The following is a 57,059-nucleotide window of genomic DNA, read 5'->3' as shown; positions in this document are numbered from 1 at the left end:
CAGGGCTTCGGCGCGATCCTGGCGGTCGGAGCGGCCTCGGCCAGCCCGCCCCGCCTCGTGACCGTCACGTACGAGCCGGAGGCCGCCGAGCGGCACGTGGTGCTCGTCGGCAAGGGCATCACGTACGACACCGGCGGTCTCTCGATCAAGCCGCGCGAGGCCATGGTGCCCATGAAGACGGACATGGCCGGCGCCGCCGTCGCGCTGGCCGCGGTGCTCGGCGCCGCGGAGTCGGGCGTGCGCCACAAGGTCACGGCCGTCCTGCCGCTCGCCGAGAACCACTTCGGCGCGGACTCCTACCGGCCGGGCGACGTCCTGCGGACGTACTCCGGCACGACCGTCGAGATCGCGAACACCGACGCCGAGGGGCGCCTGGTGCTCGCCGACGCGCTCGGGTACGCGGTCGCCACGCTCGCACCGGACCTGCTGGTCGACGTCGCGACCCTCACGGGTGCGGCCAGCGTCGGCCTCGGGCGGGGGCACGCTGCGCTGTACGCCACGAGCCCCGAGCTCGTGAGCGGCTTCGAGGCGGCAGCCGCGGTGACGGGGGAGCGGGTCTGGCACATGCCGCTCGTCGAGGACTACACGAGCGCGCTGCGTTCGGACGTCGCAGACCTGCGTCACGTGCCGCTCGAGGCCCGTGGTGGTGGCTCGATCACCGCTGCCCTGTTCCTGCGCGAGTTCACGGGCGGTCTGCCGTGGGTCCACCTCGACATCGCGGGGCCGGCGCGTGCCACGGCGTCGCGGCACGAGGTCACGGAGGGGGCGACCGGCTACGGGGCCCGCCTCCTGCTGCAGTTCCTGCGCGACCTGGACTGACCCTCGACGTGCGAGAGGGCCCCTCACCGTCCTCGGTGAGGGGCCCTCTCGTGGTTCCGGCTACCGACGGACGCCCAGCAGGAGGCCGTCGCCGCTGGGGATCAGGGCGGGCAGGACACGCTCGTCGGCGCGCAGGGAGCGGCCGACCTCACGGACGATCGCCGTGACCTCGTCGCGGCGTGCGGGGTCCGCCACGCGGTCGCCCACCAGAGCGCCGTCCACCGCCACGATCCCGCCCGGACGCAGGAGGCGCAGCGCCTGCTCGACGTACTCGGGGTAGCTGTGCCGGTCGGCGCCGACGAGCACGAGGTCGTAGGCGTTGTCGGTCAGGCGAGGCAGCACGTCGCTCGCCCGGCCGGGGATGGTCCGGGTGCGGGTCGGGCGGATCCCTGCCTCGGAGAAGGCCTCCTTGGCGGCGCGCTGGTGCTCGACGTCGACGTCGATCGTCGTCAGGACGCCGTCCTCGGGCATCCCGCGGAGCAGCCACAGGGAGGCCACGCCGGTGCCCGTGCCGATCTCGACGACGGCTCGGGCGGCCAGGGCGGCGGCGAGGGCCTGGAGGACCGCTCCCACGCCGGGCAGGACGGCGGGACAACCCAGCTCGGCAGCGCGCGCGCGAGCGCGCAGGAGGACGTCGTCCTCCGGCACGAACTCCTCGCAGTAGGTCCAGCTCGACGCCTTGGCGTTGGTCCGGCCGATGTCGGTGGTGATAGAACCCTCCTGGTCTTGGGCACCGCGTGTCGCCGGAGACCCGGACGGACTGCTGCGGTGCGGCGGCACCGCGCGGTGCAGGTGATGCGATCGTACCGGTCGAAGGCCCTCTGAGCGCTGGCTGGAGCGTGTTCGGGGGGAGGTTTCGTGCACGTCGTGTCGACGTCCCCGTGCGCGTGGGAACGGATGCGGGTCCCGCGGCGTTGAGAGGGGACAATGGACCGTGTGAGCAGTGACGTGAGTGCCCAGCCCTGGACGCCCCCCTCGTGGGACCAGATCGTGCGGGAGCACTCCGCGCGCGTGTACCGGCTGGCGTACCGCCTGACGGGGAACCAGCACGACGCCGAGGACCTGACCCAGGAGACCTTCATCCGGGTGTTCCGCTCGTTGTCGAGCTACACGCCCGGGACGTTCGAGGGCTGGCTGCACCGCATCACGACCAACCTCTTCCTGGACCAGGTGCGGCGCAAGCAGCGCATCCGTATGGAGGCCATGGGGGACGACTCGGCGCAGTACCCGGCCACGGGCGAGATGACCCACCCGGAGCGAGGGTATGAGCACACGAACCTCGACCACGACGTGCAGCGGGCGCTCGACGCCCTGTCCCCGGAGTACCGTGCGGCGGTCGTGCTGTGCGACATCGAGGGACTGAGCTACGAGGAGATCGCCGTCACGCTCGGGATCAAGCTGGGCACGGTGCGCTCGCGCATCCATCGCGCCCGCACCCAGCTCCGGGCGGCGCTGCCGCACCGTGATCCTTCGGAGCGCCCCGGGAACGACGTCGGCGACCTGACCTCGGCGGACACCGCCGTCGACGAGCTGGCCGCGCTCGCGACGCACAACGCACCGGGGGGACCATGACGCACCTCGGGACGCTCGTCAGCGCTCTCGCCGACGACCAGCTCTCACCGGCCACGCGTGAGCGTGCACTGACTCACGTCGCGGGCTGCGACCAGTGCGCCGCGGAGCTCGCGGTGGCGCGTGCGGTGCGCAAGCGGCTGTCGTGCGCACGGGACGTGCTGCCCACGACGGACCTGACCTCTCGTCTGCTCGCGCTGTCGTCGGAGATGCCCGCCGCGCAGGGGGACCCGCTGCGGCAGGGGCCACCGGTGCGAGACCCGTGGGCCGCGTCGCCCGAGGCCGGAGCGTTGCGGGACGCCCTCACGGGGGACTTCGTGGCGCACGCCCGACGACGTCGCGCGCGTCGCGTGGCCGTCGCGGCCTCGAGCGGGGTCGCCGTGCTCGCCGTCGCGCTGTTCACGCTCGGTGACCGTCCGGTGGTCGTGCCCGACCGGCACGTGGCAGCCCCGCTGACCCTTCTCGCGCAGGCCGGGAACGAGGTGCGCGACGCGGCCGGCGCCGACCTGGTGCCGGTGCTGCCCTCGACGGGCGGGTCGGGGACGAGCGCCGCGGGTGCGGACCCGGGCGCGGCATCCGGCGACTCGATGGACCTGGTCGACTCGGCCGCGCTCGCATGGATGGCCGACCACGGCTGGACGAGCCCGTCAGGGATGCTCGAAGGGTTCGACGTGACGGGCGTCCACCTCGTCGGCGAGGACAAGGACGTCCTGCAGGTCGACCTCGCGGGCCCCGCGGGGACGATCGTGGTGCGCGAGCAGCTGGGCCGGCTGGACACCACGTCGCTGACCCGGTCCGAAGGGTTCGACGGACGCGCGGTCTACGTCCTGTCCGACGAGCCGTGGCACGTCGTGTGGCAGGCTGGGGACACGGTGATCGACGTGGTGGCCGAGGCTCGCAAGGAGGTCCTCGCCGCGTTCGTGGCGACGTTCCCGGCGCACGACTTCGACGAGGGGGTCCCGGCCCGCATCTCCCGGGGATGGACGACCATGACAGGAGCCTTGGGCACCCCATGACCGCACACGACTCAGCGCCCGGACCCGCGGAGCCGCAGCCGGCCCTACCGCCGCGCCCCACGCCGGAGCCCGCACCGACGACGCCCGAGCCCGCGCAGGCCGCGACGCAGGCCGCGGCGCCGCCGCCCGAGCCGCGCAACCCCTTCGCGCCGCCGTCGGCCTACCGGCCCACGCCCGGTGCACCGCTGACGCCCGCCGTCCAGACACCTCCTGCGGCTCCGGCCGCCCCCGCGCCGACGGCACAGCACGACACGCGCCCGTACGGTGCACCGCTCGGCTCCTTGCCCGTCGCGCGCCCCGGCCTTCCGGGCTACGGCGCCGCCCAGGGAACGCAGCCCCCGGTCCCGCCACCGCCGTCCTACCAGGTGCGCCGCCCCGGGACGTACCCGCCGGGGCAGATGCCCCAGCAGCAGGAGCTGCCGACGCACCCGCAGCCGGGACCGTCGCCGACCCCCGTCGAGCCCTGGGCCGCGCAGACGGCGGTGGCCCCGCCGAAGCGACGCCGGCTCGGTGCGGGCGCGGTCGCCGGTATCGCGGCGCTCGCCCTGGTCGCCGGCGCCGTGGGCGGAGTCGCGGCCGAACGGATCGTCGACGGGACGGACCGCCGACCCGTGGACGTCTCGCTCCCCGCAGCGGGCACGGCGCCGGGGGAGGAGCGCCCTGCGGGATCGGTCGCGGCCGTCGCGGCGAGCGTCCTGCCGAGCGTGGTCTCGCTCCAGGTGGAGGGAGCCGACGGCGTCTCCACGGGGTCGGGCTTCGTGATCCGGGAGGACGGGTTCATCCTCACGAACAACCACGTCGTCGCGGGAGGTGCGTCCGGTGGTGAGGTCACGGTGCTCTTCGCCGACGGCAGCGAGCGTCCTGCCGAGATCGTCGGCCGCACCCCCGACTACGACCTCGCGGTCGTCAAGGTCGACGAGACGGGGCTGACCCCTCTCGTGCTGGGCGACAGCGACGCGGTCGTCGTCGGCGACCCCGTCGTCGCGATCGGTGCGCCGCTCGGTCTCAACGGGACGGTCACCACGGGGATCGTGAGCGCGCTGCACCGACCGGTCGCAGCCGGCGACTCGGCGGAGACCGCCTTCATCGACGCGATCCAGACGGACGCCGCGATCAACCCCGGCAACTCGGGGGGACCGCTCGTCAACGGGGCGGGGGAGGTCGTCGGGGTGAACTCGGCGATCGCGCAGCCGCCGGGCACGGGTGCGGCCACGGGCAGCATCGGGCTGGGGTTCGCGATCCCGTCGAACCAGGCACGGCGCACCGCGGAGGAGCTCATGGCGAGCGGTACGGCCACCTACCCGGTGATCGGCGTGCTGCTCGACTCGCGCTACCAGGGCGAGGGCGTCCAGGTGACGACCGAGCCGCAGGGTGGTCAGGCACCCGTGACGGCCGACGGCCCGGCCGCCGTGGCCGGGATCCAGGCGGGTGACGTCATCCTGTCGATCGACGGCAGGCCTGTGAGCCAGAGCGACGAGCTCATCGTCGCGATCAGGGCCAAGGCGCCCGGGGACACCGTGACGCTGCGCGTCCGCACGGAAGACCAGGAGCGCGACGTCCGCGTCGTGCTCGACGAAGCCACGAGCGAGTAGTCTGACCGCGTGTTCGGAATCAACGGCTGGGAATTCGGGATCATTCTGGTGGTCGCCGTGATCGTCATCGGTCCGGAGAGGCTGCCCCGGTACGCCGAACAGCTCGGCGCGTTCGTCCGCACCGCCCGCGGCTTCCTGAAGGACGCCAAGGAGCGGGTGGACGACGAGCTGGGCGACCAGGTGGGCGACGTGGACTGGTCCAAGCTGGACCCGCGGCAGTACGACCCGCGCCGCATCGTCCGGGAGGCGCTGCTCGACGACGACGTGCTCAGCCCGCCCTCGCGCCCGCGTGCCCCGGGCCCCGTCCCGCCCCCGCCCTCCGGGGGCCCCGTCGCCGAGGTGCCAGTGCCAGGACGGCGCGCCCCCTTCGACGACGAGGCGACCTGAGGCCGGTCCCGTCCCGGACGCCTGGCACCGGATTCGGCCAGGGCACGGCGACCTGTCAGAATGGGGCAATGGTCAACGAGGTTCCCGGCGTACGGCGTCCACGCATCTTCTCGGGGATGCAGCCCACGGAGGATTCCCTCCAGCTGGGCAACTACATCGGGGCTCTGAGCCAGTGGGTCGCCCTGCAGGAGTCCTACGACGCGATCTACTGCGTCGTCGACATGCACGCCCTGACGGTCAACCCCGAGCCGGAGAAGCTCCGCGAGCGCACGCGCCGCACCGCGGCCCAGTACCTGGCGGGCGGGGTGGACCCCGACGGGTCGACGCTGTTCGTGCAGTCGCACGTCCCCGAGCACGCCGAGCTCGCCTGGGTGCTCTCGTGCCAGACCGGCTTCGGCGAGGCCGGACGCATGACCCAGTTCAAGGACAAGTCCGCGAAGCAGGGCACGGACGGCACGACGGTGGGGCTCTTCACCTATCCCGTGCTCATGGCTGCCGACATCCTGCTCTACGACGCCGCACTGGTCCCGGTCGGTGAGGACCAGCGACAGCACCTCGAGCTCGCGCGCAACCTGGCCGAGCGCCTCAACTCCCGGTTCGGGGAGGACACCGCGGTCGTCCCCGAGCCGCACATCGTCAAGGCCGTCGCGAAGATCTACGACCTGCAGGAACCCACGGCCAAGATGAGCAAGTCCTCCTCGGGGGGCAAGGGGGTCGTCTGGCTGCTCGAGGACCCCAAGGTCGCGGCCAAGCGCATCAGGTCGGCGGCGACGGACTCGGAGAACGAGATCCGCTACGACCCGGTGGCCAAGCCCGGCATCTCGAACCTCCTGACGATCTTCTCCGCACTGACGTCACGGCCCGTCGCGGACATCGCCGCGGACTACGAGGGCAAGGGCTACGGGCACCTCAAGGTGGACCTGGCCGAGGTCGTGGTCGACTTCCTGACCCCGTTCCAGGCGCGGGCGAACGAGTACCTGTCGGACCCGGCGGAGCTCGACGCCGTCCTCGCACGCGGTGCGGAGAGGGCTCGGGGCCTGGCTCAGGCGACCCTCGACCGGATCTACGACCGGGTCGGCCTGCTGCCTGCTCGTCGGACACGCTGATGAACCTCCCGGAGCGGGGTCCGCACCAGGTGCGGATCGGTATCGCGATCGAGATCCCCGAGCCCTACGGCACCGCCCTCCAGGAGGCACGGGCCGCGTTCGGCGACCCGTTCGCGGGAGACATCCCGCCGCACATCACGCTGCTCGGGCCGACCGTGGTGGACGAGTCCGACCTCGACGAGGTCTACGCCCATCTCGAGGGCGTCGTGGCTCAGGCGGCGCCGTTCCGGGTCATCCTGCGCGGGTCGGGGACGTTCCGCCCCGTCTCGCCCGTGGTCTTCGTGATCGTCGCGCAGGGGATCGCCGAGTGCGAGGGGCTCGAGGGGGCGGTGCGGTCGGGCATCCTCGACCAGGAGCTGCGCTTCAACTACCACCCGCACGTGACGGTCGCGCACGAGGTCGACGACGAGGCGCTGGACCTCGCGTTCGACGAGATGGCCGGGTTCGAGGCGGCGTTCGACGTCACGGGCATCCACCTTTACGAGCACGGGGACGACGGCGTGTGGCGGCCGGCCCGCAGGTTCGAGCTCACCGGGCTGTCGGACGGGTGAGACGGGCGGTCGTCTTCTAGGCTCGGGCGATGACCCAGGCAACCAACCCGGCACCCGATCGCAAGGCCGGGGCCGTACGTCCGGGCCGTGACGGCCCCTCCTCCGACGCCCAGAAGACGAGTACCCCGCACGCCCGCACGCCCCGCACCGCGCGCGGCACCACGCCCGACGGCAGCGCCCCCGACGCCCCCGACGCCCCCGGGGCCCCGGGGACGGTCGCCCGCCTGACGGCCCGTGCGAAGGCCGTCCAGGCCTGGTGGAACACGACCCGCCCGGCCAGGGCGCTCGCGCAGTACGGGGTCCAGCGCGGAGCCCTCCTGTGCGGTGGCATGGCCTACTCGGCGCTGTTCTCGCTGTTCGCCGGGCTGACGATCTTCTACACGGCCTTCATGGCGTTCCTGGGCAACAGGGAGGAGCTGCGCGACGAGATCTTCGCGCAGATCGACAAGGCGATCCCGGGACTGATCAAGCAGACGCCCAACGGGCCGGGCGTCATCTCGCCCGACGACCTGATCCTGGACCGTGGTTTCGACCTGTCGAGCATCATCGCGGTGTTCGTGCTGCTCTTCAGCGCGATCTCCTTCATGGCGGCGCTGCGCACCTCGACCCGGGCGATGTTCTCGCTCACGGACGTGGGGCAGAACCCTGTGCTGTCCAAGCTGCGCGAGCTGGGCGGGTTCGCCGTGCTCGGGATCAGCGTCGTCATCTCTGCGGCAGCGACCGTCGTGGTCCAGACACTCGGGGCGACGCTCTTCGGCGACGGCGTCCTGGCGTCGGTCCTGGTGCCCGTGGTCGGCATCTTCGTCGGGCTCGTCTTCGACGCGATCGTGGTCCTGCTGATCATCCGCTTCGTCGCGGGCGTACAGCCGCCGCGCAAGGACCTGTACATCGGCGCCCTGGCGGCGGCGGCCGCCTTCGGGGTGCTGCGGTACCTCGGGACGAGCATCATCGTCGGGAGCTCGTCGCGCAACGCGCTGCTGGGCTCGTTCGCGACGTTCGTGACGATCCTGCTGCTCGCCAACTTCGTCACACGGATCCTGCTGATGGTCGCGGCGTGGATCGCGGACCCGCCGGCACAACCGACCGCGGACGAGCTGCGGGAGCGGGCCGAGGCGGAGCAGGACGAACGCCTCGAGGCCCGGGTCCGTCGCGGGGCCGGGTACGGCTATCCCTGGAGCCCCGTCGTCCGTGGGGTCCGCCGGGGCAGAGCGCCCAGGGTGTCCGTCAAGATCTGAGCCGACGAACGCCGACGGCGGCCCACCGGCAGGAGCCGGGGACCGCCGTCGGGCAGTGCGGGGAAGAGGTGTCAGAACGCGCGGGTGATCATCGCGCGCTTGACCTCCTGGATGGCCTTGGTGACCTCGATGCCACGAGGGCACGCCTCGGTGCAGTTGAAGGTCGTGCGGCAGCGCCACACGCCCTCCTTGTCGTTGAGGATCTCCAGGCGCTGGGCCGCTCCCTCGTCGCGCGAGTCGAAGATGAAGCGGTGGGCGTTGACGATCGCCGCGGGGCCGAAGTACTGCCCGTCGGTCCAGAACACGGGGCAGGACGACGTGCACGCCGCGCACAGGATGCACTTGGTCGTGTCGTCGAACCGCTCGCGCTGCTCGGCCGACTGCAGGCGCTCCTTGCTGGGCTCGTTCCCCGAGGTGATGAGGAACGGCATGATCTCGCGGTAGGAGGCGAAGAACGGCTCCATGTCGACGACCAGGTCCTTGATGACCGGCAGGCCCTTGATGGGCTCGACGGTGATCGGCTTGTCCGGGTTGACGTCCTTGAGCAGCGTCTTGCAGGCCAGGCGGTTGCGGCCGTTGATCCGCATCGCGTCCGACCCGCAGATCCCGTGCGCGCACGAGCGACGGAAGGTCAGCGAGCCGTCGTGCTCCCACTTGATCTTGTGCAGGGCGTCGAGGACGCGGTCCGTGCCGTGGGCCAGGACCGTGTACTCCTCCCAGTACGCGTCCTCACCGTGCTCGGACTCGGGGTTGTACCGGCGGAGCTTGATCGTGACCTCGAAGGAGGGCACGGCACCGACCTCGGTCTTCTCAGAACCGGCAGGGGCTTCGAGTGTGGCAGTCATCAGTACTTACGCTCCATGGGCTCGTACCGGGTCTGGGTGACGGGCTTGGAACCCAGCACGATCTTGTAGGAATCGAACTCCTCGACGTGGTCGAAGTAGCCGTCGACGTGACCGTCGGCGGTGTCGCCGGCGGACGTGGGGCGACGGTAGGCCATCGTGTGGAGCATGTAGTTGGCGTCGTCGCGGTTCGGGTAGTCCTCGCGGTAGTGACCGCCGCGCGACTCCTTGCGGTTGATCGCGGCGATGACCGTGACCTCGGCGATGTCGAGCAGGAAGCCCAGCTCGATGGCCTCGAGGAGGTCGGTGTTGAACAGGCGTCCCTTGTCCTGGACCGAGACGTTGCGGTAGCGGTCCTGGAGTGTGCGGATGTCCGAGAGCGCCTGGTCGAGCGACTCGCCCGTGCGGAACACCTGGGCGTTGGCGTCCATGGTCTCCTGGAGCGCCTTGCGGACGTCGGCCACACGCTCGCCGTCGGGCCGGTTGCGCATCTCGTCGAGCTGCGCGATCACGGCCGCTGCAGGGTTCTCGGGGAGCTCGCGGTACTCGGCCGTCGCGGCGTACCGCGCGGCCTCGCGACCGGCGCGCTTGCCGAACACGTTGATGTCGAGGAGCGAGTTGGTGCCGAGGCGGTTCGATCCGTGGACCGAGACGCACGCGACCTCGCCGGCCGCGTACAGGCCGCGCACGACGTTGTGACCGTCGCGCAGCACCTCGCCGCCGACGTTGGTCGGGATGCCGCCCATGGCGTAGTGCGCCGTGGGGTAGACGGGCACGGGCTCCGTGTAGGGCTCGATGCCGAGGTACGTGCGCGCGAACTCCGTGATGTCCGGCAGCTTGGCGTCGATGTGCGCGGGCTCGAGGTGCGTGAGGTCGAGCAGGACGTAGTCCTTGTTCGGCCCGGCGCCGCGGCCCTCGCGGACCTCGTTCGCCATCGAGCGGGCGACGATGTCGCGCGGTGCCAGGTCCTTGATGGTCGGGGCGTAGCGCTCCATGAAGCGCTCGCCCTCGCCGTTGCGCAGGATGCCGCCCTCACCACGGGCGGCTTCCGACAGGAGGATGCCGAGGCCCGCGAGGCCCGTCGGGTGGAACTGGAAGAACTCCATGTCCTCGAGCGGGAGGCCGCGCCGGTAGGCGAGCGCCATGCCGTCGCCCGTGAGGGTGTGCGCGTTGGACGTCGTCTTGAAGATCTTGCCCGCGCCGCCCGTGGCGAAGATGATCGCCTTGGCCTGGAACACGTGGATCTCGCCGGTCGCGAGGTCGTAGGCGACGACGCCCGTCGCGTTGACCTGCTCGCCGTCGGGCACGTCCTCGGCCGCGAGGTCGTGGTCCGTGATGAGGTCCAGGACGTAGAACTCGTTGAAGAACTCGACGTTCTGCTTGACGCAGTTCTGGTAGAGCGTCTGGAGGATCATGTGACCCGTGCGGTCCGCGGCGTAGCACGAGCGGCGTACCGCGGCCTCGCCGTGGTTGCGCGTGTGCCCGCCGAAGCGGCGCTGGTCGATCTTGCCCTCGGGCGTGCGGTTGAACGGCAGGCCCATGCGCTCGAGGTCGAGCACCGCGTCGATGGCCTCCTTGGCCATGATCTCCGCGGCGTCCTGGTCGACGAGGTAGTCGCCGCCCTTGACGGTGTCGAACGTGTGCCACTCCCAGTTGTCCTCCTCGACGTTCGCGAGGGCGGCGCACATGCCGCCCTGCGCCGCGCCGGTGTGGGACCGGGTGGGGTAGAGCTTCGAGATGACCGCCGTACGGACCTTGCCGGACGACTCCAGTGCCGCGCGCATGCCGGCGCCGCCTGCTCCGACGATGACGACGTCGTACTGATGGGTTTGCATCGGTGTCGATGCCTCCTGTGACGAGTGGGAAGGGGGGACGGGACGTCAGGCGACGGCTGGGGGAACGTCGCCGGGCGGGTCCGTCAGGCGGTGCAGAACGACGGGAGCTGGTAGTCCAGGGCGTTCGGGGGGCACGGGTCGAACGTGAAGACCACGAGCGTGCCGAGCACGGTGACGACCACGAACGCGAGGTACAGCGCGAGCTTGAGCACGAGGCGCGTGCCGTCACGCTGCGCGTAGTCGTTGATGATCGTACGGACGCCGTTGGTGCCGTGGATCATCGCGAGCCACAGCATCAGGAGGTCCCAGACCTGCCAGAACGGGGAGGCCCACTTGCCGGCGACGAAGCCGAAGTCGATCGCGTGGACGCCCTCGCCGACCATGAGGTTGACGAACAGGTGCCCGAAGATCAGGACGATCAGCACGACGCCCGAGGCGCGCATGAAGACCCAGCTGTACAGCTCGTAGTTCGAGCGCGTGGACTTCTGCCGCTTGTACGGGTCGCGGGGGGCCGCGAGGGGAGAGCTGGTGCTCGTGGTGCTCATCAGTGCCCACCTCCGAAGACGTTCATGAGGTGGCGGGGCAGGAAGCCCGCCATCGTCACGGCGAACAGGCCGACGACGACCCAGAGCATGGTGCGCTGGTACTTGGGCCCCTTGGCCCAGAAGTCGACGAGGATGATCCGGACACCGTTGAAGGCGTGGAACACGATGGCGGCCACGAGGCCGGCCTCTCCGAGTCCCATGATCACGGTCTTGTAGGTGCCGATCACGGCGTCGTACGCCTCGGGCGAGACTCGTACAAGTGCTGTGTCCAGCACGTGCACGAGGAGGAAGAAGAAGATGAGCACGCCGGTCACGCGATGCGCGACCCACGACCACATGCCTTCACGGCCGCGGTACAGCGTGCCAGCAGGTGCACTGGGCACTTAGGGGCCTCCTGTGGCGAGTTCAGGGGTGAGATATCGAGCTGGACGACGTCGTCCGCCGGGGGCCGTTCACGACCGCTCCGCGCCGAGGCTCTGGCGAGTCCGGTGGAGCGGCAGATCCAGGGCTCGCCGGAGTCCGCCGATATCCGTCTCTGGGGTTCCACCATAGTGACACCGGCATCGTGGTGCGGACCGCGGGGGGTTCCAGGCGGCCCGGCCACCCCTGTTTGTGACCCATTCCACACGGGGGTCGATGGCTCGTGGATGCCCGTCCACGGGAGGTCGCCGCACGCCCGGTCACGCGTCGGTCACGCGTCGGTCACTATGCTTCGAGGATGTCGACGCACCCTTCTCCCGCTCCTGCTCCCGCACCCGCCGACTCGACCTCGCAGGTCCCGGCGATCCCCGGTTTCTACGCCGTGATCCCCGCAGGGGGAGCCGGCACCAGGCTCTGGCCCCTCTCGCGCCGTGGCAACCCCAAGTTCCTGCTGGACCTCACCGGGGCCGGGCGATCGCTGCTGCAGGCCACGGTCGACCGGCTCGTCCCCCTCGCCGGTGAGGAAGGCATCGTCCTCGTGACGGGCCGGCAGCACGTCGCCTCGGCACGCACCCAGCTCCCGACCCTGCGGGACGACGCGCTGCTGGCCGAGCCCTCTCCCCGGGACTCGATGGCCGCGATCGGCCTGGCCGCCGCGGTGCTCGAGCAGCGGCACGGCGACGTCGTGATCGGTTCGTTCGCGGCGGACCAGGTCATCACCGGACGGGCGGCGTTCGAGCAGGCCGTCCGTGAGGGTGTGGAGGCGGCCCGGGCGGGATACGTCGTCACGGTCGGGATCGCGGCCTCCCGGCCGTCGACGGCCTTCGGCTACGTCAAGAGCGGGGCCTCGCTCGACCTCGAGGGCGCTCCCAGCGCGCTGCACGCCGAGGGGTTCACCGAGAAGCCCGACGCGGCGACCGCCCAGCGGTACGTCCGCTCGGGGGAGTACCGCTGGAACGCGGGCATGTTCATCACCCGCACGTCGGTCCTGCTGGGGCACCTCGCGGACCAGCGCCCCGAGCTGCACGACGGTCTGCGTACCGTGGCCGCGGCCTGGGACACCCCGGACCGCGACCGCGTCCTGGCGGAGGTCTGGCCCGGTCTCGAGAAGATCGCGATCGACCACGCGGTCGCGGAGCCGGTCGCGGCCGTGGGCGGGGTCGCGGTCGTCCCGGGGAACTTCGGCTGGGACGACATCGGTGACTTCAACTCTCTCGCCGCGCTGCTCCCCTCGGCCGACGAGTCGGGTTCCAAGGTCCTCGGCGACGTCGGGCGCGTCGTGCGACACGAGAGCGCGGGCTCGGTCGTCGTCCCCGCGAGCAACCGGGTCGTGACCGTCCTGGGGCTCGACGACGTCGTGGTCGTCGACACGCCCGACGCGCTCCTGGTCACCACGCGGGCGCGGGCCCAGCAGGTCAAGTCGATGGTCGACCTCGTGCGTGAGCGCGGCCTGGACGAGCTGCTCTGACGCCTCGCGCCCGGGTGCGCTGGTGCACGGGCCAGCGTCGCCGTCGGGCACGGAGGAGTTCCTCCTGCCCGACGGCGACGCCCGTCCCGTGCCGTCCGGTGCGTGACCCCGTCGCCCGCGCCGACGAGGCCGGGGATAGTCTCGGCTGGTGAGCAGTCCTGAGGAGAGCACCGAGAACAGCACCCCGTCGGACCGTGCCGGGACGGGGGCGAGGCCGCCCGCGTCGGTGCACGTGCTGCCGCGGACGGTGCGCGGGGACAGGGTGGTCGAGCTCGCGGCGGCCTTCGAGGACGAGCTCGTCGCGATCCGCCGGGACATCCACGAGCATCCCGAGGTGTCGCGCACCGAGACCCGCACGACGGCGTTGATCGCCGACCGGCTGCGCGCCGCGGGCCTGGAGCCACGGCTCCTGCCGGGCACCGGCCTCGTGTGCGACATCGGCGACGGGCCCGACGGCGCGGCGCCCGGGAGGGTCGCGCTGCGGGCCGACATCGACGCGCTCCCGGTCCAGGACCGCTGCGAGCTCCCGTGGGCCTCGACCACACCGGGGGTCGCGCACGCGTGCGGGCACGACGTGCACGCGACCGTCGTGCTGGGCGCAGGGCTCGTCCTGGCCGCGCTCGCCGAGCAGGGTGAGCTGCCCCGTCCGGTCCGGCTCGTGTTCCAGCCGGCGGAGGAGGTCCAGCCCGGCGGCTCGCTCGACGTGATCGCCGCGGGCGGCCTGGACGGGATCGAGGAGATCTACGCGGTCCACTGCGACCCCAAGGTCGACGCCGGGCAGATCGGGACGCGCATCGGCCCCATCACCTCGGCGTCCGACGAGGTCTCCGTGACCATCACCTCGCCCGGCGGGCACACGTCCCGCCCGCACCTGACCGGCGACGTGGTCTATGCGCTCGGGCAGGTCATCACGCAGGTCCCCGCGGTGCTCGGCCGGCGCCTCGACCCGCGCTCGGGCGTCAACCTCACGTGGGGCGCGGTGCACGCAGGGTCGGCGCACAACGCGATCCCCAGCACGGGTACCGTCCGCGGGACGCTGCGCTGCCTCGACGTCCGGGCGTGGGAGTTCGCGGGTCAGGTGCTGCACGACGCGGTCGAGCAGGTCGTCGCCCCCTACGAGGTCGAGGTCACGGTCAACCACACCCGTGGGGTTCCGCCGGTCGAGAACGCCGAGGACTGCACGGCCTCGCTCGAGGCTGCTGCGCGCGACGTGCTCGGACCCGCGTCGGTGCTGCTCACGGAGCAGTCGCTCGGCGGCGAGGACTTCGCGTGGTACCTGACGAAGGTGCCCGGCGCGATGGCCCGGCTGGGCACGCGGACGCCCGGTGGGCGGTCGTACGACATCCATCAGGGGGACCTGCGCGTGGACGAGAGCGCGATCGGCGCGGGCGTCCGCCTGCTCGCGCGCGTCGCGCTGGGCTGAGCGGCCCGGAAACCGGAACCCGGGTCCCGGGTGCTCTGTCGCGTACGGCCGGGGACGCACGCAGGACGAACCGTTGCCTTGTGCAACCAAGTGTCCGACGGCTGGAACGCGAACGGTCACGGCTGAGACGTCAGATGACGCTTCCATAACGAAGCGTCCGCGTTACCCGCAAGTAACGTCCGACGTCCCTCGACGTGGCTAGTGTTCGATCAATACAGGCCGACGGACCCCGTGACCTACCCGTGCAACGTCGCGCGGGCAGGTCCCGGTTTTCTCCCGGGGGCCATCGACGAGATCGAACGGAGCTCATGGTGAAGAGAGCAACGCAGATGACAGCGCTCGCGGCCGTCGCCGCGCTGGCGCTGGCTGCATGTGGGAGCGCACCCGACGAGGGCAGCGCGTCGGGCACGGCCGGGGGCTCGGAGTCGAGCTTCAAGGCGTGCATGGTGTCCGACGCCGGAGGCTTCGACGACAAGTCCTTCAACGAGTCGGGCTACAACGGCCTCAAGGCTGCCGAGAAGAGCCTGGGCATCCAGACCGCCACCGCCGAGTCGAAGGAGGAGTCGAACTTCGCTCCGAACATCGACAACCTGATCTCCGAGAACTGCAACGTCATCGTGACGGTCGGCTTCCTCCTCGCGACGGCAACGGGCGACGCCGCCCAGGCCAACCCGGACGTCGACTTCGCGATCGTCGACTCGACGGCACAAGACGCTGACGGCAACACGATCGAGCTCGACAACGTCAAGCCGATCAGCTTCGACACCGCCCAGGCCTCGTTCCTCGCGGGCTACCTCGCCGCGGGCATGAGCAAGACCGGCACCGTCGCGACCTACGGTGGCCTGGAGATCCCGTCCGTGACGATCTTCATGGACGGCTTCGTCGACGGCGTCGCGAACTACAACGAGACGCACGGCACCGACGTCAAGACGCTCGGCTGGAACAAGGACACCCAGGACGGCTCGTTCGCCGGTGGCTTCGAGGACCAGTCCCAGGGCCAGCAGCTGACCCAGACCTTCATCGACCAGGGGGCGGACATCATCATGCCCGTCGCCGGTCCGGTCGGCGTCGGCACGCTCGCCGCCGCCAAGGACGCGACCGACGTGTCGGTCATCTGGGTCGACGCCGACGGCTTCGAGACCAACCCCGACAGCGGCGACCTCATCCTGACCTCCGTGCTCAAGGAGATCGGTGCGGGCGTCGAGGACGTCATCACGGCGGCCTCCGAGGACGAGTTCTCGAACGAGCCCTACGTGGGCACGCTCGAGAACGGCGGCGTGGACATCGCGCCGTACCACGACTTCGACTCGAAGGTTCCTCAGGAGCTCAAGGACGAGATCGACCAGCTCCGCAAGGACATCATCGACGGCACGATCGTCGTGGAGTCCCCGAGCTCGCCGTGACCTGACGCAGTACATCGTGGTCGAGCCGGCCCGGCACCTCGCCGGGCCGGCTCGACCAGTCTTGGGCTAACGTCGCAGGCAAGGCTGCCTGTGCATCGAAGGAGACCGTACGTGAAGCTGGAGCTCCGCGGAATCACCAAGTCGTTCGGACCGCTCGTCGCCAACGACCACATCGACCTCGTCATCGAACCGGGGCAGATCCACGCCCTGCTCGGGGAGAACGGCGCGGGCAAGAGCACGTTGATGAACGTGCTGTTCGGCCTCTACCAGGCCGACTCGGGCAAGATCCTGCTCGACGACGTCGAGCGCGCCTTCCGTGGACCGGGAGACGCCCTGGCCGCCGGGATCGGCATGGTGCACCAGCACTTCATGCTCGTGCCGGTCTTCACCGTCGCCGAGAACGTCATGCTGGGCCACGAGGACACCAAGGCCGGGGGACTGCTCGACCTGGACGCGGCCCGCAAGCGCGTGCGCGAGCTGTCCGCGCGGTTCGGGTTCGGGCTCGACCCGGACGCCGTCGTCGAGGACCTCCCCGTCGGCGTCCAGCAGCGCGTCGAGATCGTCAAGGCTCTCGCTCGTGAGGCGAAGGTGCTCATCCTCGACGAGCCCACCGCGGTGCTCACGCCGCAGGAGACCGACGAGCTGATCGAGATCATGCGCCAGCTCCGCGAGTCCGGCACCTCGATCGTGTTCATCACGCACAAGCTGCGCGAGGTCAAGGCCGTCGCCGACGTCATCACGGTCATCCGCCGGGGCGCCGTCGTCGGGACCGCCGAGCCGACCGCCTCCGAGAGCGAGCTCGCCTCCCTCATGGTGGGACGCGCGGTCTCCCTCGGTCTCGACAAGGCGCCCGCGCAGCCCGGCGAGGAGACGTTCGTCGTCACCGACCTCACGGTCCTCGCGCCGAACGGGCAGGCGGTCGTGGACCACGTGTCGTTCTCCGTCGCGCAGGGCGAGATCCTCGCCGTCGCAGGCGTGCAGGGCAACGGGCAGACCGAGCTCACCGAGGCCATCCTCGGGCTCCTGCCCTCGGCCGAGGGGTCGATCTCCCTGCACGGGCAGGAGCTGCGGGGACTGACGCCCGACGCGGCGCTCGACGCCGGGATCGGCTTCGTCCCCGAGGACCGCAAGGTCGACGGGCTCGTGCTCGACTTCTCGGTCGCCGAGAACCTCGTGCTCGACCTCTACGACAAGCGTCCCTACGCCAAGGGCATCGGCCTCGACCTGGGGGCGATCCGCCGCAACGCCGAGCAGCGCATCTCGGAGTTCGACATCCGTACCCAGGGCCCTGGCCAGGAGGTGGGGCGGCTCTCGGGCGGCAACCAGCAGAAGGTCGTGCTGGCGCGCGAGCTCTCGAGGCCGCTCAAGCTGTTCATCGCGAGCCAGCCGACACGCGGCGTCGACGTGGGCTCGATCGAGTTCCTGCACCGTCGCATCGTGCAGGAGCGCGACAACGGCACGCCCGTGATCATCGTGTCGACCGAGCTCGACGAGGTCGTCGAACTCGCCGACCGCATCGCCGTGATGTATCGGGGCGGGATCGTCGGCGTGGTGCCGCCGACGACGTCGCGCGAGGTGCTCGGCCTCATGATGGCCGGGGTCCCGCACGACGAGGCCATCGCACAGGTGCACGACCAGACCGACACGACGGGAGCAACCCAGTGACCGACCAGCAGCCCGCCCCGCCACCGACGGGAGAGCCGGCGCCCGAGCCGGCCGGCGCGGCAAAGCCTCAGCCCGAGGGCTCGGAGTCCGCTCGCTGGACCGCCACCTTCCGCGAGATCACGACCGGACCGTTCGGCGTGACCGTCCTGGCGTTCGTCCTCGCACTGGTCATCGGCGGGCTCCTGATCATCGTCACCGACCCCGACGTGACCGCGGCCGCGAGCTACCTCTTCGCCAAGCCGGCCGACTTCTTCGGTGCGGCCTGGACGGCCGTGAGCGAGGCCTACGCCGCCATGTTCCGCGGAGCGGTGTACAACTACGACGCACCGACGTTCGCGCGCGGCATCCGTTCCCTCACGGAGACCATGACGGTCTCGACCCCGCTGATCATCGCCGCGCTCGGCGTGGCGGTCGGCTTCCGCGCGGGGATGTTCAACATCGGCGCCCAGGGCCAGGTCATCATGGGGGCCGCGATCGGCGGCTACGTCGGCTTCGCGTGGAACCTCCCGCCGGTGCTGCACCTGCTGCTCGCCCTGCTGGGCGGCATCCTCGCCGGTGGCTTCTGGGCCGGCATCGCGGGCTTCCTCAAGGCACGCACCGGTGCGCACGAGGTGATCGTGACGATCATGCTGAACTACGTCGCGCTCTACCTCGTGGCGTGGTTCCTCACGACGAGCGCCTTCACCCGGCCCGGGTCGAACCAGCCCAAGAGCCCCGGGGTCAAGGACACCGCGCAGCTCCCGCTGCTCCTCGGTGACCAGTTCCGCCTGAACGCTGGCTTCCTGGTCGCGATCCTTGCCGCGGTCTTCGTGTGGTGGCTCATGACGCGCTCGACCTGGGGCTTCCGCTTCCGGGCCGTGGGCTCGAACCAGCAGGCCGCCCGGACCGCGGGCATGGGCGTCGCGTCGTCCTTCGTCCTCGTCATGGTCGTCTCCGGTGCCCTCGCCGGGCTCGCAGGTGCCGTGCAGATCCTCGGCACCGAGAAGGCGCTCACGGGCGGCATCGCGGGCTCGATCGGGTTCGACGCGATCACCGTCGCCCTCCTCGGGCGTTCCAAGCCGCTGGGCATCTTCTTCGCCGGACTCCTGTACGCCGGGCTCAACGTCGGCGGGCGCGCGATGGAGGCCTCGACCGGGACCTCGATCAACATCGTCCTGGTCATCCAGTCGCTCGTCGTCCTCTTCATCGCGGCGCCGCCGCTCGTGCGGGCGATCTTCCGCCTGCCCGCCCCGAACCCCGTCGTCATGAAGGGAGTCAGCGCATGACCGCCATGGCTGCACCTGCTACCCAGGTCGCTACCGTCACCGCGGCCCGCAGCTGGAAGCTCCCCATCACCCTGGGCGTCTTCGGGCTCCTCTCGTTCGTCCTGTTCGGTCTCCTCGGACCGGCGGGGTCGGTCACGACGTTCGGCATCTCGACCGGGGCTGACCTGCTCCAGTTCGACCCGGTCGCCGTCCCGACCAGGGCGACCGCGATCGTGCTCTCGGTCCTGTGCCTCCTGCTCGCGGGCTACGCGTACGTCCGGGTGCGCGCGGACCAGCCGGTCGGCCGGTGGGTGGTCGCCGTCTTCGGTGTCCTGTGGGTCCTGACGTTCCTCGTGTGGGCCGTCGCGGACAAGAGCACCTCGATCGTGAGCCTTCTCCAGGGGTCGCTGCTCCTCGCGGTCCCGCTCGCGTTCGGCGCCCTCGGCGGCCTGCTCAACGAGCGGGCGGGCGTGGTCAACATCGCGATCGAGGGTCAGCTCCTGACGGGGGCCTTCGGCGCCGCGGTGCTCGCCTCGGTCGTGGGCAACGCCTACATCGGGCTGGTCGCCGCCCCGATCGCGGGTCTGCTCATCGGCGCGATGCTCGCGCTGTTCACGGTGAAGTACCACGTGAACCAGATCATCGTCGGTGTGGTGCTCAACGTGTTCGCCGTGGGCCTGACGAGCTTCCTGTTCAGCTCGGTGCTCAAGAACGACGCGGCCACGCTCAACACCCCGCCGCGCCTGCCGACGCTGCCGATCCCGCTGCTGTCGGAGATCCCGATCGTCGGACCGGTGCTGTTCCGCCAGTCGATCATCGTCTACCTGCTCTACGTCGCGGTCATCGTGATCAGCATCGCGCTGTTCCGCACCAAGTGGGGTCTGCGTGTCCGTTCGGTGGGCGAGTACCCGCAGGCGGCCGACACGGTCGGCATCGACGTCAACCGCACGCGGTGGCGCAACGTCCTGCTCGGGTCCATGGTCGCGGGGCTCGGTGGCGCGTTCTTCACGATCGGCTCCGTGGGGGCGTTCGGCCAGGAGATGACGGCCGGCAAGGGGTACATCGCGCTCGCCGCCATGATCCTGGGTCGGTGGACCCCGTGGGGTGCGCTCGGCGCAGCTCTCCTCTTCGGCTTCGCCGACAAGCTCCAGCAGGTGCTCGGTGTCCTCGAGACGCCGATCCCCAACCAGTTCATGCTGATGCTGCCGTACATCGTCACGATCTTCGCCGTGGCGGGTCTCGTCGGCCGCGTCCGTGGTCCCGCCGCGGCGGGTCAGCCCTACGTGAAGGGGTGACGGCGTGAGCGAGAGCAACCGCGCGGCCGTCGACGCGGGCGACCGCTTCGACTGGCCGGCGCTGCGCGACGCCGCACGGGTCGCCATGCAGAAGGCGTACGCGCCGTACTCGTCCTTCAAGGTCGGGGCGGCGGCGTTCGTCGACGACGGCCGTCTGGTGACGGGCGCGAACATCGAGAACGCGGCGTACGGCGTGACGCTGTGCGCCGAGTGCTCGCTCGTGAGCGACCTGATCGGGAGCGGGGGCGGTCGCCTGGTGGCGTTCGCGTGCGTCGACGGTCATGGCAACACGCTCATGCCGTGCGGGCGGTGCCGCCAGCTCCTGTGGGAGCACGGCGGTCCCACGCTGCTCGTCGAGACGACCCGTGGCATCAAGCCCATGAGCGAAGTGCTGCCCGACGCTTTCGGGCCCGAGGATCTGGTGGAGCGAGCATGAGCACGAAGAGCATCCCGGCGGGCGCCTCCGGCGCGCTGCCCGACAAGGCGACCGAGTCGTTCGACGCGGTCGACGTCATCCGCACCAAGCGGGACAAGGGCCGGCTGTCCGCCGAGCAGATCGACTGGGTCATCGACGCCTACACCCGTGGCGTCGTGGCCGAGGAGCAGATGGCTGCCCTCAACATGGCGATCCTGCTCAACGGCATGGACCGCACGGAGATCGGCCGGTGGACGGCCGCGATGATCGCCTCGGGCGAGCGCATGAACTTCTCGGAGCTCTCCCGGCCCACCGCGGACAAGCACTCGACCGGTGGCGTGGGCGACAAGATCACGCTGCCGCTCGCCCCGCTCGTCGCGGTCTTCGGCGTGGCCGTGCCGCAGCTCTCGGGGCGCGGCCTGGGGCACACGGGAGGCACGCTCGACAAGCTCGAGTCGATCCCGGGCTGGCGTGCTGCGCTGACCAACGAGCAGATGATGCACCAGCTCGAGCACGTGGGTGCGGTCATCTGCCAGGCGGGCTCCGGGCTGGCGCCCGCGGACCGCAAGCTCTACGCGCTGCGCGACGTCACGGCCACGGTCGAGGCGATCCCGCTCATCGCGTCGTCGATCATGAGCAAGAAGATCGCCGAGGGCACGGGCGCGCTGGTCCTGGACGTCAAGGTGGGTTCCGGGGCGTTCATGAAGGATCTCGACCAGGCGCGCGAGCTCGCGCGCACCATGGTGGACCTGGGCACCGACGCGGGCGTGCGCACGGTCGCGCTCCTGACCGACATGTCGACGCCGCTCGGCCTGACGGCGGGCAACGCGCTCGAGGTCCGCGAGACCCTCGAGGTGCTCTCGGGCGGTGGCCCGCGCGACGTCGTGGACCTCACGGTCGCGCTCGCGGTCGAGATGCTCTCCGCCGCTGGCAAGCCCGTCCCGGAGGAGGAGGTCCGGCACGCGCTGTCCAACGGCCGGGCCATGGACAAGTGGCGCGAGATGATCGCGGAGCAGGGCGGCGACGCCCGTGCGCCGCTGCCCGTGGCACGCGAGAAGGAGCACGTGGTCGCGGACCGCGACGGCGTGCTCTCGCACCTCGACGCGTTCGGCGTCGGGGTCGCGGCCTGGCGCCTGGGGGCGGGCCGGGCCCGCAAGGAGGACCCCGTGCAGGCGGGGGCCGGTGTCGAGATCCACGCCAAGCCGGGCGACGTCGTGACCAAGGGCCAGCACCTGCTGACCCTGCACACCGACACCCCCGAGCGTTTCGACCGCGCGGTCGAGGCCCTCGACGGGGCGTGGGGCGTCGCGGACCCGGGCACGGTCGTCGAGACCCCGGCCCTGATCCTCGACCGCCTGAGCTGAGATGACGGCGCAGGCGGGGGAGCCCTCGGACGACGCGGCGACGCGTGGCCCGGGGGCGCCCCCGCCCGACGACCGTCGCCCGCGCTCGGTGTACGGCGTGGGGGAGGAGCCCGACATCCGCTTCAGCCTGGCCAACGAGCGCACCGCGCTGGCCTGGGTGCGGACGGGGCTCGGTCTCGTCGCGGGCGGTGTCGCGCTCACGTCGTTCGCGTCGCTCGCGAGCATGTCGGGCTTCGTCGACGTGATCGCGGCGGTCGCATGCCTCGCGGGGGCGGGCTTCGCGGCCTATGCGCTGCTCGCGTGGCGACGCAACGAACGGGCCATGCGCCGCGGCGAACCGCTGCCCGCGCCGACGGGGCTGCCCGTGCTCGTCGCGGGCGTGCTCGTCCTCGCGCTGCTCGTGGCCGGGTACGCGGTCACCGAGGTCTGGCGGACGTGACCTCCGCGGCCCGCGACCCCGGCCTGCAGCCCGAGCGCACCGCCCTCGCGTGGCAGCGCACGGTCCTCGGCGTCGTGATCGGGTCGGTCCTGCTGGCCGCGGTGAACCTGCGGGTGGGGCAGCCCGTCCTGTCCGTGCTCGCGGGCGCCCTCGCGGTCACGACCCTGGTGCCCGCCGTCCTGCGGCCTCCGTCGGGCGGCCTGCCCAAGGACGGTCGGTTGCGCTCCTGGGGATTCCTCGTGCGGGTCGCGACGCTCGTGGGCGTCCTCGGGTTCCTCGGTGCGGCGAGCGCGGTCGTGAGCCTGCTGTGAGAGCGGGTCGTCGGTGGACCGGAGGGGATGGCAGGCTGTCGGCATGATCGTCGCCGACCTCCATCTGACCCGGGTCCTGCGTGCTCTGGGAGCGGGGCGCGGGCCGTTGCCGCCTGCGCCGCCGTCGGGACGCTACGGCGCCCCCGGGCCCGACGGTGCCGCACCCGCGGTCCGTCGGCTCGCCCGCCGCGCAGGTCACCCCGAGCAGGTCGCCGACCGCCTGGTCGACGCGCTCGGGACGCTGCGCCCGTGGGAGCGGGCGCACGTGCTCGACCCGCTGCGTCGGGCCGCGCCCGACCCGGCGCACGGGGAGGTGGCGGGGGGACCGGCCTCGCCCCCTGCAGGGCCCGACGCCCGCTTCGGCGAGCCGCTCGTGCTGGGCAGCGCCCGCGCGGTCCAGGTCGACCAGACGACGTGCGGCTCGGCGGTGCTCGCGGTCCTCGCAGCAGCGGGCGACCCCGTGGTGGCGCTGTGGCTCGTCGCGGGCACGGACGTCTCGCAGGGGGCGTCGACGCACGTGGTGAGCGAGGGCCAGGGCGGCGCGACCGCCAGAGAGCTCGAGACGTCGTCGGGCCGGTTCGCGGCGCTCCAGCGCGTCCTGAAGGCCCGCACGACGCACGCCGCGCTCGGCCCCCTGCCCTGGCCGGGGGCGCTCGGCACGCCGCCCTGGACCGCCGCGCGCGACGCCCGCTACGCCGACGTCCGCTACGCCCACCGGATCGTCGGCGACGGCGAGCGCGACCCCGTGCTCGCGAGCGCGCTGCGCTCGGCCGCCGCCGGCGTGCCCGTGCCGCTGTACACGGGCGGGGACGTCGGGACGGGGTGGTCGACCGCCGTGCCGCGTCACGTCGTGCTGCTCGCGGGCGTGAGCGGCCCGCAGGAGGACGCCGCCTCGGCGTTCGGCGGACGCTGGTGCGCGGTCTACGAACCGTCCTCCGGGACGCTGCACCGGCTGCGTGTCGCGGACCTGCTCGCGGGGGTCGGTGAGGACGGCGAGCCCGGCAAGGGCGTGCGACGCGCGCTCGGTGGGTGGTCGCACGTCACCTGGGCCGTCCTGCCCGCCGGACGGGCTGGCGGGTCGCGCCGCGTCGGGTGACGATGGGGAGAGACGAGAGGAGCTCACCATGAGCACGGTCCCCGGTACCGATTCCTGGCGGGACGCAGGCCTGGTCACGCCCGACGACGACGCCCCGAAGAACCTGGTCGAGGAGGAGCTGACGCCCCCGGACGCCCCTGGCGACACGGACGACGTGGAGGACTACAGCCCCCGGACGCCGCGCCCCGACCTCGACGGCGCGGCGGACGAGGCCGACGTCGTCGAGCAGGCGTCCGTGGTGCCCCTCGGCGAGGACGCGGACGCCGACGGGGAGTGAAGGCAGGCAGGAGCCCGGCGTGACGCACCCGTGATGCACCCGTGACCTGGGACCGGGCCGTTGTCGCGTGCGCCCGCCCCGCGCCCGGTAGCGTGAGCCCATGACCTCCACACCCTCCTCCGTGAGCGAGACCGTCGCGGCGATCGCCGCGCTCCCCAAGGTCGTCCTGCACGACCACCTCGACGGTGGGCTTCGGCCCCAGACGATCATCGAGCTCGCCGCCGAGATCGGGCACGACCTGCCCGCGACCGACGCCGACGCGCTGGGCGCCTGGTTCGTCGAGTCGGCCGACTCGGGCTCGCTCGTGCGCTACCTCGAGACCTTCGACCACACGATCGCCGTGATGCAGACGCGCGACGCGCTCGTGCGGGTCGCGCGCGAGTCCGTCCTGGACCTCGCCGCCGACGGCGTCGTGTACGCCGAGCAGCGGTGGGCCCCCGAGCAGCACCTGCGCGCCGGCCTGAGCCTGCAGGACACGGTCGACGCGGTCCAGGCCGGGCTCGAGGAGGGCGTCGCCCTCGTGGCGGCGCAGGGTCGCACGATCCGTGTCGGCCAGCTCGTGACCGCAATGCGGCACGCCGACCGCTGGCAGGAGATCGCCGAGCTCGCCGTGGCCAACCGGGGCAACGGCGTCGTCGGGTTCGACATCGCGGGCGCCGAGGACGGCTTCCCGCCCTCGCGCTTCCCGGGCGTGTGGCAGTACCTCGCGGACCAGAACTTCCCCGTGACGATCCACGCGGGCGAGGCCTCGGGCGTCTCGTCGATCGCCGAGGCCGTCCACCTGGGCCAGGCCTCGCGCGTCGGGCACGGTGTGCGCCTCATCGAGGACATCTCGTTCGACGAGCACCACGGCACCGCGGCCCTGGGGCAGCTCGCCCACTGGGTCCGCGACCACCAGATCCCGCTCGAGCTGTGCCCCGTCTCGAACCTGCAGACCGGTGCGGCGGCGACCTCGATCGCGGCGCACCCCATCACGCGGCTCAAGGAGCTCGACTTCGCGGTCACGCTCAACACGGACAACCGCCTCATGTCGGGCACGTCCATGACCCACGAGATGACGCTGCTCGTCGAGCAGGCCGGCTGGACGCTCGAGGACCTCTACGACGTCACGGCCACGGCCGCGTGGAGCGCCTTCATCCACCACGACGAGCGGCGCGCGCTCATCGACGACGTCATCCTTCCCGGTTACCAGGAGATCCAAGGAGCACAGCTGTGAGCACCCCCGGCACGTCCCCGCTGGACCGCGCGGCCCTCGCGCAGTTCGTCGACCACACCCTGCTCAAGCCCGAGGCCACCCGCGCGGACTTCGAGGCGCTCGTCGACGAGGGCGTCGCGCTCGGCGTCTACTCGGTGTGCGTCTCGCCCTCGGTCCTGCCGCTCGACGGCAAGGGCCTGAAGATCGCGACCGTGTGCGGGTTCCCGTCCGGGACGCACCACAGCGAGGTCAAGGCCGCCGAGGCGGCCCGCTCGATCGCCGACGGCGCGGACGAGGTCGACATGGTCATCGACCTGGGTGCGGCCAAGGCAGGCGACTGGGCGTACGTCCAGTCCGACATCGCGGCCGTCCGAGCCGCAGTCCCTGCCCCCAAGGTCCTCAAGGTCATCATCGAGTCCGCCGCGCTGACGGACCACGAGATCGTCGAGGCGTGCCGCGCCTCGGAGGCCGCCGGTGCCGACTTCGTCAAGACCTCCACGGGCTTCCACCCGGCCGGCGGCGCCTCGACGCACGCGGTGTCCATCATGGCCGAGACGGTCGGCGGACGCCTCGGGGTCAAGGCCTCGGGGGGCGTGCGGACGCTCGCCGACGCGCTCGCCATGATCGAGCACGGTGCGACGCGCCTGGGCCTGTCGGGCACCGCCGCGGTGCTCGCAGGCTTCGACGGGGTCGAGCCGGCCGAGGGCGGCGCAGGGGGTTACTGACCTGTTCTCACGGATCGAGGGGTGGCCGAGCCTGGACGGGCGGTCACCCCTCGGTGCATCCGGGGTTAGGCTAGCCTCACTTCGTCATCGCGGGCGGAGCGCACCCTGGAGGACCGTATGACCGACCCTGCCCCCCGCAAGCCCGAGCGCGTCGCGACCCACGCCGTGGTCGTGCGCACCGAGCGCCTCACGCCGCACATGATCCGTGTGGTCCTCGGGGGAGAGGGGCTCGACGGCTTCGACCCCGGCCCGCACACCGACCGCTACGTCAAGCTGCTCTTCCCGGCCGCGGCCGGCCCCGAGGGACGCGTCCCGATGCGCACCTACACGATCCGCTCGTGGGACCCCGCGGCGCACGAGCTGGCCATCGACTTCGTCGCGCACGGCGACGAGGGCCTCGCGGGCCCCTGGGCGTCCGCCGCCCGGCCCGGTGACACGATGTCCTTCTACGGCCCCGGTGGCGACTACGCGCCGTCGGGCGGCTACGACTGGCACCTGCTCGTGGGCGACGAGAGCGCCCTGCCCGCCATCGCGGCGGCCCTCGAGGCCGTGCCCGACGGCGCACCCGTCCTCGCGGTCGTCGAGGTCGCCTCGGCAGCGGAGGAGCAGACCCTCACGTCGCCCGGGGACCTCGACCTGCGCTGGGTCCACCGGGACGCCCACCCGGACCGAGCGCCCGGCGAGGTCCTCGTCGAGGCCGTCGAGGCGCTCACGTTCCTGCCCGGGCAGCCCCAGGTGTTCCTGCACGGCGACGCCGGGTTCGTGCGCACGCTGCGCCGCCACCTGCGCCTCGAGCGCGGCGTGCCCGTCACGGCGCTCTCCGCGTCCGGCTACTGGCGTCGCGGGCGCACCGAAGAGGGGTGGCGCGCCGAGAAGGCCGACTGGAAGGCCGCCGTCGCGCTCGACGAGGAGCCCGCGCTCCACACCTGACGGTTCCTCAGCGCCGAGCCGACGGCGGCCGCAGCGGACGCGCTGAGCGGTGTGCTCAGCGGGCGCGCTCGACCGCGATCGCGAGCGCGACCCGGTTGGGAAGGTCGAGCTTGGTCATGGCGCGGCTCAGGTGCGTCTTGACCGTCGCCTCGGCGCAGTAGAGCCGCTCGCCGATCTGCGCGTTGCTCAGCCCTTCCGCGACTCCCTGGGCGACCGCCCGCTCACGCTCGGTGAGCCGACCGACGAGCGCGCGGGCACGCTGCTGCTCGCTGCTCACCTGCCCCTGCGCGACCCGCGTGACGACGTAGCGGACGACCCGCGGCGCGAGCACCGACTCGCCACCCGCGACCGCGAGGACTCCGCCGATGAGCTCGTCCGGCGAGGCGTCCTTGAGGAGGAAGCCGCCCGCCCCCGACTCCAGCGCCCCCAGGACGTCGGTGTCGCTCTCGAAGCTCGTCAGGACCAGCACGACCGGGGGATCGGGGAGGGCCCGCAGGGCGCGCGTCGCCTCGACCCCCTGGACCCGCGCCATGCGCAGGTCCATGAGCACGACGTCAGGACGGTGCGCGAGGAACGCCGGGACGGCCTCGTCGCCGTCGGTCGCCTCTGCGACGACCTCGATGCCGGGGTTGCTCGAGAGGATGAGGCGCAGGCCCGTACGGACGAGCGCGTCGTCGTCGACCAGGAGGACTCGGATCACGCGTCGATCGTAGGGGGTGGCGCCCACGGCCTCCTCCTCCGCGGCGTCCGAGCCGGCCGCCGGTCGTGTGCAGCCCGGGCGGGCCTGCGGCGTGCGCCGGGTCGGCTACGCTCTGGGCGCATGACGTCGCTGGCGGAGGCATACGTGCGGTGGGCCGACATCGAGACGCGCGGGTCGTCCCCGTCGTACGAGGGATGGGCGCGCGCGATCGCGGGCGACGACCAGGTGCTCGCCCTCATCGAGGCCCTGCCCGCCCGCAAGCGGCAGCCCAACCTCGTCTTCGCCGCGGCCCGGACGGCGGGCGCCCCGCTCGACGTCTACCAGCGGTTCCGCCCGTGGCTCGTCCAGCACTGGTCCGACGTCGTGGACATCGTGCTCGCCCGTTCCACCCAGACCAACGAAGCGGCGCGCTGCGCAGTCCTCCTGCCCGAGCTGGCCCGCCTCGAGGGCCCGCTCGCGCTCGTCGAGGTCGGCGCGTCCGCAGGACTGTGCCTCTACCCGGACCGGTACTCCTACCGCTACCGCACGCCGGACGGCGTCGTCACGCTCGACCCCGTCCCGGGTCCCTCGCCCGTGGTGATCGAGTGCAGGATCGACGACGAGAGCGCGGCGCCGACGCGGCTGCCCGACGTGGTGTGGCGAGCGGGCATCGACCTCAACCCGCTCGACGTCCGCGATCCCGACGACGTCGCGTGGTTGCGGGCCCTCGTGTGGCCCGAGCACCACGACCGTCGCGAGCGCCTCGAGGCCGCGTGCGCACTGGTGGCCACCGAGCCCCCGCACCTCGTCCGCGGAGATCTCCTCGACGACCTCGACGCGCTCCTGGGGTCCGCGCCCCCGGACGCGCACCTGGTGGTCTTCCACAGCTCGGTGCTCACGTACGTCGAGCCCGCGCCTCGACAGAGGTTCGTCGAGCGCATGCGCGGGCTCGACGGGACATGGATCTCCAACGAAGGGTCCCTGGTGCTGGAGTCCTCCGCCGGTCTGGTGCACGACGGCAGGACCGTGCTCACCGTGGACGACGTCCCGGTCGCGCGGGCGGACCCGCACGGGCGGGGACTCGTGCGCCTGTGAGGGAGGACCGCACGCGTGCGGCGTGCGGTCAGGGCCGGCGACCCGCCGTGGCGGGCGGCGGTTCACCGAGGTCGACGACGTCGCTGACCCACGGCAGCCACACCTCGACGACGAAGCTGCCGTCTCGCGGCCCGACCGTCGACCGTCCCCCGAGCAGCTTGACCCGCTCGGCGATGCCCGTGACCCCCGCGCGGCTCCCGGGTGCTCGCGGGCCCGGCGACTCCGGGAGCACGTTGGTGACGCGCAGGCTCACACCGCTCGCCGGGGTACCGCCGAGATCGATGAGGACCTCGCTCCCCGGCGCGTGCTTGTGCACGTTGGTCAGCGACTCCTGGAGGATCCGGTACGTCGCGCGCGCGACCTGCGGGCCGACCGACGAGGCGTCGTCGAAGACCACGGTCGCGACCAGGCGCGTGCCTGCGGCCCGCGTCGTGGCGAGCAGTGCCGACAGGTCCGCCAACGTCCCGCCCGCGCGTCGGGCCTGGCGCTGGGCCAGCCCGTCCGGATCGCGCAGGATCTCGATCAGGTCCCGGAGGTCCTCGAGCGACCGGTGAGCGTTCTCGCGGACCACCTTGGCCGCGTCGCGCAGCTGCCCGTCCTCCTCGGGGACCGACACCTCGAGCACCCCCGAGTGCAACGAGACGAGCGAGAGGCTGTGGGCGAGCGTGTCGTGCACCTCGCGGGCGATCAGGTGCCGTTCCTGCTGGCGGGCCACCTCCTCCTGCTGCCGGGTCACCTCGTCCCGCAGCCTCTCGGCCTCGGCGTCCTGCCGGGCGACCTCGTCGCGCAGGTGCTCGGCCACGACCTCGTGGCGCTGCACCTCGCCCCGGAAGCGACCGACCTGGTAGTGAGCCCGGCGGGCCCAGCCCACGCTGACCGAGAGCGCGAGACCCGCGACGAGCAGCACCACGTAGACCCAGGCCGCCGCGCCCACGGGCGTCTGGGAACCCGTGGGGGTGAACGAGAAGATCTGCTGCTCGGGCGCACGGAGCAGGTCCCGCCCGAGGGCGACCGTCGTCGCGAGGGCGGTGAGCACGCCGAGGATCCAGCCCTGCCGGGCCGGGCGCGACGAGATCACCCAGGACAGCGCGACGAGCGCCCCGACCGCGTCGAGCGGGAAGACCAGCGCGCCCGCGCACGCGACCAGGCACACCGCGACGGGGTAGCGGCGCCGGAAGACGAGGAGGGTCGCGACGCCGAGCGCGTACATCCAGCCGAGGGCGACCCAGAGCACCGTGCCTCCGCTGGGGGCGGCGCCGTCGACCATCCCTCCCGCCGACCCCGCGAAGGCGATGCACAGCGTCGAGGCGACGAAGGAGGCGACCACGATCCAGACCGTCGCGACCCTCGACCACCACCGACGCCCGGCGGTCGGGCGGTCGGGGACCGCGCCGGGCGGGCTCGGCGGCACGGGCCCGCCGCGCGGCGGCGTCGCACGGGGCCAGGAGGAGCCCGGGGGTGGGTACGGGGTGGTCACGGACCCAGCGTAGGGAACACCGCCGACGGCGTGGTCCACCGACCAGGTCGGCGGCCCCGTCCGCGTGTACGACTTTCGGTGCGCAGGCCGTAGCCGTTCCGCCGACGCGCCCGCGCGGCGTGAGGCGATGAAGTGGTCCCGTACCGATCCGGAACCACGAGAGGCCCTCCCATGAGCAACGACCCTGCGCAGCAGCCGCCCGTCCAGCAGTACCCGCACCAGCCGCACGCCCCGCAGCAGCACCCGGGCCAGCCCTACCCCGGGCAGCCCTACCGGGGGCAGCCGGAGCCCGCCCCGCGGAAGTCGTTCTTCGCCCGGCACAAGGTCCTCACGGTCTTCCTGGCGATCGTCGCGCTGATCGTCGTCGTGTCGGTCGCCTCGAGCCTCGGCGGCGGTGACACGACCACGGGGACGGCCGGCACCGCGGACACGGCGGGCGGTGCGCAGGCTCCGGCCGCCGCAGCCCCCGAGGAGACCGTCCCTGGCCTCGGCACGGCGGTGCGCGACGGGAAGCTCGAGTTCACGGTCACGGCCGTCGAGCCGGGGGTCACGAACGTGGGCGACGAGTTCCTGAGCGTGGACGCGCAGGGGCAGTTCGTCCTGGTGCACGTCACGGTGACGAACATCGGGGACGCTGCCCAGATGTTCGACGCGAGCTCGCAGAAGTTGTTCGACACCCAGGGACGCGAGCACTCGGCCGACTCGACGGCCGGGATCTACCTCGGGGACGCCAACAGCTTCCTCAACGACATCAACCCCGGGAACTCGATCCAGGGCGTCGTGGTGTTCGACGTGCCTGCCGACGCGGTGCCGGCGAGCGTCGAGCTGCACGACTCGTTCATGTCGGGCGGCACGACGGTCGCGCTCGGCTGACGGCCGGGAGGGCCCGCCGCGCACGACGAAGGCCGTCGCCCGCTCCTCGCGGAGGGGGCGACGGCCCTCGTCGTCACGGGGTCGCGGCGCCGGGCGCCTGCGCCGTCAGATGCCGAGCGCGGCCGCGACGTCCTGGCGCACGTGGTCGAGGCGTGTCCGGGCGAAGGCGCGGGCGGCCGTGAGGTCGTCGTAGCTCGCGTCGGGCGCGACCGGGACGATCACCTCGAGGTAGCACTTGACCTTGGGCTCGGTGCCGCTGGGGCGGACGATGACCCGGGTGCCGTCCGCGGACAGCAGCCGGACGCCGTCGGTCGGCGGCAGCCCGTCCAGACCCTCGGACAGGTCGACGACGTCGCTGACCCCCGAGCCCGCGAGCGTGCGCGGAGGCGCCGCCCGCAGCCGGGACATGGCCGCCGGGATCTGGTCGAGGTCGGTGAACCGGGCCGAGAGCTGGTCGGTCACGTGCAGACCGTGAGCACGGGCCAGGTCGTCGAGCGCGTCGACGAGCGTGCGCCCCTCGGCCTTGAGGCGGTTCGCGAGCTGGGCGAGGAGCAGGGCGGCGCTGATGCCGTCCTTGTCCCGCACGACCTGCGGGTCGACGCAGTAGCCGAGCGCCTCCTCGTAGCCGTAGACCAGGCCGTCGACGCGCGAGATCCACTTGAACCCCGTGAGCGTCGCGGAGTAGCCCAGCCCGTGGCTGTCGGCGATCTTGCGCAGCAGCCGCGAGGACACGATCGAGCTCGCGAAGAACGGGGTCCCGTGATCGGCGCGGACGCGCCCGTCGTGTGCCGCCCGTCGGCCGATCTCCTCGCCGAGCAGCGATCCCACCTCGTCGCCGTGCAGCATGCGCCACCCGTTCGACCGGGCGGTCTCGGCCCCCTGGTACGTCCCGACGCGCGGGTCGTACACCGCCAGGGCGCACCGGTCCGCGTCGGGGTCGTTCGCGATGACGAGGTCCGCCTTGGCGTCCTGCGCGTACGCGAGCGCGAGGTCGATCGCGCCGGGCTCCTCGGGGTTGGGGAAGGCGACGGTCGGGAACAGCGGGTTCGCCTCGAACTGCTCGGCGACGCTGATGACGTCGGTGAACCCCGCGTCCTCGAGGACCCGGTTGAGCACCTCGCCGCCCACTCCGTGCAGCGGGGTGGCGACGATGCGCAGGTCGCGAGCGGCGCCGTCGGACAACCTGCCCACGGACTCGACGTAGCCGAGCGCCAGGTCGCGCCCCAGGACCGTCCAGCCGTCGGTCGCGCGGGGAACCTGCGCGGCCACGGGGGAGCGGTCGATCGCGGCCGCGATCTCGGCGTCGTACGGGGGCACGATCTGCGCCCCCTGGCCCGAGTCCGTGACCACGCGGCCGCCGAGGTACACCTTGTAGCCGTTGTCGGCCGGAGGGTTGTGGCTCGCGGTCACCATGACGCCCGCGTCGGCGCCCAGGTGGCGCACCGCGTAGGCGAGCACGGGCGTCGGGAGCGCGGACGGCAGGATCGACGCCTCGACGCCCGCGGCCGTGAACACCGCGGCGCTGTCGAGCGCGAACGTGTGCGAGTGGTGACGGGCGTCGTACCCGATGACGACACGCGGCGTCTGCCCCGGCAGGGCGTCGCGCAGGAACGACGCGAGGCCCGCAGCGGCCCGGATCACGACCGCACGGTTCATCCGGTTGGGGCCCGCCGCCATCTCCCCGCGCAGGCCCGCGGTGCCGAACTGGAGCGTGCCCACGAAGCGGTCACGCAGCTCGGCTCGTGCCCGGGCGCGCACCTCGTGGTCGCGCGGGTCGGGGGAGTCGGCCTCCGCGAGGAGCGTGCGCAGCTCGGCCTGGTCGCGCGGCTCGGGGTCCGCCTCGATCCAGGCCTCGACCTGCGCCAGGAAGGACGCGTGGCCCTGCCCGGCCTCGTAGCCGGGGTCGTCCACGTCGAGGGAGTCGTGGGGGTTCGTCATGTCACACCAGCTTCGCGATCTCGGCGAGCAGGGAGCTGATCCGGGGGCCGGCCGCCTGGCCGGCCTCGATGACCTCGCCGTGCGAGAGCGGCGTCGGGCTGATGCCCGCGGCGAGGTTCGTGACCAACGAGATGCCCAGCACCTCGAGCCCCGCGTGACGCGCGGCGATGGCCTCGAGCGTGGTCGACATGCCGACCAGGTCCGCCCCCAGGATGCCCGCCATACGCACCTCGGCCGGGGTCTCGTAGTGCGGTCCGGGGAACTGGGCGTACACGCCCTCGCCGAGCGAGCCGTCGACCGACCGGGCCAGGTCCCGCAGGCGCGGGGAGTAGAGGTCCGTCAGGTCGACGAACGTCGCGCCCTCCAGGGGCGACGTCGCGGTGAGGTTGAGGTGGTCACGGATGAGGACCGGGGTGCCCGGGCCGTGGTCGAGGTTCAGGCCGCCGCACCCGTTGGTGAGGATGACGGTCTGCGCGCCGGTCGCCGCCGCGGTCCGCACGCCGTGCACGACGTGCCGCACGCCCTTGCCCTCGTACAGGTGGGTGCGCGAGCCGAGCACGAGCGCGTGGCGGACCGAGCCGTCGGCGCGCTCGATGCGGATCGAGCGCGTCGTCGCGACGTGGCCGGCGACGGCAGGCTTGGAGAACCCGGGGATCTCGTTCGTGGGGATCTCCGCGACGACGTCGCCCAGGAGCTCTGCCGCCCCGCCCCAGCCCGACCCGAGCACGAGGGCGACGTCGTGGCCCTCGATCCCGGTGGCTTCGGCGATGTGGTCCGCAGCGGCGCGGGCCACGAGGAACGGGTCGGTCGTGGGGTCGTCGAGAGACAAGGTCGTCGTCATAGGACGAGGCTATCCGTTCTGGGGCGCAGCGCCGCGCGGAACGCCCGTCCTCGCCTCATCGGGTCGCGGTGTCCGCATGCTGACACGAACGCACCTCGGATGCTGACAGAATGGCACCCGTGACGAACGAGAACCCCGACCTGCAGGCCACCCGCATCGTGATCCTGGGCGGTGGACCCGGAGGCTACGAGGCGGCGCTCGTCGCCCGTCGGCTCGGTGCCGACGTCACCGTCGTCGAGCGCCAGGGGCTGGGCGGCGCCGCCGTGCTCACCGACGTGGTGCCGTCCAAGACCCTCATCGCGACGGCCGACTGGATGACGATCGCCGACCGTGCCGCCGACCTCGGTATCCGCCTCCCCGTCGACACGGTCAAGGCCGCGCACCCCGCGATGCGCCGCCACATGGTCGACCTCGACGCCGTCAACACCCGCGTCATGGCGCTCGCGGCCGCGCAGTCCGCCGACATCCACGCCCGCCTCGAGCGCGAGGGCGTGCGCGTCCTGATCGGGCAGGGGCGCCTCGAGAGCCCGTCCCGCGTGCACGTCACGCTCCAGGAGGACGGGGCCGAGGTCCCGGTCGACGCCGACGTGATCCTGCTCGCGCTCGGCGCGACCCCCCGCGTCCTGCCGACCGCGATCCCCGACGGGGAGCGCATCCTCACGTGGACCCAGCTCTACAACCTCAAGGAGCTCCCCGAGCGCCTGATCGTCGTGGGCTCGGGCGTCACGGGCGCCGAGTTCGCGGGCGCCTACAACGCGCTGGGCTCCGACGTCGTGCTCGTCTCGAGCCGCGACCGCGTGCTGCCGGGCGAGGACGCCGACGCGGCCGAGCTCATCGAGGGCGTCTTCCGCTCGCGCGGCATGACGGTCATGTCGCGCACGCGCGCCGAGGCCGCCGTGCGCACCGACGAGGGCGTCGAGGTCACGCTCGCCGACGGTCGCGTGGTCAAGGGCTCGCACGTGCTGCTGGCCGTCGGGTCCATCCCCTCGACCGCGGGCATCGGCCTCGAGGAGGCCGGCGTGCGGCTGACCCCGAGCGGCCACGTGCAGGTCGACAAGGTCTCCCGCACCTCGGTGCGCGGCATCTACGCGGCCGGTGACTGCACGGGCATCCTGCCGCTCGCCTCGGTCGCGGCGATGCAGGGCCGCGTGGCCATGTCGCACGCCCTGGGCGACGCCGTGAGCCCCATCAAGCTGCGCACGGTCGCCGCGAACATCTTCACGGCCCCCGAGATCGCGACGGTCGGGTACAGCGAGGAGAAGCTCAAGGAGCAGGGGTCGAGGTACGTGACCACGACGCTCCCGCTGGCCCGCAACCCGCGCGCCAAGATGCTCGGCATGCGCGACGGGTTCGTCAAGCTGTTCGCGCACCCCGAGGCGAGCGTCGTCCTGGGCGGCGTCGTCGTGGCCCCGCGCGCGAGCGAGCTCATCTTCCCCATCACTCTCGCGGTCGCGCACCGCCTCACGGTCGACGACGTCGCGGAGGCCTTCACGGTCTACCCGTCGCTGTCCGGGTCGATCGCCGAGGTCGCGCGCATGCTGCACCACCGCGAGGACTGAGGCGCGGGCAGCGGCGGCCAGCGGGGCCGACGGCGCCCGGCCGGCACGGGCAGCGGCGTCGAGCGTTGCCGCCCGCTACCCGGCCGGGGCGGGCTCCGGCTCCTGCCCGGGTCGCACCACGGTCACGAGCGGGCGGTGGTCGGACGAGACGTCGTCCAGGACCCTGAAGCGCTCGAAGGTCATGCCCGACCCGAACATCCAGTCGATGCGGTGGCGCGGTGCGTCGGCCGGCGACGTGAGGTCGTCGGGGTTGCCCGCCGTGTCCTGCCCGCTGACCAGGCCCTGCGACTCGACGAGGGTGATCTCCTCCCAGTCCGGCTCGGCGTTGAAGTCCCCCGCGAGCAGGTACGTCCCGTCGACCGGTTCGGCGGCGAACAGCGCGTCGAGCTGGTCGAGCCGGGTCGGCGTGCTCTGCTCGCGGTGCTGCAGGTGCACCGAGGTCACGCGCACACCGCCGGCCCACGCGGTCTCCGTCCCTGCCCGCGGGGCCACGGTCGCCGAGATCGCCGAGCGGTGCTGAGGGCCCGCACCGAACGGGAGCGCGAGACGGGAGACGTCGGCCACGGTGACCGCCGCCGGGTCCCACAGGATCGCGTTCCCGAACTGGCGGTCGGCGGCCCCGACGAAGGCGACCTCCATGTCGGTCGCGCGCGCGAGGTAGCTCGCCATGTCGACGCCGCCGCCCAGCACCCAGCCGCGCGAGACCTCCTGGAGCGTCACGACCTGGGCGCCCGAGTCACGGATGGTCGCTGCGACGTCGTCGAGCTCGACCGACGGCGTCGCGCTGACCCCGTAGTGCAGGTTCCAGTCGAGGACGACGAGTCCCGGCTCGGCGCCAGCCGCCGGGCTGCCCGACGTGCCCGTCGGCAGGTCGACGAGCTGCACGGCAGCGCCGCCCGCGGCCAGCACGGCGACCGCGGCGACGACGGGCAGGGCGACCCGCACGCTCGGCGGAGCGACACGCGCTGCCGCTGCGGTGCCCGCGGCGGCCTGCGGCAGGAGACGGGTGCGGCGCAGACCCGCGGCCCCGATCGCGAGCGCGACCAGGACCGGCACGACGGCGTTGGGCACGGGCAGCGGGACGTCGTAGTCGAGCTGGTAGACCAGGAGCGGGAGGATGAGCCCCAGCCCGACGGCGGTGCTCGCCCCGGCCAGTCGCAACCAGCCGATGTCCTGGGCGGGGCGGGTGAGGGCGTGCACCACGGCGTCGGTCGCGGCGACGGCGAGGCCGACGATGCACACCAGGAGCGCCCAGGAGAGCAGGCCGTCGAGCACCTCGGTCCGGCCGGGCAGCGCGAAGACCACGAGGGCGAAGGCGAGGAGGGCCACGAGGTCGGCGCACCGTCCCAGTGCCGACAGGAGGGCGTTGCCCCCGGGGCGGCTCGACCGAGCCGTGCCTCGAACGGTGGTCAACCCGACCATGAGGGCCATCGTCGCGACGGCACCCGCGGCCACCGACAGCGGGAGGCCCGTCTGGGAGGCGATGAAGGCCGGGTTGCCGAACACCAGGACACCCAGCGCCAGGTACGGACCGAGCACCCAGAACCCGCGGGCCCCGGGGGCGGCGGTGTCGCGGCGCAGCAGCCACGCCGAGACGACCGCCATGCCGCCGAGCGCGAGGGGAGCCACCCAGGAGAGCGGCCCCGTGCGCCAGTACGCGTCCCACGTCCCGTGGAGCAGGCTCACCCCCGCGGCGCCCAGCACCCCCAGCGAGACGCCCAGCGCGACCATCCGGCCGTTCGCGAGCGGTGTCCAGGCACCCGCGACCCGCTCGGGGGAGTCGTCGGCGGGGACCGGACGGACACCGCTCACGAACGCGGCCACGATGACGAGCGTGGCGACCGCGAGCGCGGTGCCCCCTAGCCCCAGCCCGTAGCGGGCCGACCCGAGCACGCCGTCCGCGCCGGCGGCGACCCCGAGCCCCTGCAGACCCAGCCGCCAACCGACCAGGGCGAGGACCGCTCCGAGCGTGACCCGCCCCGAGATCGGCAGCCGCGCGGCGATGATCGTCACGGCGAGCGCGGGAGCGGCGTAGGTGATCAGGGCCGTCCCGGCCGCGATGGTCACGCCGGAGGCGAAGGCGCGGTCCAGCAGCGGGCCGCTCGCCCGGATCATCTCGACCGCGATCGCCGTGACCACGGTGAGCAGGAGGAGGCGGGCTGCGTTTCCGCGCCCGAGGCGCGTCACGTGCCGGGCCGCGTGGGAGATCTGGCGACGGGTCGGGAACGGCGTCGAGGAGCTGACTGCGGCGGTGGGGACGCTGCCCTCGGTGCTGGGCGGGGGCCCCGTGAGGGTGAGCGTCGGCTGGGTGTGCGACGAGGCTCCCTCAGAAGGGTCCTCGACCTCGCGAGAGGCCCCGACGGACCTCCTCGGGGACGGCGCGTCGGGTCCGGCCGGGGCTGCCTGGACTGCCGGCACGTCGGTGCCCGGCGCCGGCGCCGGTGCCAGAGTCGGGGCGAAGCGTGCTGCGCGCTCGCGCCAGGCCGAGGGCGGCGGTGACGGCTCGGCCGACACCTCGACCCGTTCCCAGGCCGTGGCACCGGTCGTGGTGGGCAGCGCCGCTGTCGCCGGGCGTGCGGTGGGCAGCGCGCCGGTGGGGGTCGGTGAGCGCCACGACGTGCCCGCCTGGCGCTCCAGGGCGGCCTGCTCGGCAGCGCGTCGCTCGGCGCGGGTCATCGGCAGTGCGGGAGCGGGGTCCGGTCCGGGAGGGAGAGGCCCTGTCGGGGCTCGGCCGTCGCCCGGGTCGTGGCTGCTCGTGCGGTGCTCGTCGGTCACGGCCCGACCGTACCCGGGCCCGGTGGCGCGACGACAGCGGCACGCACGGCGGCGCGGCGCTCCAGCACGCTTCACCCGGGCAGACCCCGAGCGGTGTGATCGACCTCACACCAATGGCGTCCTCGTGCCACACTGAGACTCAGTCGTCGACGACCCGGGCCGCCGCCCTGCGTGCCGTACCCGGGAGGGAGGCCAGCATGACGAGCAGCACCCCCGAGCAGACCCCAGGGGTGATCGGACACGTCGTCGGTGGCCGACGCGTGGACGAGGCGCAACGGTACGGAACCGTCCACGACCCGGCGACCGGACGCGTCACGGGGCGCGTGGCCCTCGCCTCGCCGGCCGACGTGGACGCGGCCGTCGCAGCGGCGGTCGCGGCCTTCCCGGGCTGGTCCCGGACGGGCCTGTCGCGGCGCGTCGAGATCCTGATCGCGTTCCACGAGCTGCTGCGCGGGCACCGGGACGAGATCGCCCACCTGGTCTCGGCCGAGCACGGCAAGGTCGTGTCCGACGCCGAGGGGGAGGTGGCGCGGGCGCTCGAGAACGTGGAGTTCGCGGCCGGGATCCCGCACCTGCTCAAGGGGGGCTTCAGCCAGCAGGTCTCCACGGGCGTGGACGTGCACGAGGTCAAGCAGCCGCTGGGCGTCATGGTCGGCATCACGCCCTTCAACTTCCCGGCCATGGTGCCGCTGTGGATGATCCCGACGGCCATCGCGTGCGGCAACACGTTCGTCCTCAAGCCGAGCGAGCGCGACCCGTCGGTCTCGTTGCTCGTCGTGCGCCTCCTGGCCGAGGCGGGTCTGCCCGACGGCGTCGTCAACGTGGTGCAGGGCGACCGGGTCGCGGTCGACCGGCTCCTGGAGCACCCCGACGTCGCCGCGATCAGCTTCGTCGGCTCCACGCCCGTCGCCCGCCACGTCTACGAGACGGGCACGCGCCACGGCAAGCGGGTCCAGGCGCTGGGCGGGGCGAAGAACCACCTGGTCGTCCTGCCCGACGCCGAGCTCGACGCCGCGGCGGACGCTGCGGTCTCGGCGGGGTACGGGTCCGCGGGCGAGCGGTGCATGGCGATCTCGGTCGTGGTCGCGGTGGGCGACGTCGCCGACGCCCTCGTCGAGGCGATCCGGACGCGCGTGGCGGGGCTTGTCGTCGGGCCGGGGAACGACCCCGCCTCCCAGATGGGGCCGCTCATCACGGCCGAGCACCGGGACCGGGTCGCGGCGCGCGTGGGCAGCGCGGTCGAGGAGGGGGCGGTCCTGGTCCTGGACGGGCGGGACGGGCCGCCTGTCGGGCCGGGGCCGGACGGGCAGGACACGAGCGGCGGGTTCTTCCTGCGACCCAGCCTCGTGGACCACGTGCGACCCGAGCACACGGTGTACCGCGAGGAGATCTTCGGGCCCGTGCTCTCGGTCGTGCGCGCCGAGACGTTCGACGACGCCCTGCGGCTCGTCAACGAGAACCCGTACGGCAACGGCGCGGCGATCTTCACGCGAGACGGGGGAGCGGCCCGACGCTTCGAGGTCGAGGCGCAGGCCGGGATGATCGGGGTCAACGTCCCCATCCCGGTACCCGTCGGCTACTACTCGTTCGGCGGCTGGAAGGGCTCGCTGTTCGGGGACTCGCACATGTACGGGCCCGAGGGCATCCACTTCGCGACCCGGACCAAGGTCGTGACGTCGCGGTGGCCGGACCCCGCGACCAGCAGCATCGACCTGGGCTTTCCGCGGACGCGGTGAGGGGCGGGGCGAGATGAGCGACGCGACGAGACGGACCGGGCGGGCCGGGCGCGACGACGCCCACGTCTTCTACTCGTGGTCCGCGCAGGAGCTGATCAGCCCCGTGACGATCGCAGGCGGGGAGGGGGCCTGGTTCTGGGACGAGCAGGGCACGCGCTACCTCGACTTCGCCTCGCAGCTCATCAACCTCAACCTGGGCCACCAGCACCCCGCGCTCGTGGGCGCGATCCAGGCGCAGGCCGGACGCCTCGCGACCGTCGCGCCCTCGTTCGCGAACCCGGTGCGCAGCGAGCTCGCGCGCCTGATCGTCGAGCGTGCACCGGGCGGCGCCGACGGCGGGCTGAACCGGGTGTTCTTCACGAACGGGGGCGCCGACGCCGTCGAGAACGCCGTGCGCCTCGCCCGGCGTCACACGGGTCGGCAGAAGGTCCTCGCCGCCTACCGCTCCTACCACGGCAACACCGGGACGGCCGTGACCGCGACGGGCGACCCGCGGCGCTGGCCCAACGAGGTGGACCCGGGGGTGCGGCACTTCTTCGGGCCGTTCACCTACCGGTCGGCGTTCGGGGCCGCGACCGACGCCGACGAGTGCGTCGCGGCGCTGCGCCACCTGCGCGAGGTCGTCGAGCTCGAAGGGCCCGCGACGATCGCCGCGATCCTGCTCGAGACCGTGGTCGGGACCAACGGCGTGCTCGTGCCCCCCGACGGCTACCTCGCCGGCGTCCGCGAGCTGTGCGACGAGCACGGCATCCTGTACGTCGCGGACGAGGTCATGGTGGGCTTCGGGCGCGTGGGCGAGTGGTTCGCCGTGGACCACTGGGACGTGGTGCCGGACCTCGTGGTCTTCGCCAAGGGCGTCAACTCGGGCTACGTCCCGCTCGGCGGGGTGATCGTGTCCGAGCCCGTCGCCGCGAGCTTCGACCGCACCCCGTTCCCCGGCGGGCTGACCTACTCGGGCCACCCGCTCGCGTGCGCGCCCGGCGTCGCGAGCATCCACGTGTTCGAGGAGATGGGCATCCTCGACCGGGTCCGGTCGCTGGGTGAGCGGGTCCTGGGCGACCGGCTGCGCGACATGGCCGCCCGGCACCCCAGCGTGGGCGAGGTCCGTGGCCTCGGGTTTCTCTGGGCGATCGAGCTCGTCCGCGACCAGGTCACGCGCGAACGCCTCGTGCCGTTCCAGGGCACGCCCGAGCAGAACGCCCCCATGGCCGAGGTCGTCGCCGCGGTGACCTCGGGCGGCGTCTGGCCCTTTCCGCAGGTCAACCGCCTGCACCTCGCCCCGCCCCTCGTCACGTCGGTCGAGGACCTCGAGCACGGCCTCGACGTCGTCGACGCGGCGCTCGACGTCGCCGACCGGTACGTCGTCGAGCCGGCTCAGCACCGGCGACGCGCCGTGTCGTCGGCGCCGTCGGCCGAGCACAACGGTCACCGCCCGCGTCCTGCCCAGCCCCCACCCGAGGAGACCCCATGATCGTGCGTGCCGCCCTCACCCAGGTCCGCTGGACCGGCGACCAGGAGTCCATGGTCGCGGCCCACGAGACGCAGCTGCGCCTCGCCGCGGACCAGGGGGCGAAGGTCATCTGCTTCCAGGAGGTGTTCAACGCGCCCTACTTCCCCCAGGTCGAGGACGCCGCGTTCTACTCCTACGCCGAGTCCGTCCCGGGCCCGACGACCGAACGCTTCGCGGCCCTCGCCCGGGAGCTGGGCATCGTGGTCGTGCTGCCCGTGTACGAGCTCGAGCAGCCCGGGATCCTCTACAACACCGCGGCCGTGATCGACGCCGACGGCCGCTACCTCGGCAAGTACCGCAAGACCCACATCCCGCACCTGCCCGGGTTCTGGGAGAAGTTCTACTTCCGCCCCGGGAACCTCGGCTACCCGGTCTTCGACACCGCGGTCGGGCGGATCGGGGTCTACATCTGCTACGACCGGCACTTCCCCGAGGGGTGGCGAGCGCTGGGGCTCGCGGGGGCGACCATCGTCCTCAACCCGAGCGCCACGAGCCGCGGCCTGTCCAACTACCTGTGGCGGCTCGAGCAGCCCGCGGCGGCCGTGGCCAACGAGTACTTCGTCGGAGCCATCAACCGGGTCGGCTTCGAGGAGCTGGGGTCGAACGACTTCTACGGCACGAGCTACTTCGTCGGCCCCGAGGGGGCCTTGGTGGGGGAGCCGGCCGACGCCTACGAGGAGGAGCTCGTGGTGCGCGACCTCGACCTCGACCTGCTGACCGAGGTCCGCAACCGGTGGCAGTTCTACCGCGACCGCCGCCCCGACGCGTACGGCCCGCTGACCGCGCCCTGACGCCGTCCTAGCCGGCCCAGCCGACCCCGCACCGACCGACGAACGAGAGGACGCACGCCATGGCACTGACCCTCATCACGGGTGGCACCGTCGTCGGGCCCACGGGGCGCTCGCGGGCCGACGTCCTGCTCGACGGCGAGCAGGTCGCCGCGCTGCTGCGACCGGGCGACACGTCGCTCGGCGTGGACCTCGCCTCGGTCGCGCAGACCGTGATCGACGCGACCGGTAAGTACGTCATCCCGGGCGCTGTCGACCCGCACACCCACATGGAGCTGCCGTTCGGCGGCACGGCCGCCTCGGACACGTTCGAGACGGGGACGCGCGCCGCGGCCTGGGGAGGCACGACGACGATCGTCGACTTCGCGGTCCAGCGCACCGGGGAGCGGGTCCAGGACTCGCTCGCCGCCTGGTTCGCCAAGGCCGAGGGGAACTGCGCCGTCGACTACGGCTTCCACCAGATCCTCGGCGGGGTCGACGACGACTCGCTCAAGGCCATGGACGAGCTCGTGGCCGAGGGCATCACGAGCTTCAAGCTCTTCATGGCCTACCCCGGGGTGTTCTACAGCGACGACGGGCAGATCCTGCGAGCCATGCAGAAGGCCGCGACCAACGGGTCGCTCGTCATGATGCACGCCGAGAACGGCATCGCGATCGACGTCCTCGTGCGTCAGGCCCTCGACCGCGGCGACACGGCCCCGTACTTCCACGGCACCACGCGCCCGTGGGAGACCGAGGAGGAGGCCACGCACCGCGCGATCATGCTCGCGCGCCTCGCGGGCGCCCCGCTCTACGTGGTGCACATGTCGGCCAAGCAGGCCGTGGCCACGCTCGCGCGGGCCCGCGACGACGGGTGGAACGTGTTCGGCGAGACGTGCCCCCAGTACCTGTACCTCTCGCTCGAGGAACAGCTCGGGGCGCCCGGGTTCGAGGGGGCCAAGTGGGTGTGCTCGACCCCGCTGCGCTCGCGGGCCGAGGAGCACCAGGAAGAGCTGTGGCGCTACCTGCGCACGGGCGACCTGTCGGTCGTGAGCACCGACCACTGCCCGTTCTGCTTCAAGGAGCAGAAGGAGCTCGGGCTCGGCGACTTCTCGAAGATCCCCAACGGGATCGGCGGCGTCGAGCACCGCCTCGACCTCGTCTACCAGGGCGTCGTCGACGGGCGGATCTCGCTCGAACGCTGGGTCGAGCTGTGCTGCACGACGCCGGCACGCATGTTCGGCCTCGGCGACCGCAAGGGCGTGCTCGCCCCGGGAGCCGACGCCGACGTGGTGGTCTACGACCCCGCCGGGCACACCTCGATCGGCTACCCCTCGGACGGCAACGGCAAGACCCACCACATGAACATGGACCACTCCGCGTGGGAGGGCTTCGAGATCGACGGGCACGTCGACGTCGTGATCTCGCGCGGAACGGTCCTGATCACCGGCGGCCAGTACCACGGGCACCCCGGGCACGGTCGGTACCTGCGCCGCAGCACCTCGGCCTACCTGCGATGACGGGCGGGAACCAGCCATGACCGCAGCAGGCACCGCCGCGCGCCTCGACCTGGGCGTCGTCCTGCAGACCAACCCGCCCGCCTGGCGCGTGGTCGACCTCGCGCGGCGCGCCGAGCTCCACGGGTTCAGCCACGTGTGGACGTTCGACTCCCACCTGCTGTGGCAGGAGCCGTTCGTCATCTACTCCCAGGTCCTGTCCGCGACCCACCGCGTGACCGTGGGGCCCATGGTCACCAACCCCGCGACGCGGGACGTGACCGTGACCGCCTCGCTCTTCGCGACCCTCAACGACATGTTCGGCAACCGCACCGTCTGCGGGATCGGTCGCGGGGACTCCGCGGTCCGGGTGACCAACGGCAAGCCCGTGACCCTGGCCGAGCTGCGGGCAGCGGTCACGACCATCCGGGGGCTCGCCGGCGGGCAGTCGGTCGAGTACCACGGCACGACCCTGCACCTGCCGTGGGCCCCCGACAGCCGCACCCCCGTGTGGGTCGCGGCCTACGGCCCGCGTGCGCTGGCGCTCGCGGGCGAGGTCGGGGACGGCTTCATCCTCCAGCTCGCCGACCCCGACATCGTGGCCTGGTCGATCGACGCGGTGCGCCAGGCGGCCGAGCGGGCCGGCCGCGACCCGGCCGAGGTGACCATCTGCGTGGCCGCACCCGCGTACGTGACGGACGAGGCGCCGTCGGGCACGGGTGGGAGCGCGGGCGGGCGGTCGCTCGCCCACGCCTACGACCAGTGCCGCTGGTTCGGCGGCATGGTCGGCAACCACGTCGCGGAGATCGTCGCGCGCTACGGGGCGGGGGACGGCACGGGCACAGGGCTGGGTGGCGGCGGGCCGAGCATCCCCCGCGCCCTGACCGACTTCGTGGCCGGGCGCGTCGACTACGACTACAACGAGCACGGTCGTGCGGGGAACACGCACACCGCGTTCGTGAGCGACGAGATCCTGGACCGGTTCTGCCTGATCGGGCCGCCCGCGCGGCACGTCGAGCGGCTGCTCGAGCTCAAGGCCCTCGGCGTCGACCAGTTCGCGCTCTATCTCCAGCACGACGCGAACGACGAGACGCTCCAGGCGTACGGCGAGCTGGTCCGCCCGGCCGTGCAGGGGGCGGGCCGGGTCAGGGAGTGAGCGGGCCGCGCCCGTGGTGCCCGGGCGCGGCGGACGGCTCAGGAGAACAGGTCCTGACCGACGAACGCGCCCTGGGCCCCGCCCAGCGTGGCGCCCTCGGCGACCCCGCGCGGCACGGCCCAGATCCCCGACCCCGTGTGCCGCAGGTACTCGCTCATGAGGTCGTGCTTGGCGAGCGCGTTCTGCAGGGGCACGTACTGCGTGGCCGGGTCGCGCACGTACGCGAGGAAGAACAGCCCCGCGTCGAGCCTGCCCAGCCCGTCCGAGCCGTCGGTGTAGTTGTAGCCGCGGCGCAGCATGCGCGCCCCGCCGTTGCTCGTGGGGTGCGCGAGGCGCACGTGCGAGGCCGGGTCGATGAGCGGGGCGCCGCCGCGGCCCGCCGCCTCGAAGTCGGGCTCGGTCCGCTCCTCGCCGCCGGACAGCGGAGCCCCCGAGCCCTTGGTGCGGCCCACGATGGTCTCCTGCTCGCGCAGGGGAGCCCGGTCCCACGTCTCGATCGTCATGCGGATGCGGCGCGCGACCAGGTACGAGCCGCCCGCCAGCCAGTCGGCTCCGTCGGCCCCGTCGCCCGGGGCGACCCACACGTGCTCCTCGATCGCCGCCGACTCCTCGGACGTGATGTTGGCCGTGCCGTCCTTGAAGCCGAACAGGTTCCGGGGCGTGGGCTGGGTCGTCGTGGTCGACGACGTGCGCCCGTAGCCGAGCTGGCTCCACCGCACCGACGCCGTCCCGAACGCGATGCGCGCGAGGTTGCGGATCGCGTGGACCGCGACCTGCGGGTCGTTCGCGCACGCCTGGACCGCGAGGTCACCGCCGCAGCGCGCGTCCTCGAGCATGTCGCCCGGGAAGTGCGGCAGGTCCGCGAGGAGGTCGGGCCTGCGCCCGTCGAGGCCGAAGCGGGCCGACCCGTCGGCGGCCGTGAAGAACGAGGGGCCGAACCCGAACGTGATCGTCAGCCTGGAGGCAGGCAGCCCCTCGGCCTCGCCCGTGTCGTCCGGCGGCGCGTCGTACGGACCCGACATGGGCCCGAACTCCCCGGCGGGCAGGCCCTGCGTCATGCGCGAGGCCGCGAGCGTCCAGGCGCGCAGCAGCGCGACCACCTCGTCGCGGTCCTGGGTCGTGACGTCCCAGGTCGCGAAGTGCAGGCTGTCCTGGACCGGGGTCGTGATCCCGGCCTGGTGCTCGCCCGCGAAGGCGTACGCGCCGTCCCCCTCGGCGGGGCCCGCGCTGGGCGCCGCGGTGCGGGCCGCGGCGTTCCCGGCCGCGAAGCCGCCGGCGAGCCCCGCCCCGGCCAGCCCGACGCCGGCCATCCCCAGGAGCGCGCGCCGCGAGATGCGGCGCGCCTCGTGCGCGGGTTCGGCAGGTCCCGCCGGGGCGCCGGGCGAGGAGGGACGGGAGTCGGGCTGGTCGGGCTGGTCGGGCTGGTCAGGCACTGTCGTCATGTCGCGTCGGTCCTCAGAGCACCACGGCGGCGGTGAGCTGCGAGAGCGGCTCGCTCAGCGAGTCCACGGCCTGCGAGAGGGCCTTGACCTGTTCGGGCGTCAGGTCGGTGTAGAGCACGAACCCGTCGCCCTGCCGCTGCTCGTCGAGCAAGCCCTGAAGGGCCTGGAATCGCTCGTCGAGCGTCGTGGCGAGCTTCTCGTCCTTGGCCGAGACCACGTCGCGCAGACCGTCGTAGGCGACCTTGGCGCCGTCGACGTTGGCCTGGAAGTCCCACAGGTCGGTGTGCGACCAGATCTCCTCCTCGCCCGTGACCTTGCCCGTCGCGACCTCGTCGAGCAGGCCCTTGGCGCCGTTGCCGATCGCGGGCGCGTCGATGCCGTCCGCGAACGACGCCTCGTGCGTGCGGTCGAAGAGCTCCTGGGTGTCGGCGAGGAGCTGGTCGGCGTACTGCGCGCGCTGCTCGGGCGTCAGCGCCACGTAGGTCTCGCCGCCGTTGGCGTCGGGCGCGGGCTGCCACAGGTCCTTCTCGAGCAGGTGCCAGCCGGTCCACTCCTGGCCCTCTTCGAGGTCGGCCTCGCGCAGGTCCATCTTGGGGTCGAGGTCGCCGAACGACTCGGCCACGGGCTCGATGCGCTCCCAGTGGACGCGCACCGGGGCGTAGAGGGCCTTGGCGGCCTCGTCGTCGCCCGCCTCGTACGCGGTCACGAACTCCTGGGTGCCCTCGAGGAGCTGCTCGGTCTGGTCCTTGACGTACGCGACGTAGTTGGTCGAGGCCAGGGCGATCTGGTCGGCGACCGCGCCCGTGGGTTCGACGTCCGCGCCCGAGTCGGTCACGGTGAAGTCGGAGCGGATGCCGTCGCCGATCATGCCGGGCTTGCACGCGGTGACGTACTGCCCTGGCTTGGCGGTGAGCACCAGGTCGCGGCTGATGCCGGGGCCGATGTTCTCGACCTCGGACACGATGCGCAGGCCGTCCTCGGCGAGCAGGTAGAACTCGGTCACGTCGTCGCCCGTGTTGGTCACGGTGAAGACGATGTTGCCCGAGGGGGCCTCTGCGGCCGAGAGCGTGCACGCGTCCGCCGACGAGTCGACCGTGAGCTTCGCGGAGCCGGCCGCGGAGCCGCTCGCGCCGCCGGGGGCCGGGTCGTTGGGCGTGCAGGCGGCCAGGACGGGGACGAGCAGTGCGGCAGCGAGCAGCGGCGCTGCGACGCGGGTGGCCCGTGAGCGGGTCATCGGTTTCCTCCGGGAGTCGTGATGGCAGGTGCCGGGGTGCTGGCCTGCGCGGGGGCACTGCTGCGAGGCGCGCTGAACCAGACGGTCCGGACGAAGAAGAACAGCGTGGGGACGAGGTAGAGCCACCAGGCGGCGAGCTCGAGCCAGGTGGTCGCGGGGGAGAAGTTGAAGACGCCCTTGAGGACCGTGCCGTACCAGCTCGAGGGCGGGATCTGCGCGCTGACGTCGAACGCAAGGTTGTGCAGCCCGGGCAGGATGCCGGCCTCCTGGAGGTCGTGCACGCCGTAGGCGAGCACCCCGGCGGCGACGACGATCAGGAACACGCCGGTCCAGGCGAAGAAGACGCGCAGGTTGAGCCTCACGGCACCCTTGTAGACGGCCCAGCCGAGCACGACGGCGACGGCGAGCCCCAGCACCGCGCCGAGCAGCGGCTTGGTCGTGGTGCCCGTGGCCTGGGCGCCGGCCCAGAGGAACAGGGCGGTCTCGAGGCCCTCGCGCCCGACGGCGAGGAGCGCCATGACGACGACGGCCCACCTCCCGGCGGCGACGGCGTCGTCGAGCTTGTGCTGGAGGTCGGCCTTGAGGTGCCGGGCGGTCCTGCCCATCCAGAAGATCATCCAGGTGATGAGGCCGACCGCGAGGATCGACAGCGTCCCGCCGATGGCCTCCTGGGCCTCGAACGTCAGCCCTTGCGGCCCGTAGGTCAGGGCTGCGCCGAAGCCGATCGAGACGACCACGGCGATGCCGACGCCGAGCCAGAGGAAGGGGAGCAGGTCGCGCCGTCCGGTCTTGACCAGGTAGGCGACGAGGATGCTGACGACGAGCGCGGCCTCGAGACCTTCACGCAGGCCGATGAGGAAGTTGGCGAACACGGGAGTCCTTCGACGGGTCGCGGGGCGGGGAAGCCCGGGAGCCGGAGGCCGTGGCGGCCGGTGGTCGCAGCGGTGGGGCCCGGCCGACTTGGGACTCGCGTCCTAGTTTGGTAAGGCTTGCCTTCCTCCGCGAGAACAGTACTCCTGTCGTCGGGGTGCGCGAACCCGCGTCCGCGTGACTCGCCCCACACGGCGGCGCCGCGTCGGGTCGGGCGACCATCGGGCGCGGCGCTGGTGCGCCGCGCCCCAGGGGCGCGAGGGGCGCGAGGGGCTAGGCCGGCGGGCGGTCGGCCACGACCACGAAGAGAGTCACCGACGCGAAGAACGGCTGCGTCGCGAGGTGCTCGGTCCAGCGTGCCCCCGCACGCTCGCGCAGGTATCCCGCCTCGACGGCTCGGCGGGCGACCCGTGCCAGGCCCAGGACCCTGTCCGCCTCGCGGACGTCGCGGAAGACGGCGGTCACGGGGACGACGCGCTCGACCGTGAAGCCCGTCCGTTCGGCGAGGCCGGTGAGCCGGCGCCCGATCCTGCCGTTGCGGACGACCTGCTCGACGACGAAGCGTCCGTAGGCGTCGCTCGTCGCGGCGTCGGGGCCGTCGACGACGAGCGTGCCCCAGTCCGGCTCCGCGAGCACCGCGCGACCGCCGGGGCGAAGGACCCGGAACGTCTCCGCGAGGACGAGCCCGGGATGCGCCACGTGCTGGAGCACCCTGTCGGTGTGTGCGCGGTCGACGCTGCCGTCGGCGAGGTCGAGGCGGTGGACGTCCGCCTCCTCGACCCGGACGGTGGCCAGGTCGCTGACCCGCTCGCGGGCCCGGGCCACGGCGTCGGCGTCGTGGTCGAGCCCGAGGACGCTCCCGGTCGGCCCGACCGCCTTCGCGTACGCGAGCAGGTCGGCACCCGGGCCGCAGCCCAGGTCGAGCACGTCGAGGCCGTCGTGCAGGTCGAGCTGGGCCGTGGCGAGAGCCTTGTAGCCCCGGCCCAGGTCGGAGGCGGCGAGGCGCATCAGGTAGTCGTCGGGAGGGGAGGGCTCGAAGGCGGTCGACATCCGACGATCCTGGCGGGACGGCCGTACCCGAAGGTGGAGGCCGGTCGGGGAGCGAGGGGTGGCCGTGTGAAGCCACGGTGGTAGACGCGACGATCCCTGGCCAAGACGACACGATGTCGGTACGCTGGTACCAAGTTCCTCCGACGAGGGACGCGCGGACGAGGGAGCAGTACCCGCACGGACAAGACTGACTCAGAGGGGTTACTTGTCATGGCTTGGGTTGTCCTCGTCCTCTCCGGGATGCTGGAGGCCGTCTGGGCGACGGCGCTGTCCGCATCCGAGAACTTCACGCGCAGACGGCCGACGGTCGTCTTCCTCGTCTCCCTGACGCTGAGCATGGTCGGTCTCGCCTGGGCGATGACCTCCTTGCCCACCGGCACCGCGTACGCGGTCTGGGTCGGCATCGGGGCGACGCTCACGGTCGTCTGGGGCTTCATCACCGGTTCCGAGACCTTCACCTGGCTGCGCGGGCTCCTCCTGGTCCTGCTCGTCGGGTCCGTGGTCGGCCTCAAGGTGGTGAGCTGACATGCCGTGGATCGTCCTGCTCGTCAGCGCCGTGTTCGAGGCCGTCTGGGCCACGGCCCTCGGCAAGTCCGACGGGTTCTCGCAGCTCGTCCCGTCGATCGTCTTCTTCGTCGCGCTCGCCGTCAGCATGGGCGGGCTCGGCTGGGCCGTCAAGCACATCCCGATCGGCACCGCGTACGCGGTGTGGGTCGGGATCGGCGCGGCCCTGACCGTGTCCTACGCGATCCTCACCGGTGACGAGTCCGCCTCGGTCGGCAAGGTCGTCTTCATCGCGGGCATCATCGCCGCGGTCGTGGGGCTCAAGCTCGTCCCGCACGGCCCCGCGAAGAAACCTGCGACGCCCGGACGCGGGGCGGAGGCGTCCGGGACCGGCACCCCGTAGAGACCGCGCCACCGCACGGCCCGTGACCACCCGCACAGCGGGCGGTCACGGGCCGTGCGTGCATCCGGAGGACTTCCGGCGACGGGCTCCGCTCCGGCGGCGCCCTGGTCAGGCGACCTCGGCGAAGCGCCCCACGAGCTCGGGCCACGCGTCCCGGAACGCCTCCAGCAACGGGAGCGAGAGGACGTCACCGACCGCGACCCACGCGATCTCCAGGCTCTCCGCGTCGGTCGCGCGGGCTTCGAGGTGCGCGCCGTGCACGACTTCCGCGAGGACGGTCGTGTACCGCCAGGGCCCGTGGTCCAGGACCCGGTCGCCCACGATCGTCACGAGCGCGGGATCGACGCCCGCCTCCTCGTGCGCCTCGCGCAGCGCGCCCTGCTCGGGCGTCTCGTCGGGATGGATCGCGCCGCCGGGCACGCCCCACGTGCCGCCCTGGTCGCTCCAGGGAGCCCGGTGCTGGAGGAGCACGTGGCTCACGCGGCCGTCCTCGTCCCGGCGGGCGACGAGCAGCCCCGCGGCGCCCGCGAGCCCCCAGTGCCGCCTGCCGCACGTGCACTCGACCCACCCGTCCCCGGGCTGGAGGTGGCGCGGTGCGTGCGGGGTGTCGGCTGCGTCGCGGGGAGGCGTGGGTTCGGTCGGGATCGTCACGGTCCCACCCTGCCATCCGGGCGAGTCCCAGGACAGCGCGTCGCCCGGGTGCCCACCACGTGGACCCCCGCGCTCGTGACGCGCACCCGCGGTGCCCCCGGCGCGATCGATCACCGGTGGAAATTCCTGGACGTGCAACCCCCCGCCCCGCACCATGGACGGGTGAGCCATCCCGAGCCGAACACCGTGTCCGACCCGACCGCAGAGGATGCCTCGACAGGCGCCGACGCCACGCCCTACCACCCCCGTGAGTCCGCCGACCCCGCAGCCGCCGACCATGGCCCCGTCGACCCCGTCGACCCCGCAGCCCGGGCCGGAGCGACCCCGGCGGACGACGAGGCGGACAAGCCGCGCTGGCGACGCGACGCGACGATCTTCCTGGGCGGCCAGACCGTCTCGCTGTTCGGGTCGATGCTCGTGCAGTACGCGATCATGTGGCACCTGACCCTCGAGACGAAGTCCGGGTCCGTGCTGGCGCTCGCGACGGTCTTCGGATTCCTGCCGCAGGCGGTCGTGTCGATCTTCGGCGGGGTCTGGGCCGACCGGCTCAACCGCAAGGTCCTGATCATCGCGGCCGACGCCTCGATCGCCGTGACCACCCTCGCGCTCGCGCTGCTCATGCTCTCGGGCACCGACGACCTGTGGCTCGTCTACGCGGCGCTCGCGATCCGTTCGGTCGGCGCGGGGATCCAGATGCCCGCGGTGTCCTCGCTCCTGCCGCAGCTCGTCCCGGTGAGCAAGCTCATGCGGGTCAACGGGATCAACGGGTCGATCCAGTCGGCCATGACGCTGCTGGCCCCCGCGGTAGCGGCGGGCGTCTACGCGAGCGCCTCGATCGTCGCGATCTTCTTCGTCGACGTCGTCACGGCCGTGATCGGGATCGGCCTCCTGGCCCTGATCCCCGTGACCAAGGTGCTGCGCGCCGACGTCGCGGCCGGTGAGAAGGTCGGGTACTTCGACGACCTCGTGGGCGGCCTGCGCTACCTGCGCGGCCACACCTTTGTGCGCTGGGTCCTGGGCCTGTACGCGGTCGTGTTCCTGCTGATCGTGGCCCCGTCCTACCTCACGCCGCTCATGGTGGTGCGCACGTTCGGCGAGGAGGTCTGGAAGCTCACGGCCAACGAGCTCGCGTTCTCGTTCGGGGCGATCGTCGGCGGCGTGCTGCTCGCGACGTGGGGTGGGCTCAAGAACCGCGTCGCGATGATCGTGGGCGCGACGTTCGTGTTCGGCGTGCTCTCCGTCGGGCTGGGGCTCTCGACGAACATGTGGGTCTTCTTCACGTTCATGTTCCTGCTCGGCGTCGCCGTGCCCGCGTTCGCCACGACCTCGATGACGGTCCTGCAGGAGACGGTCGAACCCGACCGGCAGGGGCGTGTCTTCGGGTTCGTCGGCATCGTGATGGCGCTCGCGATGCCGGTCGGGATGCTGATCTTCGGGCCGCTCGCGGACCGGTACTCGGTCGAGTCGCTCCTGATCGTCTCAGGCGCGCTCATGTTCCTGGTGATCGCGATCGCGGTGCTCGTCCCCTCGGGGCGCCGCGCGATGCGCGCGGCCGACGCGCACAGCAGCGCCGGCGCGTAGCGGCACCGGGGGAGGACGAGCAGAGGCCGGTCGGGCGGCTCGTAGGAGCCGCCCGACCGGCCTCGGGGTCGACGCGTCAGGTCGCCCGACGCGTCGTCAGTCGACGATCTCGCAGATCGCGGTGCCCGAGCTCACGCTCGCGCCGACGCCGGCCGACAAGCCCGTGACCCGGCCCGCACGGTGCGCGACGAGCGGCTGCTCCATCTTCATGGCCTCGAGGACGACGATGAGGTCTCCCTCGGCGACCACGGCGCCGTCGGCGACCGCGACCTTGACGATCGTGCCCTGCATGGGCGAGGCGAGGGTCGTGCCGTTGCCCGCGGTGGCCTTGGCGGCGGCGCGACGCGCGGGACGACGGGCGGCGTTGGCCGTACGTGCGCGCCCCGCGGCCATCCCGAGCCCGGCGGGCAGGACGACCTCGAGGCGCTTGCCGCCGACCTCGACCACGACGCGCTCGGTCGCGGGCGCCTCGTCCTCGTCGGGGGCCGGGGCGGGGGTCGCAGGCGTGAGCTGCTTGAGCTCGTCGGCGAAGGCCGTCTCGATCCAGCGGGTGTGCACACGGAAGGCCGAGTCGTCGGCCGGGACGAAGTCCTCGGCGTCGAGCACGGCCCGGTGGAACGGCAGGACCGTGGGGATGCCCTCGACGACCGTCTCGCGCAGTGCGCGGCGGGCACGCTCGACGGCCTCGCGGCGCGTGGCACCCGTGACGATGATCTTGGCGATCATGGAGTCGAACGCCCCCGAGATGACGTCGCCCTGCGTGACGCCGCTGTCGACGCGGACACCCGGCCCGCTGGGGAAGTGCAGGCGCGAGATGCGGCCGGGGGCGGGGAGGAAGTTCGCGGCCGGGTCCTCGCCGTTGATGCGGAACTCGAGCGAGTGGCCGCGAGTGGCCACCGAGGAGTAGCCGAGCGGCTCGCCCGCCGCGATGCGCAGCTGCTCGCGCACGAGGTCGATGCCCGAGACCTCTTCCGTGACGGGGTGCTCGACCTGCAGGCGCGTGTTGACCTCGAGGAAGGAGATGGTGCCGTCGGCGCCGACGAGAAACTCGCAGGTCCCGGCACCCACGTAGCCGGCCTCGCGCAGGATGGCCTCGGAGGCCTTGTAGAGCTCGGCGCGCTGCTCGTCCGTCAGGAAGGGCGCAGGTGCCTCCTCGACGAGCTTCTGGTGGCGGCGCTGGAGCGAGCAGTCGCGCGTCGAGACGACGACGACCGTGCCGTGCTCGTCGGCGAGGCACTGGGTCTCGACGTGGCGCGGGGTGTCGAGGTAGCGCTCGACGAAGCACTCGCCGCGGCCGAACGCGGCCGTGGCCTCGCGGACCGCCGAGTCGAACATCTCGTCGATCTCGTCGACCGTGCGCGCGACCTTGAGGCCGCGCCCGCCGCCGCCGAACGCCGCCTTGATCGCGATGGGCAGCCCGTGCTCCGCGGCGAACGCGTGGACCTCGGTCGCGTCGGCCACGGGGTCGGGCGTCCCGGGGACCAGGGGCGCGCCCGCACGGTGCGCGATGTGCCGGGCGCTGACCTTGTCGCCCAGCGCGTCGATGGCCGCGGGCGGCGGGCCGATCCACACGAGGCCCGCGTCGATCACGGCCTGGGCGAACCCGGCGTTCTCCGCGAGGAACCCGTAGCCGGGGTGCACGGCGTCGGCGCCCGAGCGGCGGGCGACGTCGAGCAGCTTGGCGATGTCGAGGTAGGTGTCCGCGGCGCGCGCACCGTCGAGCGCGAAGGCCTCGTCGGCGAGGCGGACGTGCAGGGCTTCGCGGTCGGAGTCCGCGTAGACGGCGACCGACGCGATCGAGGCGTCGGCGCAGGCGCGCGCGATGCGCACCGCGATCTCGCCGCGGTTGGCGATGAGAACCTTCGACAGGCGTCGGGTCGGGCTGGTCGCGGGGTTCGTGGAGTTCTCGGGCACGGCTCACGGTAGCGCGTCCGGCGCCCTGGGTTCACGCTCCGACCGGCGGTACTGGACAAGATTGGAGATCAGGCCAAGGCTCACCGGGGCCGTTTGTAGGAACCCTCCATGGTCGGCGGGGCGAACCGGGCCGTGGCTCGTCATGGTTGTGCGGCACCGACAAGCAGGCGGCCCGCCGCGTCCTCGCGCCCGGCGCCGGAGCGCACGAGCAGGAGGAGCGGTCGGGCCGCCTGACGAGCAGTGGCCCAGCAGTCGCCGGGCCGGAGGGACCTCAGGACCAGAGGTCGGTCCAGGCCACGCCGATCTCGCCGAGCAGCTCGCGCACGAGCGGCAGGCTGATCCCGACGACGCCGTGGTGGTCGCCCTCGATGCTCTCGACGAACGCACCGCCCAGGCCGTCGACCGTGAACGCGCCCGCGACCGCGAGGGGTTCGCCCGTCGCGACGTAGGCTGCGATCTCGGCGTCGGAGAGGTCGGCGAAGTGGACCGTCGTGGAGCTCGTGGCCCCGAGGGTGGCACCGCTGCCGCCGTCCTGCGGGTCGCGCAGGTCGACGATCCAGTGCCCTGTGTGGAGCACGCCGGTCTTGCCGCGCATCGCGCGCCAGCGCTCGGTCGCCTCGGCGGCGTCCCGGGGCTTGCCGTGGATCGCGCCCCCGAACTCGAGCATGGAGTCGCAGCCGACCACGAGGGGTGCGACCTCGTCCGGCCCGACGACGTCGCTCGCCTCGTCGCGCTCGCGCGCCTCGCGCGTGACGACCTGGGCGACCTCCTCCGCCTTGGCCTGGGCGAGGACGAGCACCGCGTCGGCCGGGTCGAGCGCGCCGAACCGGGCCGCGGCCGACGCCAGGACGGCGTCCTCGTCGAGCCCCGAGACGCGGACCTCGGGTGTGACCCCCGCAGAGCGCAGGGTCGCGAGTCGCGCGGGGGACTGCGAGGCGAGCAGGAGACGGATGCTCGGAGCAGGCGCCGAGGTCGTCGGAGCCGTCACTGGAGAGCCCCGCGCAGGACGTCGAGGCCGACCGACCCGAGGTTCAGGGCGCGCTCGTGGAACGCCTTGACGTCGAACTCCTCGCCGCGCGCCTCGGCGGCCGCGCGGGCTGCGTCGCGGGTCTGCTCCCACAGTCGCTGCCCGACCTTGTACGACGGCGCCTGGCCGGGCCACCCGAGGTAGCGGTTGAGCTCGAAGCGCACGAACGACTCGTCCATGTTGACGTTGGCCTTGAGGAACTCCCAGGCCTTGTCGGCGTCCCAACGGGGGTCCTCGGAGTCGCCGCGCCACTCCTCGGGGGCGTCGAGCCCGAGGTGCACGCCGATGTCGAGCACGACGCGGGCCGCGCGCATGCGCTGACCGTCGAGCATCCCGAGGCGGTCGCCCGGGTCGTCGAGGTAGCCGAGGTCGGCCATGAGGCGCTCGGCGTACAGGGCCCAGCCCTCGCCGTGGCCCGAGACCCAGCAGGCGAGCCGGCGCCACGAGTTGAGCGTGTCGCGCGCGGCGACGGCCTGGCCGCACTGGAGGTGGTGGCCGGGGACGCCCTCGTGGTAGACCGTCGTCTTCTCGCGCCAGGTGTTGAACTCGGTCACGCCCGGCGGGACGGACCACCACATGCGCCCGGGGCGCGAGAAGTCGTCGCTCGGGGGCGTGTAGTAGATCCCGCCGGTCTGGGTCGGGGCGATCATGCACTCGAGGTCCAGGACGGGGGTCGGGATGTCGAAGTGCACGCCGTCGAGCGCCGCGATCGCGGCGTCCGAGGTCTCCTGCATCCAGGCGCGCAGCGCGTCGGTGCCGTCGAGCTTGCGGCTCGGGTCGGCGTCGAGGACTGCGACGGCCTCCTCGACCGTGGCACCGGGCCCGGCGATCTGTGCCGCGACGGCCTCCTGCTCGGCGACCACGCGCGCGAGCTCTTCGAGGCCCCAGCGGTAGGTCTCCTCGAGGTCGACCTCGGCGCCGAGGAAGGCGCGCGAGGCCAGGGCGTAGCGCTCGCGCCCGACACCGTCGGCCACGGGGGCCTGCGGCGCGAGGTCGTCCTCGAGGAAGTCGGCGAGCCTGGCATAGGCGGCCAGGGCGCCCGCGGCACCGAGCTCGAGCTCCTTGCGCACCAGGGAGCAGGCGGACGACTCGTCGAGCACGGCGGCGGCGGCCTCGCCCCGGACGAACTCCACGAAGAACGAGGACTCGGGGTCGGCGAGCTCGCGGGCCTGCTTGACACCCTCGCGGACCTGGCGGACCGCCGCGACGTTGCCGCGCTCGGCGGCGGCGGTCAGCGAGGCGATGTAGCCGTCCATGGCGCCGGGAAGCGCCGCGAGCCGGGCTGCGATGTTCTCCCACGCCTCGAGGGTGCCC

The 57,059-nt window shown here is 72.7% G+C and carries 52 protein-coding genes and 1 riboswitch (2 of these 53 only partly in view); of the genes, 34 read left to right on the top strand and 18 right to left on the bottom strand.

The genetic code is table 11. From position 1 onward, the window contains the following. Positions 1-819 carry the 3' portion of a leucyl aminopeptidase family protein gene (locus tag JOD48_RS13790; RefSeq protein ID WP_239527413.1) on the top strand. The gene continues 810 nt to the left of window position 1, outside the view, so 819 of the gene's 1,629 nt are visible here — the last part of the coding sequence; its start codon lies off the left edge, out of view; it ends in the stop codon at positions 817-819. A 60-nt stretch (positions 820-879) separates the two neighbouring features. On the opposite strand, the gene JOD48_RS13785 is transcribed toward JOD48_RS13790, so the two are convergent. Beyond that, positions 880-1,467 (bottom strand): O-methyltransferase, encoded by a 588-nt coding sequence (locus JOD48_RS13785; protein WP_307824157.1) that lies wholly within the window; start codon positions 1,465-1,467, stop codon positions 880-882. A gap of 288 nt (positions 1,468-1,755) precedes the next feature. Between JOD48_RS13785 and sigE the strand changes: the two genes are divergently transcribed. The 7 genes from sigE to JOD48_RS13750 all read left to right on the top strand — a co-directional run bounded on the left by sigE (position 1,756) and on the right by JOD48_RS13750 (position 8,275). Next, complete coding sequence (sigE, locus tag JOD48_RS13780) at positions 1,756-2,391, top strand: RNA polymerase sigma factor SigE (protein ID WP_307824156.1); 636 nt, start codon at positions 1,756-1,758, stop codon at positions 2,389-2,391. Beyond that, entirely contained in the window at positions 2,388-3,404 is a 1,017-nt protein-coding gene (locus JOD48_RS13775; protein ID WP_191788816.1) for an anti-sigma factor family protein, read from the top strand. The genes sigE and JOD48_RS13775 overlap by 4 nt, the downstream gene beginning before the upstream one ends. Further along, complete coding sequence (locus JOD48_RS13770) at positions 3,401-4,996, top strand: S1C family serine protease (RefSeq protein WP_204809548.1); 1,596 nt, start codon at positions 3,401-3,403, stop codon at positions 4,994-4,996. Before JOD48_RS13775 ends, JOD48_RS13770 begins: the two co-directional genes overlap by 4 nt. A gap of 9 nt (positions 4,997-5,005) precedes the next feature. Beyond that, a complete protein-coding gene (locus tag JOD48_RS13765; RefSeq protein WP_191788818.1) occupies positions 5,006-5,383 on the top strand; it encodes a twin-arginine translocase TatA/TatE family subunit in 378 nt (125 codons plus the stop codon). A gap of 68 nt (positions 5,384-5,451) precedes the next feature. Next, the gene (gene trpS / locus JOD48_RS13760) at positions 5,452-6,489 is read left to right on the top strand and encodes a tryptophan--tRNA ligase (protein ID WP_204809547.1); all 1,038 of its coding nucleotides are present in this window, start codon (positions 5,452-5,454) and stop codon (positions 6,487-6,489) included. After that, complete coding sequence (locus tag JOD48_RS13755) at positions 6,489-7,040, top strand: 2'-5' RNA ligase family protein (RefSeq protein WP_191788820.1); 552 nt, start codon at positions 6,489-6,491, stop codon at positions 7,038-7,040. The genes trpS and JOD48_RS13755 overlap by 1 nt, the downstream gene beginning before the upstream one ends. Positions 7,041-7,069: 29 nt before the next feature. Beyond that, positions 7,070-8,275: a YihY/virulence factor BrkB family protein gene (locus tag JOD48_RS13750; protein WP_204809546.1), complete on the top strand. Its 1,206-nt coding sequence runs from the start codon at positions 7,070-7,072 to the stop codon at positions 8,273-8,275. Between the two features lie 71 nt (positions 8,276-8,346). Here the strand turns inward: JOD48_RS13750 and JOD48_RS13745 are convergent, their stop codons facing one another. The 4 genes from JOD48_RS13745 to sdhC all read right to left on the bottom strand — a co-directional run bounded on the left by JOD48_RS13745 (position 8,347) and on the right by sdhC (position 11,880). Further along, on the bottom strand, positions 8,347-9,120 hold the full coding sequence (locus tag JOD48_RS13745) for a succinate dehydrogenase iron-sulfur subunit (protein WP_191788822.1): 774 nt from the start codon (positions 9,118-9,120) through the stop codon (positions 8,347-8,349). Beyond that, positions 9,120-10,952 (bottom strand): succinate dehydrogenase flavoprotein subunit, encoded by a 1,833-nt coding sequence (gene sdhA, locus JOD48_RS13740; RefSeq protein WP_191788823.1) that lies wholly within the window; start codon positions 10,950-10,952, stop codon positions 9,120-9,122. The genes JOD48_RS13745 and sdhA overlap by 1 nt, the downstream gene beginning before the upstream one ends. A gap of 83 nt (positions 10,953-11,035) precedes the next feature. Beyond that, positions 11,036-11,497: a succinate dehydrogenase, hydrophobic membrane anchor protein gene (gene sdhD / locus JOD48_RS13735; protein ID WP_191788824.1), complete on the bottom strand. Its 462-nt coding sequence runs from the start codon at positions 11,495-11,497 to the stop codon at positions 11,036-11,038. Next, positions 11,497-11,880: a succinate dehydrogenase, cytochrome b556 subunit gene (gene sdhC, locus JOD48_RS13730; RefSeq protein WP_082608862.1), complete on the bottom strand. Its 384-nt coding sequence runs from the start codon at positions 11,878-11,880 to the stop codon at positions 11,497-11,499. The genes sdhD and sdhC overlap by 1 nt, the downstream gene beginning before the upstream one ends. A 335-nt stretch (positions 11,881-12,215) precedes the next feature. Here sdhC and JOD48_RS13725 point away from each other — a divergent pair, with 335 nt between their 5' ends. From JOD48_RS13725 to JOD48_RS13655, 15 genes are all read left to right on the top strand, one after another. Further along, positions 12,216-13,385, top strand: coding sequence for a mannose-1-phosphate guanylyltransferase (locus JOD48_RS13725; protein WP_191788825.1), 1,170 nt, complete (start codon positions 12,216-12,218; stop codon positions 13,383-13,385). 232 nt (positions 13,386-13,617) lie between these two features. Further along, entirely contained in the window at positions 13,618-14,808 is a 1,191-nt protein-coding gene (locus JOD48_RS13720) for an amidohydrolase (protein ID WP_307824308.1), read from the top strand. Between the two features lie 311 nt (positions 14,809-15,119). Continuing rightward, positions 15,120-16,211 carry a BMP family lipoprotein gene (locus JOD48_RS13715; protein WP_372440799.1) on the top strand — a complete coding sequence of 364 codons (1,092 nt, stop codon included), beginning with the start codon at positions 15,120-15,122 and terminating at the stop codon, positions 16,209-16,211. A 111-nt stretch (positions 16,212-16,322) separates the two neighbouring features. Next, positions 16,323-17,876, top strand: a complete 1,554-nt coding sequence (locus JOD48_RS13710) for an ABC transporter ATP-binding protein (protein ID WP_191788827.1) — start codon at positions 16,323-16,325, stop codon at positions 17,874-17,876. After that, the gene (locus JOD48_RS13705; RefSeq protein ID WP_191788828.1) at positions 17,873-19,141 is read left to right on the top strand and encodes an ABC transporter permease; all 1,269 of its coding nucleotides are present in this window, start codon (positions 17,873-17,875) and stop codon (positions 19,139-19,141) included. Before JOD48_RS13710 ends, JOD48_RS13705 begins: the two co-directional genes overlap by 4 nt. After that, on the top strand, positions 19,138-20,415 hold the full coding sequence (locus tag JOD48_RS13700; RefSeq protein ID WP_191788829.1) for an ABC transporter permease: 1,278 nt from the start codon (positions 19,138-19,140) through the stop codon (positions 20,413-20,415). The genes JOD48_RS13705 and JOD48_RS13700 overlap by 4 nt, the downstream gene beginning before the upstream one ends. A 4-nt stretch (positions 20,416-20,419) precedes the next feature. Continuing rightward, positions 20,420-20,851: a cytidine deaminase gene (locus JOD48_RS13695; RefSeq protein ID WP_307824154.1), complete on the top strand. Its 432-nt coding sequence runs from the start codon at positions 20,420-20,422 to the stop codon at positions 20,849-20,851. After that, a complete protein-coding gene (locus JOD48_RS13690) occupies positions 20,848-22,194 on the top strand; it encodes a thymidine phosphorylase (RefSeq protein WP_204809545.1) in 1,347 nt (448 codons plus the stop codon). Before JOD48_RS13695 ends, JOD48_RS13690 begins: the two co-directional genes overlap by 4 nt. A 1-nt stretch (position 22,195) precedes the next feature. Further along, positions 22,196-22,633: a YidH family protein gene (locus JOD48_RS13685; RefSeq protein WP_191788831.1), complete on the top strand. Its 438-nt coding sequence runs from the start codon at positions 22,196-22,198 to the stop codon at positions 22,631-22,633. After that, complete coding sequence (locus JOD48_RS13680) at positions 22,630-22,944, top strand: DUF202 domain-containing protein (RefSeq protein ID WP_191788832.1); 315 nt, start codon at positions 22,630-22,632, stop codon at positions 22,942-22,944. The genes JOD48_RS13685 and JOD48_RS13680 overlap by 4 nt, the downstream gene beginning before the upstream one ends. 43 nt (positions 22,945-22,987) lie before the next feature. Then, positions 22,988-24,040, top strand: coding sequence for a hypothetical protein (locus tag JOD48_RS13675; RefSeq protein WP_204809544.1), 1,053 nt, complete (start codon positions 22,988-22,990; stop codon positions 24,038-24,040). A 28-nt stretch (positions 24,041-24,068) separates the two neighbouring features. Then, positions 24,069-24,317, top strand: coding sequence for a hypothetical protein (locus JOD48_RS13670; RefSeq protein WP_191788834.1), 249 nt, complete (start codon positions 24,069-24,071; stop codon positions 24,315-24,317). 100 nt (positions 24,318-24,417) lie between these two features. Continuing rightward, positions 24,418-25,533: an adenosine deaminase gene (locus JOD48_RS13665; RefSeq protein ID WP_191788835.1), complete on the top strand. Its 1,116-nt coding sequence runs from the start codon at positions 24,418-24,420 to the stop codon at positions 25,531-25,533. Continuing rightward, positions 25,530-26,237: a deoxyribose-phosphate aldolase gene (gene deoC, locus JOD48_RS13660; protein WP_191794385.1), complete on the top strand. Its 708-nt coding sequence runs from the start codon at positions 25,530-25,532 to the stop codon at positions 26,235-26,237. The genes JOD48_RS13665 and deoC overlap by 4 nt, the downstream gene beginning before the upstream one ends. A 117-nt stretch (positions 26,238-26,354) precedes the next feature. Beyond that, on the top strand, positions 26,355-27,167 hold the full coding sequence (locus tag JOD48_RS13655; protein WP_204809543.1) for a siderophore-interacting protein: 813 nt from the start codon (positions 26,355-26,357) through the stop codon (positions 27,165-27,167). A gap of 55 nt (positions 27,168-27,222) precedes the next feature. On the opposite strand, the gene JOD48_RS13650 is transcribed toward JOD48_RS13655, so the two are convergent. Then, entirely contained in the window at positions 27,223-27,867 is a 645-nt protein-coding gene (locus JOD48_RS13650; RefSeq protein ID WP_204809542.1) for a response regulator transcription factor, read from the bottom strand. Between the two features lie 120 nt (positions 27,868-27,987). Between JOD48_RS13650 and JOD48_RS13645 the strand changes: the two genes are divergently transcribed. Then, on the top strand, positions 27,988-28,941 hold the full coding sequence (locus tag JOD48_RS13645; protein ID WP_191788839.1) for a DUF2332 domain-containing protein: 954 nt from the start codon (positions 27,988-27,990) through the stop codon (positions 28,939-28,941). 28 nt (positions 28,942-28,969) lie between these two features. Here the strand turns inward: JOD48_RS13645 and JOD48_RS13640 are convergent, their stop codons facing one another. Continuing rightward, a complete protein-coding gene (locus tag JOD48_RS13640) occupies positions 28,970-30,418 on the bottom strand; it encodes a sensor histidine kinase (RefSeq protein ID WP_191788840.1) in 1,449 nt (482 codons plus the stop codon). Positions 30,419-30,589: 171 nt separating this feature from the next. Here JOD48_RS13640 and JOD48_RS13635 point away from each other — a divergent pair, with 171 nt between their 5' ends. Beyond that, the gene (locus tag JOD48_RS13635) at positions 30,590-31,291 is read left to right on the top strand and encodes a DUF4352 domain-containing protein (protein WP_191788841.1); all 702 of its coding nucleotides are present in this window, start codon (positions 30,590-30,592) and stop codon (positions 31,289-31,291) included. Between the two features lie 105 nt (positions 31,292-31,396). Here JOD48_RS13635 and JOD48_RS13630 read toward each other — a convergent pair whose 3' ends face one another. Continuing rightward, positions 31,397-33,229: a phospho-sugar mutase gene (locus JOD48_RS13630; RefSeq protein ID WP_191788842.1), complete on the bottom strand. Its 1,833-nt coding sequence runs from the start codon at positions 33,227-33,229 to the stop codon at positions 31,397-31,399. A 1-nt stretch (position 33,230) separates the two neighbouring features. Then, the gene (locus tag JOD48_RS13625; RefSeq protein WP_191788843.1) at positions 33,231-34,070 is read right to left on the bottom strand and encodes a purine-nucleoside phosphorylase; all 840 of its coding nucleotides are present in this window, start codon (positions 34,068-34,070) and stop codon (positions 33,231-33,233) included. Between the two features lie 110 nt (positions 34,071-34,180). Between JOD48_RS13625 and JOD48_RS13620 the strand changes: the two genes are divergently transcribed. Further along, positions 34,181-35,629, top strand: coding sequence for an NAD(P)H-quinone dehydrogenase (locus JOD48_RS13620; protein WP_204809541.1), 1,449 nt, complete (start codon positions 34,181-34,183; stop codon positions 35,627-35,629). 75 nt (positions 35,630-35,704) lie between these two features. Here the strand turns inward: JOD48_RS13620 and JOD48_RS20185 are convergent, their stop codons facing one another. Further along, on the bottom strand, positions 35,705-38,404 hold the full coding sequence (locus tag JOD48_RS20185) for an endonuclease/exonuclease/phosphatase family protein (protein ID WP_204809540.1): 2,700 nt from the start codon (positions 38,402-38,404) through the stop codon (positions 35,705-35,707). 197 nt (positions 38,405-38,601) lie between these two features. Between JOD48_RS20185 and JOD48_RS13610 the strand changes: the two genes are divergently transcribed. Genes JOD48_RS13610 through JOD48_RS13590 form a run of 5 tightly spaced genes read left to right on the top strand, consistent with a single transcriptional unit; the run spans position 38,602 to position 45,069 of the window. Then, complete coding sequence (locus tag JOD48_RS13610; protein WP_204809539.1) at positions 38,602-40,140, top strand: CoA-acylating methylmalonate-semialdehyde dehydrogenase; 1,539 nt, start codon at positions 38,602-38,604, stop codon at positions 40,138-40,140. Between the two features lie 13 nt (positions 40,141-40,153). Continuing rightward, on the top strand, positions 40,154-41,611 hold the full coding sequence (locus tag JOD48_RS13605; RefSeq protein ID WP_191788847.1) for an aspartate aminotransferase family protein: 1,458 nt from the start codon (positions 40,154-40,156) through the stop codon (positions 41,609-41,611). After that, positions 41,608-42,441: a nitrilase-related carbon-nitrogen hydrolase gene (locus tag JOD48_RS13600; RefSeq protein ID WP_191788848.1), complete on the top strand. Its 834-nt coding sequence runs from the start codon at positions 41,608-41,610 to the stop codon at positions 42,439-42,441. The genes JOD48_RS13605 and JOD48_RS13600 overlap by 4 nt, the downstream gene beginning before the upstream one ends. A 59-nt stretch (positions 42,442-42,500) precedes the next feature. Then, positions 42,501-43,937, top strand: a complete 1,437-nt coding sequence (hydA, locus tag JOD48_RS13595) for a dihydropyrimidinase (protein ID WP_204809538.1) — start codon at positions 42,501-42,503, stop codon at positions 43,935-43,937. 16 nt (positions 43,938-43,953) lie between these two features. After that, a complete protein-coding gene (locus JOD48_RS13590) occupies positions 43,954-45,069 on the top strand; it encodes a TIGR03842 family LLM class F420-dependent oxidoreductase (protein WP_204809537.1) in 1,116 nt (371 codons plus the stop codon). Between the two features lie 38 nt (positions 45,070-45,107). On the opposite strand, the gene efeB is transcribed toward JOD48_RS13590, so the two are convergent. The 4 genes from efeB to JOD48_RS13570 all read right to left on the bottom strand — a co-directional run bounded on the left by efeB (position 45,108) and on the right by JOD48_RS13570 (position 49,665). Then, on the bottom strand, positions 45,108-46,511 hold the full coding sequence (efeB, locus tag JOD48_RS13585; RefSeq protein WP_204809536.1) for an iron uptake transporter deferrochelatase/peroxidase subunit: 1,404 nt from the start codon (positions 46,509-46,511) through the stop codon (positions 45,108-45,110). 13 nt (positions 46,512-46,524) lie between these two features. Then, positions 46,525-47,745: an iron uptake system protein EfeO gene (gene efeO / locus JOD48_RS13580; protein WP_204809535.1), complete on the bottom strand. Its 1,221-nt coding sequence runs from the start codon at positions 47,743-47,745 to the stop codon at positions 46,525-46,527. Further along, positions 47,742-48,617 (bottom strand): iron uptake transporter permease EfeU, encoded by an 876-nt coding sequence (gene efeU / locus JOD48_RS13575; RefSeq protein ID WP_204809534.1) that lies wholly within the window; start codon positions 48,615-48,617, stop codon positions 47,742-47,744. The genes efeO and efeU overlap by 4 nt, the downstream gene beginning before the upstream one ends. 271 nt (positions 48,618-48,888) lie before the next feature. Beyond that, positions 48,889-49,665, bottom strand: a complete 777-nt coding sequence (locus JOD48_RS13570) for a methyltransferase domain-containing protein (RefSeq protein ID WP_204809533.1) — start codon at positions 49,663-49,665, stop codon at positions 48,889-48,891. Positions 49,666-49,794: 129 nt separating this feature from the next. After that, positions 49,795-49,862: riboswitch (guanidine-III (ykkC-III) riboswitch) on the top strand. Between the two features lie 13 nt (positions 49,863-49,875). Between JOD48_RS13570 and JOD48_RS13565 the strand changes: the two genes are divergently transcribed. Together JOD48_RS13565 and JOD48_RS13560 are read left to right on the top strand one after the other, a co-directional pair. Continuing rightward, positions 49,876-50,190: a DMT family transporter gene (locus JOD48_RS13565; RefSeq protein ID WP_138823905.1), complete on the top strand. Its 315-nt coding sequence runs from the start codon at positions 49,876-49,878 to the stop codon at positions 50,188-50,190. 1 nt (position 50,191) lies between these two features. After that, positions 50,192-50,572, top strand: a complete 381-nt coding sequence (locus tag JOD48_RS13560) for a DMT family transporter (protein ID WP_204809532.1) — start codon at positions 50,192-50,194, stop codon at positions 50,570-50,572. A gap of 108 nt (positions 50,573-50,680) precedes the next feature. Here JOD48_RS13560 and JOD48_RS13555 read toward each other — a convergent pair whose 3' ends face one another. Further along, positions 50,681-51,223, bottom strand: a complete 543-nt coding sequence (locus JOD48_RS13555) for an NUDIX hydrolase (RefSeq protein WP_307824151.1) — start codon at positions 51,221-51,223, stop codon at positions 50,681-50,683. Between the two features lie 162 nt (positions 51,224-51,385). Between JOD48_RS13555 and JOD48_RS13550 the strand changes: the two genes are divergently transcribed. After that, positions 51,386-52,804, top strand: a complete 1,419-nt coding sequence (locus JOD48_RS13550) for an MFS transporter (protein ID WP_307824150.1) — start codon at positions 51,386-51,388, stop codon at positions 52,802-52,804. Between the two features lie 96 nt (positions 52,805-52,900). On the opposite strand, the gene JOD48_RS13545 is transcribed toward JOD48_RS13550, so the two are convergent. From JOD48_RS13545 to JOD48_RS13535, 3 genes are all read right to left on the bottom strand, one after another. After that, entirely contained in the window at positions 52,901-54,718 is a 1,818-nt protein-coding gene (locus JOD48_RS13545) for an acetyl/propionyl/methylcrotonyl-CoA carboxylase subunit alpha (protein ID WP_307824149.1), read from the bottom strand. A gap of 271 nt (positions 54,719-54,989) precedes the next feature. Continuing rightward, positions 54,990-55,706 (bottom strand): Maf family protein, encoded by a 717-nt coding sequence (locus JOD48_RS13540; RefSeq protein ID WP_191788857.1) that lies wholly within the window; start codon positions 55,704-55,706, stop codon positions 54,990-54,992. Further along, on the bottom strand, positions 55,703-57,059 hold the 3' portion of the coding sequence (locus JOD48_RS13535; protein ID WP_204809531.1) for a DUF885 domain-containing protein. The gene runs 398 nt beyond the window's last position; only the last 1,357 of its 1,755 coding nucleotides appear in the window; its start codon lies off the right edge, out of view — the gene reads right to left on this strand; the stop codon is at positions 55,703-55,705. The genes JOD48_RS13540 and JOD48_RS13535 overlap by 4 nt, the downstream gene beginning before the upstream one ends.

The sequence above is a fragment of the Oerskovia paurometabola genome, from assembly GCF_016907365.1.
GTDB classification, from domain to species: Bacteria; Actinomycetota; Actinomycetes; order Actinomycetales; family Cellulomonadaceae; genus Oerskovia; species Oerskovia paurometabola.
Note: the sequence above shows the minus strand (reverse complement) of the source record. Positions and strands in the feature narration are given on the sequence as shown.

What these genes read in the sequence shown, in the direction of transcription:
- JOD48_RS13775 (WP_191788816.1), top strand. Translation starts at nt 2,388, where the DNA reads ATGACGCACCTCGGGACGCTCGTCAGCGCTCTCGCCGACGACCAGCTC.
- JOD48_RS13770 (WP_204809548.1), top strand. Translation starts at nt 3,401, where the DNA reads ATGACCGCACACGACTCAGCGCCCGGACCCGCGGAGCCGCAGCCGGCC.
- trpS (WP_204809547.1), top strand. Translation starts at nt 5,452, where the DNA reads ATGGTCAACGAGGTTCCCGGCGTACGGCGTCCACGCATCTTCTCGGGG.
- JOD48_RS13755 (WP_191788820.1), top strand. Translation starts at nt 6,489, where the DNA reads ATGAACCTCCCGGAGCGGGGTCCGCACCAGGTGCGGATCGGTATCGCG.
- JOD48_RS13750 (WP_204809546.1), top strand. Translation starts at nt 7,070, where the DNA reads ATGACCCAGGCAACCAACCCGGCACCCGATCGCAAGGCCGGGGCCGTA.
- JOD48_RS13745 (WP_191788822.1), bottom strand. Translation starts at nt 9,120, where the DNA reads ATGACTGCCACACTCGAAGCCCCTGCCGGTTCTGAGAAGACCGAGGTC.
- sdhA (WP_191788823.1), bottom strand. Translation starts at nt 10,952, where the DNA reads ATGCAAACCCATCAGTACGACGTCGTCATCGTCGGAGCAGGCGGCGCC.
- sdhD (WP_191788824.1), bottom strand. Translation starts at nt 11,497, where the DNA reads ATGAGCACCACGAGCACCAGCTCTCCCCTCGCGGCCCCCCGCGACCCG.
- JOD48_RS13725 (WP_191788825.1), top strand. Translation starts at nt 12,216, where the DNA reads ATGTCGACGCACCCTTCTCCCGCTCCTGCTCCCGCACCCGCCGACTCG.
- JOD48_RS13700 (WP_191788829.1), top strand. Translation starts at nt 19,138, where the DNA reads ATGACCGCCATGGCTGCACCTGCTACCCAGGTCGCTACCGTCACCGCG.
- JOD48_RS13690 (WP_204809545.1), top strand. Translation starts at nt 20,848, where the DNA reads ATGAGCACGAAGAGCATCCCGGCGGGCGCCTCCGGCGCGCTGCCCGAC.
- JOD48_RS13685 (WP_191788831.1), top strand. Translation starts at nt 22,196, where the DNA reads ATGACGGCGCAGGCGGGGGAGCCCTCGGACGACGCGGCGACGCGTGGC.
- JOD48_RS13675 (WP_204809544.1), top strand. Translation starts at nt 22,988, where the DNA reads ATGATCGTCGCCGACCTCCATCTGACCCGGGTCCTGCGTGCTCTGGGA.
- JOD48_RS13670 (WP_191788834.1), top strand. Translation starts at nt 24,069, where the DNA reads ATGAGCACGGTCCCCGGTACCGATTCCTGGCGGGACGCAGGCCTGGTC.
- JOD48_RS13665 (WP_191788835.1), top strand. Translation starts at nt 24,418, where the DNA reads ATGACCTCCACACCCTCCTCCGTGAGCGAGACCGTCGCGGCGATCGCC.
- JOD48_RS13655 (WP_204809543.1), top strand. Translation starts at nt 26,355, where the DNA reads ATGACCGACCCTGCCCCCCGCAAGCCCGAGCGCGTCGCGACCCACGCC.
- JOD48_RS13645 (WP_191788839.1), top strand. Translation starts at nt 27,988, where the DNA reads ATGACGTCGCTGGCGGAGGCATACGTGCGGTGGGCCGACATCGAGACG.
- JOD48_RS13635 (WP_191788841.1), top strand. Translation starts at nt 30,590, where the DNA reads ATGAGCAACGACCCTGCGCAGCAGCCGCCCGTCCAGCAGTACCCGCAC.
- JOD48_RS13630 (WP_191788842.1), bottom strand. Translation starts at nt 33,229, where the DNA reads ATGACGAACCCCCACGACTCCCTCGACGTGGACGACCCCGGCTACGAG.
- JOD48_RS13625 (WP_191788843.1), bottom strand. Translation starts at nt 34,070, where the DNA reads ATGACGACGACCTTGTCTCTCGACGACCCCACGACCGACCCGTTCCTC.
- JOD48_RS13620 (WP_204809541.1), top strand. Translation starts at nt 34,181, where the DNA reads ATGGCACCCGTGACGAACGAGAACCCCGACCTGCAGGCCACCCGCATC.
- JOD48_RS13610 (WP_204809539.1), top strand. Translation starts at nt 38,602, where the DNA reads ATGACGAGCAGCACCCCCGAGCAGACCCCAGGGGTGATCGGACACGTC.
- JOD48_RS13605 (WP_191788847.1), top strand. Translation starts at nt 40,154, where the DNA reads ATGAGCGACGCGACGAGACGGACCGGGCGGGCCGGGCGCGACGACGCC.
- JOD48_RS13600 (WP_191788848.1), top strand. Translation starts at nt 41,608, where the DNA reads ATGATCGTGCGTGCCGCCCTCACCCAGGTCCGCTGGACCGGCGACCAG.
- hydA (WP_204809538.1), top strand. Translation starts at nt 42,501, where the DNA reads ATGGCACTGACCCTCATCACGGGTGGCACCGTCGTCGGGCCCACGGGG.
- JOD48_RS13590 (WP_204809537.1), top strand. Translation starts at nt 43,954, where the DNA reads ATGACCGCAGCAGGCACCGCCGCGCGCCTCGACCTGGGCGTCGTCCTG.
- efeB (WP_204809536.1), bottom strand. Translation starts at nt 46,511, where the DNA reads ATGACGACAGTGCCTGACCAGCCCGACCAGCCCGACCAGCCCGACTCC.
- efeO (WP_204809535.1), bottom strand. Translation starts at nt 47,745, where the DNA reads ATGACCCGCTCACGGGCCACCCGCGTCGCAGCGCCGCTGCTCGCTGCC.
- JOD48_RS13570 (WP_204809533.1), bottom strand. Translation starts at nt 49,665, where the DNA reads ATGTCGACCGCCTTCGAGCCCTCCCCTCCCGACGACTACCTGATGCGC.
- JOD48_RS13565 (WP_138823905.1), top strand. Translation starts at nt 49,876, where the DNA reads ATGGCTTGGGTTGTCCTCGTCCTCTCCGGGATGCTGGAGGCCGTCTGG.
- JOD48_RS13560 (WP_204809532.1), top strand. Translation starts at nt 50,192, where the DNA reads ATGCCGTGGATCGTCCTGCTCGTCAGCGCCGTGTTCGAGGCCGTCTGG.